At 43.0% G+C, this 46758-nt stretch carries 50 protein-coding genes and 2 pseudogenes; 35 read left to right on the top strand and 17 right to left on the bottom strand.

The genetic code is table 11. From position 1 onward, the window contains the following. Both ICL16_RS18075 and ICL16_RS46840 read left to right on the top strand, forming a co-directional pair. A partial coding sequence (locus ICL16_RS18075; protein ID WP_202895601.1) for a hypothetical protein occupies positions 1-397 on the top strand: 397 nt, incomplete at its 5' end. A 184-nt stretch (positions 398-581) separates the two neighbouring features. After that, positions 582-713, top strand: a complete 132-nt coding sequence (locus ICL16_RS46840; protein WP_273038944.1) for a hypothetical protein — start codon at positions 582-584, stop codon at positions 711-713. A 25-nt stretch (positions 714-738) separates the two neighbouring features. Here the strand turns inward: ICL16_RS46840 and ICL16_RS18080 are convergent, their stop codons facing one another. Then, a complete protein-coding gene (locus ICL16_RS18080) occupies positions 739-1371 on the bottom strand; it encodes a TetR/AcrR family transcriptional regulator (protein ID WP_190830274.1) in 633 nt (210 codons plus the stop codon). Positions 1372-1496: 125 nt separating this feature from the next. On the opposite strand from ICL16_RS18080, the gene ICL16_RS18085 reads away from it, so the two are divergent. Together ICL16_RS18085 and ICL16_RS47720 are read left to right on the top strand one after the other, a co-directional pair. Then, complete coding sequence (locus ICL16_RS18085; protein ID WP_190830276.1) at positions 1497-1913, top strand: DUF5367 domain-containing protein; 417 nt, start codon at positions 1497-1499, stop codon at positions 1911-1913. A gap of 152 nt (positions 1914-2065) precedes the next feature. Then, entirely contained in the window at positions 2066-2398 is a 333-nt protein-coding gene (locus tag ICL16_RS47720) for a DUF2834 domain-containing protein (RefSeq protein ID WP_190830381.1), read from the top strand. On the opposite strand, the gene ICL16_RS18095 is transcribed toward ICL16_RS47720, so the two are convergent. After that, positions 2304-2516, bottom strand: a complete 213-nt coding sequence (locus tag ICL16_RS18095; RefSeq protein WP_190830390.1) for a hypothetical protein — start codon at positions 2514-2516, stop codon at positions 2304-2306. The two genes, ICL16_RS47720 and ICL16_RS18095, sit on opposite strands and share 95 nt — an antisense overlap. Positions 2517-2564: 48 nt before the next feature. On the opposite strand from ICL16_RS18095, the gene ICL16_RS18100 reads away from it, so the two are divergent. Beyond that, positions 2565-3329, top strand: coding sequence for a class I SAM-dependent methyltransferase (locus tag ICL16_RS18100; protein WP_190830278.1), 765 nt, complete (start codon positions 2565-2567; stop codon positions 3327-3329). A gap of 63 nt (positions 3330-3392) precedes the next feature. Here the strand turns inward: ICL16_RS18100 and ICL16_RS47725 are convergent, their stop codons facing one another. Next, positions 3393-3584, bottom strand: a complete 192-nt coding sequence (locus tag ICL16_RS47725) for a hypothetical protein (RefSeq protein WP_420485286.1) — start codon at positions 3582-3584, stop codon at positions 3393-3395. A 498-nt stretch (positions 3585-4082) separates the two neighbouring features. On the opposite strand from ICL16_RS47725, the gene ICL16_RS18110 reads away from it, so the two are divergent. The 3 genes from ICL16_RS18110 to def all read left to right on the top strand — a co-directional run bounded on the left by ICL16_RS18110 (position 4083) and on the right by def (position 7294). Further along, positions 4083-4946 carry a hypothetical protein gene (locus ICL16_RS18110; RefSeq protein ID WP_238360822.1) on the top strand — a complete coding sequence of 288 codons (864 nt, stop codon included), beginning with the start codon at positions 4083-4085 and terminating at the stop codon, positions 4944-4946. A gap of 149 nt (positions 4947-5095) precedes the next feature. Continuing rightward, positions 5096-6793 (top strand): NAD(P)H-quinone oxidoreductase subunit 4, encoded by a 1698-nt coding sequence (locus ICL16_RS18115; protein ID WP_190830280.1) that lies wholly within the window; start codon positions 5096-5098, stop codon positions 6791-6793. Positions 6794-6796: 3 nt separating this feature from the next. Further along, on the top strand, positions 6797-7294 hold the full coding sequence (gene def / locus ICL16_RS18120) for a peptide deformylase (protein ID WP_190830282.1): 498 nt from the start codon (positions 6797-6799) through the stop codon (positions 7292-7294). A gap of 189 nt (positions 7295-7483) precedes the next feature. Here the strand turns inward: def and ICL16_RS18125 are convergent, their stop codons facing one another. After that, complete coding sequence (locus ICL16_RS18125; RefSeq protein ID WP_190830284.1) at positions 7484-8431, bottom strand: nucleotide-binding protein; 948 nt, start codon at positions 8429-8431, stop codon at positions 7484-7486. Between the two features lie 207 nt (positions 8432-8638). Here ICL16_RS18125 and ICL16_RS18130 point away from each other — a divergent pair, with 207 nt between their 5' ends. From ICL16_RS18130 to ICL16_RS18150, 5 genes are read left to right on the top strand one after another with little or no spacing between them, the layout of a single operon-like run. Next, positions 8639-8782 (top strand): hypothetical protein, encoded by a 144-nt coding sequence (locus tag ICL16_RS18130; RefSeq protein ID WP_190830286.1) that lies wholly within the window; start codon positions 8639-8641, stop codon positions 8780-8782. A 59-nt stretch (positions 8783-8841) separates the two neighbouring features. Next, positions 8842-13020 (top strand): ATP-binding protein, encoded by a 4179-nt coding sequence (locus tag ICL16_RS18135; RefSeq protein ID WP_190830385.1) that lies wholly within the window; start codon positions 8842-8844, stop codon positions 13018-13020. Positions 13021-13073: 53 nt separating this feature from the next. Next, entirely contained in the window at positions 13074-13676 is a 603-nt protein-coding gene (locus ICL16_RS18140; protein ID WP_190830288.1) for a hypothetical protein, read from the top strand. A 47-nt stretch (positions 13677-13723) separates the two neighbouring features. Next, complete coding sequence (locus ICL16_RS18145; RefSeq protein WP_190830291.1) at positions 13724-13978, top strand: hypothetical protein; 255 nt, start codon at positions 13724-13726, stop codon at positions 13976-13978. 13 nt (positions 13979-13991) lie between these two features. After that, a complete protein-coding gene (locus ICL16_RS18150; RefSeq protein WP_190830293.1) occupies positions 13992-14372 on the top strand; it encodes a PIN domain-containing protein in 381 nt (126 codons plus the stop codon). A gap of 32 nt (positions 14373-14404) precedes the next feature. Here ICL16_RS18150 and ICL16_RS18155 read toward each other — a convergent pair whose 3' ends face one another. After that, entirely contained in the window at positions 14405-14797 is a 393-nt protein-coding gene (locus tag ICL16_RS18155; protein ID WP_202895603.1) for a hypothetical protein, read from the bottom strand. A gap of 29 nt (positions 14798-14826) precedes the next feature. Here ICL16_RS18155 and ICL16_RS47730 point away from each other — a divergent pair, with 29 nt between their 5' ends. Then, positions 14827-15033: a darcynin family protein gene (locus ICL16_RS47730; protein WP_420485287.1), complete on the top strand. Its 207-nt coding sequence runs from the start codon at positions 14827-14829 to the stop codon at positions 15031-15033. A 326-nt stretch (positions 15034-15359) separates the two neighbouring features. Here ICL16_RS47730 and ICL16_RS18165 read toward each other — a convergent pair whose 3' ends face one another. The 3 genes from ICL16_RS18165 to ICL16_RS18175 form a co-directional block, all read right to left on the bottom strand. After that, the gene (locus ICL16_RS18165) at positions 15360-15653 is read right to left on the bottom strand and encodes a DUF4276 family protein (protein WP_337907068.1); all 294 of its coding nucleotides are present in this window, start codon (positions 15651-15653) and stop codon (positions 15360-15362) included. Continuing rightward, positions 15637-16623: an AAA family ATPase gene (locus ICL16_RS18170; RefSeq protein WP_238360823.1), complete on the bottom strand. Its 987-nt coding sequence runs from the start codon at positions 16621-16623 to the stop codon at positions 15637-15639. The genes ICL16_RS18165 and ICL16_RS18170 overlap by 17 nt, the downstream gene beginning before the upstream one ends. A gap of 145 nt (positions 16624-16768) precedes the next feature. Next, positions 16769-18322: an AAA family ATPase gene (locus tag ICL16_RS18175; protein ID WP_190830299.1), complete on the bottom strand. Its 1554-nt coding sequence runs from the start codon at positions 18320-18322 to the stop codon at positions 16769-16771. Between the two features lie 155 nt (positions 18323-18477). Here ICL16_RS18175 and ICL16_RS18180 point away from each other — a divergent pair, with 155 nt between their 5' ends. The 4 genes from ICL16_RS18180 to ICL16_RS18195 all read left to right on the top strand — a co-directional run bounded on the left by ICL16_RS18180 (position 18478) and on the right by ICL16_RS18195 (position 21898). Then, positions 18478-19482 (top strand): chromate resistance protein ChrB domain-containing protein, encoded by a 1005-nt coding sequence (locus tag ICL16_RS18180; RefSeq protein WP_238360824.1) that lies wholly within the window; start codon positions 18478-18480, stop codon positions 19480-19482. After that, complete coding sequence (locus ICL16_RS18185) at positions 19479-20708, top strand: MFS transporter (RefSeq protein WP_190830303.1); 1230 nt, start codon at positions 19479-19481, stop codon at positions 20706-20708. Before ICL16_RS18180 ends, ICL16_RS18185 begins: the two co-directional genes overlap by 4 nt. 78 nt (positions 20709-20786) lie before the next feature. Then, positions 20787-21260 carry a cupin domain-containing protein gene (locus ICL16_RS18190; protein WP_190830304.1) on the top strand — a complete coding sequence of 158 codons (474 nt, stop codon included), beginning with the start codon at positions 20787-20789 and terminating at the stop codon, positions 21258-21260. A 374-nt stretch (positions 21261-21634) separates the two neighbouring features. Further along, positions 21635-21898 carry a type III secretion system chaperone family protein gene (locus tag ICL16_RS18195; RefSeq protein WP_190830306.1) on the top strand — a complete coding sequence of 88 codons (264 nt, stop codon included), beginning with the start codon at positions 21635-21637 and terminating at the stop codon, positions 21896-21898. A gap of 72 nt (positions 21899-21970) precedes the next feature. On the opposite strand, the pseudogene ICL16_RS18200 reads toward ICL16_RS18195, so the two are convergent. Then, a pseudogene (locus ICL16_RS18200) lies at positions 21971-22754 on the bottom strand (SLC13 family permease); the annotation flags it as partial. Positions 22755-22790: 36 nt separating this feature from the next. Between ICL16_RS18200 and ICL16_RS48025 the strand changes: the two are divergent. The 7 genes and pseudogenes from ICL16_RS48025 to ICL16_RS18230 all read left to right on the top strand — a co-directional run. Continuing rightward, positions 22791-23060: pseudogene (locus tag ICL16_RS48025) on the top strand (histidine kinase dimerization/phospho-acceptor domain-containing protein); the annotation flags it as partial. 47 nt (positions 23061-23107) lie between these two features. Beyond that, positions 23108-23290: a response regulator gene (locus ICL16_RS48030; protein ID WP_475579359.1), complete on the top strand. Its 183-nt coding sequence runs from the start codon at positions 23108-23110 to the stop codon at positions 23288-23290. Between the two features lie 158 nt (positions 23291-23448). Next, a complete protein-coding gene (locus tag ICL16_RS18210) occupies positions 23449-24084 on the top strand; it encodes a hypothetical protein (protein WP_190830308.1) in 636 nt (211 codons plus the stop codon). Positions 24085-24416: 332 nt separating this feature from the next. Further along, a complete protein-coding gene (locus tag ICL16_RS18215) occupies positions 24417-25703 on the top strand; it encodes a hypothetical protein (protein ID WP_190830310.1) in 1287 nt (428 codons plus the stop codon). A gap of 128 nt (positions 25704-25831) precedes the next feature. After that, positions 25832-27961 (top strand): M13 family metallopeptidase, encoded by a 2130-nt coding sequence (locus ICL16_RS18220; protein WP_190830312.1) that lies wholly within the window; start codon positions 25832-25834, stop codon positions 27959-27961. Between the two features lie 209 nt (positions 27962-28170). Continuing rightward, positions 28171-28578: a hypothetical protein gene (locus ICL16_RS18225; protein ID WP_190830315.1), complete on the top strand. Its 408-nt coding sequence runs from the start codon at positions 28171-28173 to the stop codon at positions 28576-28578. A 10-nt stretch (positions 28579-28588) separates the two neighbouring features. Continuing rightward, positions 28589-29047: a hypothetical protein gene (locus ICL16_RS18230; RefSeq protein WP_190830317.1), complete on the top strand. Its 459-nt coding sequence runs from the start codon at positions 28589-28591 to the stop codon at positions 29045-29047. Positions 29048-29258: 211 nt separating this feature from the next. On the opposite strand, the gene ICL16_RS46845 is transcribed toward ICL16_RS18230, so the two are convergent. The 3 genes from ICL16_RS46845 to ICL16_RS18245 all read right to left on the bottom strand — a co-directional run bounded on the left by ICL16_RS46845 (position 29259) and on the right by ICL16_RS18245 (position 30604). Beyond that, complete coding sequence (locus ICL16_RS46845; protein ID WP_273038953.1) at positions 29259-29393, bottom strand: hypothetical protein; 135 nt, start codon at positions 29391-29393, stop codon at positions 29259-29261. 126 nt (positions 29394-29519) lie between these two features. Next, positions 29520-29756 (bottom strand): hypothetical protein, encoded by a 237-nt coding sequence (locus ICL16_RS18240; RefSeq protein ID WP_190830318.1) that lies wholly within the window; start codon positions 29754-29756, stop codon positions 29520-29522. 407 nt (positions 29757-30163) lie between these two features. Continuing rightward, entirely contained in the window at positions 30164-30604 is a 441-nt protein-coding gene (locus ICL16_RS18245; protein WP_420485288.1) for an SLC13 family permease, read from the bottom strand. 147 nt (positions 30605-30751) lie between these two features. On the opposite strand from ICL16_RS18245, the gene ICL16_RS18250 reads away from it, so the two are divergent. After that, a complete protein-coding gene (locus ICL16_RS18250) occupies positions 30752-31747 on the top strand; it encodes a metal ABC transporter solute-binding protein, Zn/Mn family (RefSeq protein ID WP_190830327.1) in 996 nt (331 codons plus the stop codon). Between the two features lie 67 nt (positions 31748-31814). On the opposite strand, the gene ICL16_RS18255 is transcribed toward ICL16_RS18250, so the two are convergent. Continuing rightward, the gene (locus ICL16_RS18255; RefSeq protein WP_190830329.1) at positions 31815-32453 is read right to left on the bottom strand and encodes a histidine phosphatase family protein; all 639 of its coding nucleotides are present in this window, start codon (positions 32451-32453) and stop codon (positions 31815-31817) included. A gap of 257 nt (positions 32454-32710) precedes the next feature. On the opposite strand from ICL16_RS18255, the gene ppk1 reads away from it, so the two are divergent. Continuing rightward, positions 32711-34855 carry a polyphosphate kinase 1 gene (ppk1, locus tag ICL16_RS18260; RefSeq protein ID WP_190830338.1) on the top strand — a complete coding sequence of 715 codons (2145 nt, stop codon included), beginning with the start codon at positions 32711-32713 and terminating at the stop codon, positions 34853-34855. An 83-nt stretch (positions 34856-34938) separates the two neighbouring features. Here ppk1 and rbfA read toward each other — a convergent pair whose 3' ends face one another. The 4 genes from rbfA to ICL16_RS18280 all read right to left on the bottom strand — a co-directional run bounded on the left by rbfA (position 34939) and on the right by ICL16_RS18280 (position 38189). After that, on the bottom strand, positions 34939-35331 hold the full coding sequence (rbfA, locus tag ICL16_RS18265) for a 30S ribosome-binding factor RbfA (protein ID WP_190830341.1): 393 nt from the start codon (positions 35329-35331) through the stop codon (positions 34939-34941). 68 nt (positions 35332-35399) lie between these two features. Then, positions 35400-35606 carry a DUF751 family protein gene (locus tag ICL16_RS18270; RefSeq protein ID WP_190830344.1) on the bottom strand — a complete coding sequence of 69 codons (207 nt, stop codon included), beginning with the start codon at positions 35604-35606 and terminating at the stop codon, positions 35400-35402. A gap of 239 nt (positions 35607-35845) precedes the next feature. After that, a complete protein-coding gene (locus ICL16_RS18275) occupies positions 35846-37054 on the bottom strand; it encodes a HetZ-related protein (protein WP_190830346.1) in 1209 nt (402 codons plus the stop codon). A 478-nt stretch (positions 37055-37532) separates the two neighbouring features. Next, positions 37533-38189: an L-threonylcarbamoyladenylate synthase gene (locus ICL16_RS18280; RefSeq protein ID WP_190830348.1), complete on the bottom strand. Its 657-nt coding sequence runs from the start codon at positions 38187-38189 to the stop codon at positions 37533-37535. A gap of 81 nt (positions 38190-38270) precedes the next feature. Here ICL16_RS18280 and larC point away from each other — a divergent pair, with 81 nt between their 5' ends. The 8 genes from larC to ICL16_RS18320 all read left to right on the top strand — a co-directional run bounded on the left by larC (position 38271) and on the right by ICL16_RS18320 (position 46552). After that, positions 38271-39533, top strand: a complete 1263-nt coding sequence (gene larC / locus ICL16_RS18285; protein WP_190830350.1) for a nickel pincer cofactor biosynthesis protein LarC — start codon at positions 38271-38273, stop codon at positions 39531-39533. A gap of 97 nt (positions 39534-39630) precedes the next feature. Then, complete coding sequence (locus tag ICL16_RS18290; protein WP_190830352.1) at positions 39631-40641, top strand: aromatic ring-hydroxylating dioxygenase subunit alpha; 1011 nt, start codon at positions 39631-39633, stop codon at positions 40639-40641. Between the two features lie 20 nt (positions 40642-40661). Further along, the gene (locus ICL16_RS18295) at positions 40662-41567 is read left to right on the top strand and encodes a helix-turn-helix domain-containing protein (RefSeq protein WP_190830354.1); all 906 of its coding nucleotides are present in this window, start codon (positions 40662-40664) and stop codon (positions 41565-41567) included. 75 nt (positions 41568-41642) lie between these two features. After that, positions 41643-42668, top strand: a complete 1026-nt coding sequence (locus ICL16_RS18300) for an alpha/beta hydrolase (RefSeq protein ID WP_190830356.1) — start codon at positions 41643-41645, stop codon at positions 42666-42668. Positions 42669-42880: 212 nt separating this feature from the next. Next, positions 42881-43111, top strand: a complete 231-nt coding sequence (locus tag ICL16_RS18305; protein ID WP_190830358.1) for a hypothetical protein — start codon at positions 42881-42883, stop codon at positions 43109-43111. 89 nt (positions 43112-43200) lie between these two features. After that, positions 43201-43773: a hypothetical protein gene (locus ICL16_RS18310; protein ID WP_190830360.1), complete on the top strand. Its 573-nt coding sequence runs from the start codon at positions 43201-43203 to the stop codon at positions 43771-43773. 196 nt (positions 43774-43969) lie between these two features. Continuing rightward, positions 43970-46183 (top strand): prenyltransferase/squalene oxidase repeat-containing protein, encoded by a 2214-nt coding sequence (locus ICL16_RS18315; RefSeq protein WP_190830362.1) that lies wholly within the window; start codon positions 43970-43972, stop codon positions 46181-46183. Positions 46184-46342: 159 nt separating this feature from the next. Next, positions 46343-46552, top strand: a complete 210-nt coding sequence (locus tag ICL16_RS18320) for a TOBE domain-containing protein (protein ID WP_190830364.1) — start codon at positions 46343-46345, stop codon at positions 46550-46552. Positions 46553-46758: the final 206 nt, after the last annotated feature.

The raw sequence follows: 46758 nt of genomic DNA on the forward strand, positions 1-46758 counted from the left end.
AACAGACACATTAGTTTCCTTTGAATTAAAAGATGTTTTGATTCCGGCACAGTCAGCTGTAGCCAACGTCAGTGTGAGCTTAGACTACAAAGCCGGAGTAGACAATACTCAGTTCCGCAATATCTTACCTGTGGCTGAGTTTGTCGAAGATAAGCTGACGAATTCTCGAAATCCGAATGACTTCTATGAAGTCATTAACAGAAATGTATCTGAGCAGACTTTCTCTGATTTAGGATTGTCCTCTGTTCTGGACTCCTTGACTATTACATTGGGTGTGGCACCCAATTCAAACATTCCTTTCTCCTTTACTAATACAGTAACCATTACTCCAGACGGGATTACTCAATTGCACGGGAATCATGTACTTGAACTTAACAGTGTGATTGCTGAGATCTAACTTAGAATTGATCACAATTTGATATTCCTGTAGGTCTTGGTTGAAGTTTAAACCAAGACCTACTTCCTAGCTCACTTCTTTTACCTTAATTGGATAATCTCAGTCAATTTGCGATCTTTGTGGTACATATGCAATTTGCGCAAAGTTAATTTGATCCGGCGGTTATGATTTTGAACCAGGTTTTATGAAGTTGATTAAAGCAACTTCCAACCCAGTACCAACGATTTTTGCAGAAACAACAATTAATCCCAAGCTAATTACAGCAGTAGCCACAGAGCGCTTAAGCGCGAATCATCGTTTGATTTTCTATCTGTGAATCGCAACTTAATCTAGGAGCAGAATTAATCTGGGAAATATTGACGTAAGTAGGCAATCAATAGTTTTTTGGTTTCAGTCAGAACCTGATGTTGGAAATGATGATCGCGAGTCAGCGAGAGAATTTCCATGGCACTGGCGACTTCAACACTTACCGTTGCCAACAACTCTCTTTGACTTTGATCCAGCACCGGATTACGGGCTGCAAAAAAGGCGGATAATTGCTGTGCAATCTCCTGATTAAACGCCGTGTCCATTGCCAGAATCTCCGTAGACACAAGGCGAGATTGCACAAATACAGATCGGAAGGGAGGATTTGCTGTCACAAATTGATCAAAGGCATCCACCACTAGACTAATGTAAGCTTCGAGCGCCATTTGCGTGGTTTCGTCAGTATGAAGGGTTGAAAACAGTTCTCTAAGTTGGTTGAGATAGCGATCGACCAACGCATGAAAGACCGCCACCTTGTCTGGGAAAAAACGGTAGAGTCCTCCAACAGAGGTATTTGCTCGCGCTGCGATTTCATCGGTTGTTACAGATTCGTAGCCAATCTGGGCAAACAACTCAGCCGCCGCATCCAAAATTCGATTAAATCGCTCCCGGCTTCGCGCTTGTTTCGGTAAGCGCCACAACGGTTCTTGATGGGGTACTTCAGCCATAACTTAAATTTCTCTTGACAAACGCGAGGTTTTTCTCGTATATTTTAAATACGAGGTTAATCTCGCATTTACCACTTATAGCACTTTTGACGGAGAAATCTATGCAAACTGCAACCAAATCGGTCATGACTGGAAGTCATGATCAGCAAATCTCATACGGATTTTTCGTTTTACTCAGCTTTCTCATCTGGCTGATTGCAACATTGATTCTGCGACTGTGGGGACACACCTTTTTCATCCCCAGTAATAGCCTACTCATGAGCCTTAATTTTCTATGGTCGCTTTCTTTCTGGCCACTAATCGTTTATGGCATCTTTCGTTGGCAGAAGGTACAGCCTCAACAGCGCAGGGATGTTGCGATTTGTCTGGCAATTCCTGGAATGCTGCTCGATGTTCTAACTACGTACTTCTTTGCGCAGGTGTTCCCCAATATGTCGCCTTGGGCAGATGGTCCGTATGGAGCATGGCTGCTTTGGGGATATGCAATCTTGTTGCTAACTGGAGTCATCACGAGTCAAAGCGGACTTCGCAAGCATGTTTGAGGAAATATCTACCTGCTGAGCGTACTTTTGTGCCTTCACAAGGCATACCCACGGCAGCGCTTCCACTCAGGTTCTTTCACCTCGAAGAATGCGTTGCGCTGCCGATTCAATTCTTAGCATTGTCCCAACCATTTCTTCAGTCATTGTTCTCTATGTTACTCAAGGTTTTCTACGCGATTCTCTGTGTATTCGGAACCATTCTTCCCTACACGCCATTTGTTTCTTGGTTATCCGACAACGGACTCAATCTTCCCTTGGCTTTCCTTGAGGTTTCCCAATCTCGAATGAGTGCGTTCGCGTGGTTCGACGTATTACTCTCTGCCTGCACGTTGCTCATATTCGTTATTTCTGAAGGAAACCGCCATTCAATTCGGCACTGGTGGATGCCGATCATTGCAACATTGACTGTTGGAGTCTCTCTCGGTTTGCCCCTTTTCCTGCTACTGCGTGAGATCCAGTTAAATCAATCCACGAAACCTGCTTAACACAGCGCTGGGCGATCGCTGCTTGCAAACAAAGGTTGCTAGAACTATCACTCAGGGAGTTGGTATTGAGATTATGAGTGACACAATAAGGATAAGTAGGCGATCGCCCTAGTCGCATTTAATGAGAGAAGACCAAATAAAAACCGATGCAACGCTTATGTACCATATGAACCCCACGAGTTTGTTCTCCGGTAGAGCAACAGATTATGCTCTGTATCGACCAAGCTATCCAGCAGAGGCAATTACTACCATCCTAGAAGGACTTGACCACCCATCACAGTTAGTTGCAGCAGATATTGGCGCAGGAACAGGTATCGGTTCGCGGTTGTTAGGCGATCGCAAAGTAAAAGTCTTTGCCATTGAGCCAAATGCCGATATGAGACTGGCGGCAACTGGACACCCAATGGTAGAATTCCTCTGTGCGACAGCAGAAGTGACAGGTCTAAGTAATGCGTCGATTGACTTAGTGAGTTGTTTTCAATCTTTTCATTGGTTTAATCCAACCTCGTTATTAGAGTTTCGCCGTATCTTAAAGTCATCTGGACGGCTTGCTCTTGTTTGGGGTATATGGGATGAGGACGACCCATTTACTAAAGAATTGGGACGCTTAGTTTTCCAAGCGTCAAATAATATTGCTGGATTACCAACTCGTGAGTCGATGGTAAGTACACTTTTGGAAAGTCCCTACTTCCAGAAAGTCCGCCAAACAAATGTTCCGTATCAGCAATGGTTAGAGTTGCCGGGATTGATTGGTCTTGCCCAAAGCCAAGGGTTTGTCCCACTATCAGGGGGAGAACAACAACAGCTTGTCGCCCAATTGCAAAAGCTACATTCCCAGGCGGCTGATAGTAGCGGCAAAGTTTGTGTTGTCTACCGTACCGATATTTACCTTGCTGAACCAACAGCAATCAGCCTAGAACTTCAGTTCTAGGACGCCAGACGCCTAGTAGCGGGAAACCCGGATGCAGCGCTGGCTCCTTATAGCTCAAGTCCGTTAAAACCGACTAAATCGTTGATTTTCAGTTTGTTTTAACGGACTTGAGCTATGAGCCATGTACTTGAGTACATGGCGATCGTGTATGGAATGAAATAGCCCTAGAATCCAGGCGATAATTAAGGTACTGAGTGTACCTGAGATGAACGCACCGAGAAAAATATCGATACCAAAAAAGAAGGCGATCGCCAACCCCGGTAAAACTGCATGAGCAATTACATCTCCCAGTAACCGTGAGGGCGATACTTACCAAAAAATGCTAATTGCTAATACAAGAACTATTGTTGAAGGGCTAGGAGGTAAATACACAGCTTTTAACGGTATAAATTAATGTATTAACTACGTAAGTTACAAGGCATAAATAGAAGATTGTAGTAAGCGCTTCAGCGCTTAAAATCTTTGTCTTGAGCGCTGAAGCGCTCACTACAAAAATAAACAAACGTAAACGTGTATTTTATGTTTAATTTCACCTACTCACGTAGTTGCCCTTTAGCGTGCTTAGCGCAACGGACAGATTCTTTTGGAAGGAAACCCTCCTCCAAACTGTCCTCAACTACGTACCTTTTTTAATGAACTGCTACTACAATATTACTTTTTTTTACAAAAATACAAAATGGTCTTGATAATGATTATTATTATACCAGACAATTGGGTTGCATTTTACCCTGATACTCAATAAAGGAACGATAAATGTCATTGAATATAAGTGAAAAACTGATGGAGCAGAGCTACAAAGCAAGTCAGGTAAACAACGCAGATATGTCTGCCACCATCAGAAATTCGTTACCTTTTGAAGAGGATGTATGTCTAATCGAAGGTGAACAGGCAATACCTGTGAATCAACTGCCGCAGTCTTGGCAGAACATTTATGCTGGGAAGTCTAACACAAAGCTTTCAGATCCAGAAGCATACGTGAAGATGGCACAACTTTTTCTTCACAAAATGTCTCGTGGTGATCTTGACTTATTCAATGAATCTCAATTTCAGCACAGTAAGCCAGCTTTTTGTGAAATACTCGGCAATCTTGCCTGGGAAACTCTGAAGTTTTATGGAGAAGATTTTGATGTCAATAGGTATCCAAATTTTGATTTGATTGAGAAGGAATGCTTGGAACAGGAAGATTACGCTGAACGGAAGAAAATTATCGAAATTGGCAAAGCACTGTTTGCAGAATTTGGATATGATCTTCCTGCTTCTTTTTATCACGTACACCTTGCGCCTATATATAGAGAAGAAGTTTCTGAAGTTCGCGCATTAAGATTCTCTGAAGAGGACAAAAAAAATGCTCGTGCTTGGGATGCTTCTTTACATGGACAAAAAGTGTTTCCCATCCAACTCATGGTACAAAGCATCTCTTCGCAGCACGGATTTTTCCAAGAACATGGTTGTGGGTGTAACCACGCAATGGCAAGGGTGGGCGCTACTGATACCTCTTTTGAGTACCAAATTCGTCCCAACATGCGCACTACTTGGATGAGGGATTTTATTTGGACTGTATGGTATGAGTACGCCTTCTATAAATTCGTGCCAGTTACTCGTTTCTTAGTAGGTTAAACAAGATCCCCGACTTGTTCAAGAAGTCGGGGATCTTGAGAGGAGAATAAATTCCATCTATCTTCAGCTGCGAATAAAATTGATGAAGAAATCGTTACAAAGCATAATAGAATAATATTATTCAAAAATAAGTATTTTTGCTCATCACCATGAAAGAGTTTGAATTTCCGTGGCTGACAGCGATAGTTATGCTGCCACTCGTTGCTTCTATGCTCATCCCCCTGCTGCCGGATAAAGATGGCAAGCGCTTGCGATGGTATGCCCTTGGTGTCGGTATCGCTGACTTTGTTTTAATGTGCTACACCTTTTGGCAACATTACGATCCGAGCAGCGCGACTTTTCAACTTGTGGAGAAATATGCTTGGTTGCCTCAAATCGGTTTAAGCTGGGCAGTTTCAGTCGATGGAATATCTGCCCCGCTCGTACTGCTGGCTGGATTTGTGACAACACTTTCGATGTTTGCAGCATGGCAAGTTAATCAGAAGCCGCGTCTGTTTTATTTCCTGATGCTGGTGCTGTATGCTGCCCAAATCGGGGTGTTCGTCGCTCAAGATTTACTATTATTCTTTATTATGTGGGAACTGGAGTTAGTTCCAGTATACCTACTCGTATCCATTTGGGGGGGTCAAAAACGACGTTACGCGGCGACAAAATTTTTGCTGTACACTGCGGCTGCTTCCATATTTATTTTAGTGGCAGGGTTGGCAATGGCTTTGTGGGGCGATAACATGACATTTGATATCGTCGAACTTGGTGCAAAGAATTACCCCTTAGCTTTAGAACTACTGCTTTACGCCGGATTACTAATTGCCTTTGGTGTTAAGTTGGCTATTTTCCCTCTACACACTTGGTTGCCCGACGCCCACGGAGAAGCTTCTGCTCCTGTATCGATGATTTTGGCAGGTGTACTACTAAAAATGGGTGGATATGGATTAATTCGCCTCAATTTAGAGTTACTCGATCATGCTCATGTTTACTTTGCACCATTGCTGGCAACTCTGGGTGTAATCAATATTATCTATGGCGCTTTGAACTCACTTGCCCAAACTAACATGAAGCGTCGCCTCGCCTATTCATCTGTTTCTCACATGGGATTTGTGTTGCTGGGTATTGCCTCCTTCACCGACGTGGGTGTTAGTGGTGCAATGCTGCAAATGCTCTCGCACGGTTTGATTGCCGCAATGTTGTTCTTCTTAGCTGGTGTTACTTACGATCGCACTCATACAATGGCAATGGAAAATATGGGAGGTATTGCTCAGGTGATGCCCAAAGTATTTGCCTTGTTTACTGCAGGTGCGATGGCATCACTGGCTCTCCCTGGTATGAGCGGCTTTGTCAGCGAACTTCAAGTCTTTGTTGGTGTGACTACTAGCGACATCTATAGCTCAACTTTCTGCACCGTAATGGTATTCTTAGCTGCAGTGGGAGTCATCCTCACACCAATATATCTGCTATCCATGCTGCGACAGGTATTTTATGGCACTGGTGCAGAACTAAAGTGTGACATTAACAATGCAGCTAGTGAAAACCAGGAAGATGAGGGTGCGGTTTGCTTTGGTACAGACTGTCTCCTACCTAATCAAGCAGTTTATCGAGACGCTCAGCCGCGTGAAGTATTTATCGCTGCATGCTTTTTGGTGCTGATTATTGGTATCGGCGTCTATCCCAAAGTAGCTCAGCAGATGTATGATGTGAAGACTGTGGCTGTCAACACTCAGGTGCGTCAATCCTACGTTCAAGTTGCGCAAGAAAATCCTCAAGTATATGCACATAGATTCTTCTTTCCCAAATCTGTCCCCGCTGAAGTAGCAACTGTTCCGGGCATTACCTTTGATAATCATCCCTAAACTATGGCAGTCAAACCAATTATCTCCCATCCTGATTCTTTATTAAGACAACGCTCAACTAAAGTTGAAGAATTTGATCTAGAGTTTCAAACTTTAGTTGATGATTTGATTGATACAATGCTGGAGCATAAGTCGATGGGTTTATCTGCTCCGCAAATAGGAGAATTAAAAAGGGTTTTTGTGATCAATTTAAAACGCATTTCTGGTGATAAGACAGGGGAGATTAAATCTGAGGATATCTTGTGCGTTGTTAATCCAGCAATAGTATACCAAAAATATCTGATTGATTCAGAGGAGGGATGCCTTAGCATTCAAGAGCAGCGTGGGATTGTCAAGCGATTTAATCAAGTCATGCTTTCAGCTTTTGATAGAGAAAATCGTGCTTTTTCCCTCATGGCTGATGGGATGTTATCTATTGTTATCCAACATGAAATTGACCATCTCAATGGCATTCTTTTAATAGATAAACTCCTGCCTTTGTCTGCTGTTGAAGTTAGGTAAGTGGTAGCGATTGTCTTTTCACCCCTGCTTACCTACCTCGTTCCCAGTCTCCGACTCCCTCGTCCCTCGTCCCTCGTTCCCAGTCTCCGACTGGGAATGCCTTTTGAGAGGCTCCGCCTCGCTTTCTTGCGGCAGAGCCGCTCTGGCTATCATTTCCAGGTAGAACCTGGAAACGAGATTTTAGAAAGTTCAACTTACGAAGCTAAACGGTTGAGTTTTCACTATCTCGCGTTGTCGCTGCAATCTGTGTTGCCACCTGAGTACTCTTGCCCATCGCTCCTCAGGAGAACTTAATTTTTGCGCGAGAATGCGATCGCAAATTTGCCCTGCGATTCCTTCTACTTGCGCAAATACATCCAGAGGATTCCTACCATAGATAGAGGGCAGAAAAGGAATCTTCCCAACTATGCTGGCTGAGTGTTTGGACTCGAATGCCTCCACTTCTGGAAAGTGATTGAGACACTTATTTAAAACATACACCACTGGAATCCCCAACTCTTCGTCAATAGCGCGTATATCTTCGGAAATTGCCACCGAGTCAGGTGTTGCCTCAACTACTACAACTACCACATCAGCACCTATTGGCAAACCAAATCGTCCTGAATCCTCTCCACCACCGCAATCGAGAACCACAACCCCATTTGTACACAGTGCCAACCAAGCTTTCAACGGGTTAAGTGTTGCATGAGAACAACGGCTGGAGTATAGTTCTTCCATCCGCAGCGCAATGGTTCCCACTGACATCAGCGCAAGTTCATCAGTGACAGTTTTTACATACTTCTTGGTGAAAGAGTCTTTTGGAGAAATGGAGAATTTTTTGACTCGATCAAACGGAGTGCCGTAGAATTCTCGGTAAGTTTGCTCTGAACTCAGTCCCTGAAACTCATAAAAGTCCTTCTCAGCCTCAGTAATCAGCGGAATTTCCTGAAGTTCCTTTTCTCCATAGCTAAGATAGTGAGAACTAAGATAGCGCGAAAGCGATCTGTTCGGATCTGCATCCGCGACAATCATTGCCACTCCCAATCTCTGCAATGATTGGATCAAACTGAGCGAAACAAAAGTTTTTCCTGTCCCTCCTTTGCCCATCAAAGCAATCACAAGTTCACCATGCGGTACATCAACCTTACTAGCAGCCATTTGAATTCAATCTCAATGTATAAAAATTATCTTCACGAAGATGATAATCATTATTTACCATTTTTGTCACTTCATTCCCGTTTCAGGTGAAACTTCTGGACAAGATGATTAAAATGATTATCTTTATCATTAATTCTCAGTATACGCAAGATACCCGGAAAAAAAGTGCCTCAACTTACTAAGCCCTATTCAAAGAATCGATCACATATGCTAGAATTAAAATCCAATGGCCAAGAACTAAGCTTAATTACAGTCGTGGAAGCAAAGATTGTGGCTTTGATTCGGGTTTCTCAAGTTGAGTTGGCTGCCAATTTAGGTGTGTCTTATGATAGTGTCAACTCCTGGGAGTAGGAATTGTGGCTCAAGAATCGACACCAGTCTCTGAATTCAGCTTCGTCAACGAGAGTGAGATGGGGGAACTCATCAGAACATTTGATTGGGCGACAACACCGGTGGGGAAAGTAGAAGGTTGGTCGTATAGCTTAAGAACAGCAATAAGCATCTGCCTGGAATCGGCTTTTCCCATGTTGATTTGTTGGGGAACAGAGTTGGTACAGTTCTACAACGACGCCTATATACCAATTTTAGGGATAAAACATCCGCAAGCATTGGGGCAAAGATTCAGGGATTGCTGGTCAGAAGTCTGGGAAACGCTTGAACCTATCTTTACAAGTGTTCGGGAGACGGGCAAAGCGGTCAAGTCCGAGGATACGCGGTTCATTATTCGTCGCTACGGCTACGACGAGGAAACGTATTTCTCGGTTTCCTACAGTGCCATTCGCAATGAAGTCGGTCAAATAGGCGGAGTTCTTTGTACGGTATCAGAGACAACACAAAAGGTTTTGGGCGATCGCCGTCTACGCACGTTACGTGAACTGGCAGTCAACACTACAGAGGCGCGAACCCTTCAAGCGGCAGGGCAAGTAGCAATTAATACCTTAACCAGCAATCGCGCCGATATCCCATTTGCCCTGTTGTATCTGCTCAACAGTCAGCAGATTGCCCAACGCTTGTGTGAAACCGGACTAGGAGCATCTCCCCTAAATTTAGCCACCGTCGATTGTCGTCAGAATATAGGTGGATGGGCATTTGCCCAAGTGATGCAGACGGGGCAGCCGCAATTAGTGAGTAATTTGCGCTCCGATGGGAGTAATGCACTCTCACAACCGGAATTACCCAATACTGCTCTAATTCTGCCGATCGCTGCCCAAACGCAAGCGGGCATGAGCGGATTTTTAGTGGTAGGTATAAGTCCTTACCTAGAGTTGAGTTCGGAATATCGCGATTTTTTAGAACTCGTTGCAGGGCAGGTTGCTACCGCCCTCACTAATGCCCGTGCTTATGAAGAAGAACGCAAGCGGGTAGAAGCACTGGCAGAACTAGATCGGGCAAAAACAACTTTTTTCAGCAACGTCAGCCACGAATTTCGTACACCACTCACGCTGATGCTGTCTCCACTAGAGGAGACATTAACTGAATTAGAGGGAATTATACCAGCAAAAGCGCGATCGCAATTAGAAATGGTGCAGCGCAATGGAAAACGCCTGCTCAAGCTCGTTAATACTCTATTAGATTTTTCACGCATTGAAGCCAGACGTACCGTAGCATGTTATGAGCCAACTGATTTAGCCACGTATACCGCAGAATTGGCAAGTATTTTTCGGTCAGCAGTTGAGCAAGCAGGACTGCAATTAAGCGTGGATTGTCCGCCAATGCCCGTACCCGTTTACGTGGATCGCGAAATGTGGGAGAAGATTGTGTTGAATCTGCTCTCAAATGCATTTAAGTTCACCTTTGAGGGAGAAATTGCGGTTTCTGTACACCAAATTGGTGAGCAGGTAGAACTGGTAGTGCGCGACACTGGCACTGGCATTGCAGCAGAAGAAATTCCTCGGTTATTTGAGCGGTTTCATCGAGTCGCGGGTGCGCGAGGACGCACCTTTGAGGGAACAGGCATTGGGCTATCGCTGGTTCAGGAATTAGTCCATCTGCATGGTGGAGCGATCGCCGTTGACAGTACACTAGGTCAGGGCAGTACCTTCACCGTCCGGTTACCGACTGGAACGGCTCACTTGCCGCTTGAGCGTCTCAAAGCCAACCGCACCCAAACTTCCACCGCTTCAGGTGCAATTTCTTATGTTGAGGAAGCTTTAGGTTGGCTACCAGAAGAGAGCAGGGGGAGAAGAGAAGCAGGGGGAGTTAATTCCTCCCCAGCCTCCCCAGCCTCCCCAGCCTCCTCTGCCCGAATTCTGCTGGTAGATGACAATGCTGATATGCGGGATTATTTGCAACGCATCCTCAGCCAGTTCTATGAAGTGGAAGTGGTTGCAGATGGTGAAACTGCACTCTTGTGCGTGCAAGAGAACACGCCAGATTTGATACTCACCGATGTGATGATGCCAGGAATAGATGGCTTTGAGTTATTGCGACAGTTACGTTGCGATCCGAAAACTCGCGCTCTGCCAATTCTGTTACTGTCTGCCCGTGCAGGAGAAGAATCGGCAGTCGAAGGACTGGAAGCAGGAGCTGATGATTATTTGGTGAAGCCATTTAGCACTCGCGAACTGCTTGCCCGTGTTGCCGCTAATTTGGAACTCGGACGAACGCGCCAAGATGCGCAACGCAAACAAGCAGAAGTTGTTTTGCGTAAATCTGAGGAACGACTGCAGCAGGCAATGGCGATCGAAACGGTAGGGGTAATTTTCTTCAAAATTGACGGCAGTATTATCGATTCCAACAACGCTTTTCTCCACATGAGCGGCTACAGTCGTGAGGATTTTGAGCAAGGAAGGGTGCGGTGGGACAAAATGACACCGCCTGAGTGGATGCCGCATTCTCTGCAAGCGGTTGAGGAGTTTATATCAAAAGGATACACAACTCCTTATGAAAAGGAATACATCCGCAAAGACGGCTCACGCTGGTGGGCACTGTTTGCTGCAACACGCCTCAACGACGAAGAAGGCGTGGAATTTATCATTGACATCACCGAGCGCAAACAAGTTGAAGAAGCCTTGCGCCGATCTGAGGAACGCTATCGAACTTTGTTTGAGTCCATTGACGAAGGCTTTTGTGTCATCGAAATGCTGTTTGATGAAAACGACATGCCGCTCGATTACCGCTTTTTGGAAATCAATCCGGCGTTTGAGCAACAAACGGGACTCAAGCAGGCAGAGGGTAAAACGGCGCTTCAGCTAGTTCCGAATCTCGAAGAGCATTGGTTTGAGATTTACGGCAAAGTCGCGCTGACAGGTGAATCTCTGCGCTTTGAGAATGGCTCCCAAGAGATGAACCGTTGGTTCGACGTTTATGCATTTCGTATTGGGCAGCCGGAAAGCCGAAAAGTTGCCATACTTTTCAAAGATATCACCGAACGCAAGCGCATTGAAGCCGAACGAGAACAAATCCTGCAACGAGAACAAACCGCACGGGAAGCCGCCGAAAATGCCAACCGCATCAAAGATGAGTTTTTGGCAGTACTGTCTCACGAGTTGCGAACGCCCCTTAACCCGATCTTGGGTTGGACTAGTTTGCTTCGCAACGGTAAATTGGATGCCGCAAAAACTGCTTATGCGGTGGAAACCATTGAGCGCAACGCCAAGCTACAGGTACAACTGATTGAGGATTTGCTTGATATCTCTCGCATTCTACGCGGCAAACTGAGTTTGAATGTGATGCCTGTGGATCTGGGTGCAGTGATAAGAGCCGCCTTAGAAACCGTTCGATTAGCAGCAGTTGCCAAGTCACTGCAAATTCAAACGACAATTTCACCTACGGTTGGAACGATCGCCGGAGATGCAGGGCGGTTACAGCAGGTGGTGTGGAATCTTTTATCGAATGCAGTCAAATTCACTCCGAATGGGGGTCAGATTATTGTAACATTAACAATAGCTGAAACTCATGCCCAAATTCAAGTGACCGATACAGGAAAAGGCATTGATCCGGAATTTGTGCCTTATATTTTTGAACACTTTCGGCAAGAAGATGGAGCAACAACCCGCAAATTTGGTGGATTGGGATTGGGACTTGCTATTGCTCGGCAAATTGTCGAACTGCATGGAGGCACAGTTCAAGCTGAAAGTCCTGGTGTTGGAAAAGGGGCAACATTCACCGTCAAATTGCCGTTGTTAAGAAATGAAGATCCCACGATGAGAGATGAACAGATTCATGCATCGTTGACGCTTCCTGCCTTACCGCTCTCGAATGTTCAGGTGCTTGTAGTTGACGATGAAATAGATACTCGTGAGTTAATTGCTTTTATTTTAGAACAAGCAGGGGCAAGCGTCACCTCTGTGCCGTCGGCAAGAGCAGCATTGGAGGTTCTTGCGCACCTCAAACCCGACGTGCTAGTTAGTGACGTGGGAATGCCAGAAATGGATGGCTATATGCTCATGCAACAAATTCGGGCAATGTCACAAGGTTTGCAGATTCCCGCAATTGCTCTTACTGCCTATGCCGGGGAAAGCGATCAAAATCAGGCATTAGCAGCCGGATTTCAACAGCATGTTTCTAAACCAATCGACCCAGAAATGCTTGTAGCGGCGATCGCTGGTTTAATCGTTAAGGATAGCACTGCTGTTAAGATCAGCTAAAATATGGCTTAATTCAATCTGTTATACTATGCTAAAATTTTTATAAAATTACAATGTCATACAGCGATTTTAAAACTCTTGATAAAGCAATTAATGATTTGAATCTTACTCTTCAAGAAAGTCATAACCTATTTGCTCAAGTTACTCCAATTCAACCGTCTGAACGATTGAAAGAAACTTTGGCAGAAACCCTAGAGTTAGCTACTAATATCAGTACTGAAAAGGCAAGGTCTGAATTAATTATCACTCCGATTCTTCTAGAAGTTAGAAGAATTTTCCAAAGCAAAATTGGTTATTTCTCAGGAATTTCATTTAACGTAGATGAAAGTAGAGGACTCAATGGTGTATGTGATTTTATTCTGAGCGCTTCAGAAAATCAGTTGTTAATTACTGCCCCAGTCATTACAGTGGTTGAAGCCAAAGACAATGACATTAAGCTGGGTTTAGGACAATGCGTAGCTGAAATGGTAGCAGCTCAAATATTTAACGAGCGCAAAGGACTATTACAGACAATATATGGGGTAGTCTCAACTGGCACTCTGTGGAAGTTTTTAACACTCGAAGCACAAATCCTCACAATTGACAGAAGTGAATACTTCATTGCACGACTCGAAGAAATTCTGGGAATTTTAGCGACACCATTTAGGAGAAGCTAAAATATGACTTAACTCAATCAAGCTCAAATCAAATTTAGGTATAAAAAATGACTATCAGTCTAAATTTACCGCCAGAGTTAGAAAGTGAACTTAGTACCGAAGCCTCTCAACTAAACCTACCGCTGTCCGAATATATTCTACGTATCCTGTCTAAGAGACAAGTTTTAGAAAATCCACCACAAACTGGAGCAGAATTAGTCACATACTGGCAAAGCGTTGGTGTGATAGGTTCACGAACTGATATTGCCGACAGTCAAGTACACGCTCGTCAGTTGCGACATGATGCTCAAAGACGCTCTTAGACAGGTATGACTAATGTATCTATTAGATACTGATATTTTAATTGACATCCAACGCGGTCATCCTCCTGCTTTGGCTTGGTTTACCAGTTTGCCCGAACTACCTAGCATTCCTGGCTTTGTCGTCATGGAACTTATTCAAGACGCTCAGAATATGCAACAAGTTAATAAGGCTCTCAAACTTGTTGCTCCATTACCTGTAGTCTGGGCTACCGAGGCTGATTGCGCTCGTGCTTTATCAGACTTTACAACCTATCATCTTTCAAATAGTTTGGGTTTGCTTGATGCATTAATTGGTGCTTGTGCTGTTGGGCAAGGTGCAAAACTTTGTACTTTTAATGTCAAACATTATCGAGTTATACCTGGTTTGGTTACAGTACAGCCTTATGTGCGTTGAAAGAATTAGCGTCAGCTCTTACAGATAAAATTTTAAGGTTTTAGGTCAGCATTAAGCAATGGTTTCCCAACAAGATAGGAAAGTAAGAGGTTGGAAACTTCCTGCTCAAACTGGCTATCAATCACAAAGTCTGGATGCTCAATGACGGCTGAATGACATAACGATTCAACAGTGCGCCCTAAAATGAAAACCGTCATTTCCAGATTTGAGGGATGAATGCGCGAGTTCCATCGTTCAAGATAAGCCCGCAACAATCCGGCAATTCTTTCTTCCGCCTGCTGCATTTGCTGCAATCGTTCTGAACGTGGAATTTCCTCATTCAACACCTGATGTAGTCGTGGATTGATGGCATGAGCAGCAATCACGGCTCTAATCAGTTCCGGAATTGCTATCTCTAGCGGAGTTCCTGTCCAAGATAATCTCACCAATCCTCAAAAAACATCCATCTGTTCAGATGCGCTTTTTTGATTCCGAAGCCTTTTCGGGTCGTTTTACTGATGTGCTAATGTGGGAGACAGCCGAAGTTCAGGAATATCAGTTTCTGGTTGAGAGGCTGAGAGAAACGCTTTTCTGGGGAACATATTTTGAAATTGTTGAGATTATTCCTGCCATTGAGAACGCTTATGCTAACTACTATGGAGTCGCGCCTATCTCTGGCTGACAACCGAGGCACGCAACGCAGCATCACAACCCTGTTGGAACGGAGTGCCGAGTGCGATGAGACAAATCGCCTGATTGACTGACAAAATATTTCACGTAGGTTGGGTTTCGCTCTGCTCAACCCAACATTCACTCATGTTTCGCGTTGGGTTACTCTGCTTTAAGCCGCCCTGCGGGCGTCTACGTGCCTCAAACGCTCCTATGCCGTGATAGTGGGAAACCCGGATGCAGCGCTGGCTCCTCAACCTACGATTTTTCTATGATTTTTCAGGGTTTTCAGGAGTTTTGTCAGTCAACTAGGGCAAATCGCTTTCCGATCGGAAAAAGTTATGTAATTATGTTTTCAAGACGCAGCAACCATTGGTTAAAATGTTGACATTGCTGACGGATGGAATCCAGCCCAATATCAATAGCAAGTAGTGAACCATGCAATGGTTTGTCATATCCATCACAACTATTGTGAATTCGTTTTGAGGGTGCTGTTAGTGGGTTGTCGTTAATATGTTCAGGTGAAGGAAAGCCGTTACGTTCAGCTTGCAAAATACTGACCGCACTTTCACCAAACCATGCAAAAAAAACCTGTGGATTGCTGTACAGAAGCCCTTCAAACTCGTCTCCCACCCAGGACGTTTTTCTTCCAAAGCTCACCCAGGCTATAGTCCAATAGCCACTCCTCCAACTCGTGCCTCACCAATCTGCGAAGAGATGATTTCCCCTCATTACGGTCTACTACAATTACATCAAAAGCATCAAATTCGTTGAGTAGTTCCACTGACTGGGTTGAAACAATCACTTGTTTTTTGACAGTACGTATCAATGATGCCAAGATGGTGATGGCATACGGATGAAGACCCAGTTCTGGCTCATCAACGAGAATTGTCTCAGGCTGAAGGTCTTCAGGTTGCAGGAAAACGGTTGCCAAACACATGAAACGCAGCGTGCCATCCGAAAGCAGATGTGCTTTGAACGGAACATCCTGCCCCTGCTCGAACCATTCTAGTTCAATTACTTCCTTGTTTTGTGGAGAAGGACGCAGGTAAAAGTCGCCAAAGAACGGGGTAACAAGCCGGATAGTTTTGACAATTTTCTCATAGGATGCTCGGTAGCGATCGCGCAACAGATAAAGGAAGGATGCAAGATTACGTGCATCTGTCCGCAGGTAAGCGTTATCATTGATACCGTGCGGTTGTTTTATATAAGCACTGTCGCTGGTGTCATGAAAATGGTAAACTCGCCATTGCTGCATGGTAGACAAAACGTACTTGTCAATACCTGTCTCAGTACCACTTAAAGCCTGTGTCTCAAAATGCCCCCTACCTATTTCATGCTCACCAGTCATGTTCGACCAAAAGGACTCAAGAGCGAACATCAAGCGATTATCCTGGGTTGGTTCTAATGTGGCGAAGTACCCTTTATTACCGAAGTATAATTGAAACTCTAGTTGTTGGGTTGTTTTACGCCCAAAATACAATAGTACATCGGGACCACCCTGACGGCTAACAAAAACTTGCAAGTTCTGCTCAAGCAACTGCCCAACCATGCGGAAGAAGCTTGTAAAATTGGATTTTCCAGCGCCGTTAGCTCCAATCAAAATGTTAACTCTGGAGAGTTCAAGGTCACAGCAGGCGATCGATTTGAAGCATGCTTAAAACTATTCTCGACAGTTGTTTGTTACCATTCGTCCCCGTCATGGAATCTCCCGGTACCATGCTTTTTATCTATACTACTTTCGTGTCTTATGCCCGGACAATAGTAACAGAACGTCCATTTTTTGTAGTTGTAACTTGAGTATTCAAGCGCTCTTCTATAGGTAAAGCTTTAGAGCGTAAATCGAAAATCACCAACCAACCAAAATTTACTCCCAACCGCGCCAAATAAGAATCTAATTGTTCAATACCTGATTCCATTGGATCGCCTCTTTTATCTCGCCAAGCCTTCAACTCAATCCCTAACGTTACATTCCCATATCTCAAACACAAATCCATGCGATCACGTCCAATGGCATATTCCCGTTCTAAAGTTCCACCCCCGTTAACCACACGATGTAAAAATGCCATTAGTACCAAGTGCGGTGCAATCTCATGGTAATAAGCGCTACCTAGTAATGGCTCCCCATGCTGCCGCCAGAACACCAAAAACGCCTGCAACAAAGCATCCGTATCTAACTTACCATCAGTAGTTAACCAAGTAGGTGCTATTTGAGGCAATGAAGCCATCGGTGTCACAGTTAATACTCTGGGTAAAACCTCGCGGTAAATGGGATTGGCGATAGCCAGTCCTCCCAAAGGGTCTTTTTTGCACAAACCCAAGTCGATGACAAACTGGATATCATCATTCGGTACATCTCCAAGTTCCAACCCTGCTAAAATTGGTTCAATAATTGCTTTGACTCTCGGTTCTCGTAGTCGTTCGGCAAGGGAATCAAGATGGGTATCCTGTCTTTCGATCAAGATTTCTTTTGCAGAGTTAATATGTTCGGATGTAATAGCTACCTTTGTATCTGTCACCATCTCTTCGACAATTTCTTTGGCAAGCGCATTTACCAACCAAGGTTGTCCTTGAGTCAAATAAAATGCTGTCTGAATCGCCTCTGGCGTAAAAACTTGTCCCATATCTTCAGTATGCTGTTGGTATAAATTACCTACCTCCGACTCATTAAAATCCCTCAAGGTTAGAGAGCGGACTTTGATATTAAAGGGACTTGCTGTATTCAATCGGTTGCTACCTCCAGAAGCAACCTTATAATCGCGCACATCCCGCAAGCCAATTAATCCGACGCTGATGGGAAAGTCTTGGGGACGAACGAGATAGCCATCACGTAACTGTCGCAAAACTGAAATCAGCGCTTCATTCTGTAACGAGTCAATTTCATCAATAAACAGCACTAATGGTCGCTTTTGCGCTTGCGCCCAAGCCTGTAAAGCAGCTTGAATTCGTCGTCCTGGCTGTGCTTCCTCCCAGTGATCGGGAGGTTGTAAATCCGGGGGTAAATATAACATAGCACGCGATCGCCAAGCATCAAGAATAGCAAGTTCAGCAGTCTCTGGGCGATCGCTAAAAGGGCTTCCTACTTCCGCAGATACCGTGACTGCCGTATAGCGTCCGCTGTCTGTAAGTTGTTTCGCCAGCGCCAGCATTGCGGTGGTTTTGCCTGTTTGACGCGGTGCATGAATGACGAAATAGCTTTCTTGGGCAATTATCCGCTCCAAGTTAGGCAACCGAACCGTGGGCGGTAGCATATAATGAATATCCGCTTTACAAGGACCTGCGGTATTAAACCAACGAGACATAGGGATATGAAGTGCGATCGCTCTGCATCAAGTTTAACAGTAGTTCGCTATTCACAAAAGAAGCTGTACGTTTGCGTCAGCACCGCATTAATACAGTAACTATTTGTGAAACAGATATTGCTTATTTTTGAAATACATATTACTCTAAAAGTGAAATGGAGGTATCAAAGTTGAGTTGGATGGTTTTCTCTTACTCTCTCCCTTCCAAGTCGTCTTCTAGTCCTCGTGTTGCACTGTGGCGACGATTGCGACGACTGGGAGCCATCTCTCTCAAAGGCGGGATTAACGTCCTGCCTGCTCGTGATGAGTGTGTTGAATCGTTCCAATGGCTGGCACAGGAAGTGCAACAGGCAAAGGGCGAAGCACTGGTTATGCGGGTAGAGCGATTTGAGGGATTGGCAGATGAGGAAATCATTGAACTATTTCGTACTGCTCGTAGCGAAGAGTATCAGGAGGTGGAAACTCAAGCAATTGAACTGGAAAAAGCTATCAATCCAAACATAAGCCTCGAAGAGCGTAGCAGTATGCTAGAAACCTTAGAAAAGCTGCGGAGACAACAAAGCGAGATTGCCCGCGTGGACTTCTTTGACTGTCCTGATGGACCACGTATTACATCTCATCTGAACCGGATTGCTCAAGCACTCTCCCCTAGCACCTCTATGGTAATGGAGATTCCACGCACAGCGATCGCGGAGTACCAAAACAAGCATTGGGTAACTAGACCCCGACCCTATGTAGACCGCCTAGCCTGCATCTGGCTCATCCGCAAATTCATCAATGCGAATGCTGTAATTCGCTACTCCCATTCGGCTGTACCGGATGAAATCGCTTTTGAAATGAAAGAGGCTCAATTTGAACACTGTGGCAATCTTTGTACCTTTGAGGTGATGGTAAGAGCTTTCGATTTAGAGGACTCACCGATGCAAGTTATTGGGGAAATTGTTCACGAAATCGATTTGCGAGATGGGCTGTTTGCACGCCCTGAAACCGCTGGAGTAGAAGTTGTACTACGGGGGTGGTTACTGGCAAATCTTTCTGACACTGAACTGGAGTCTAAAGGAGTTGCTTTGTTTGAAGGACTGTACACTGCTTTTTCTCACGGGCAACGCCTCCGGGTTGAAGATAGCTCATCTCAAGCTTCAGAGGAATTAAAATCATGAGTGCAAAACAGCAGTCTAAGCTCACCAGTCTTTGTCTGGTCGGGTTTTTGGCTCGTGCCTCTTACGCCCTAGCTCGTACTCCCGTCTTGGCACTGTTTGCTGCCAGTTTGGGAGCACAACCAGAGGCAATCGGTTTCGCTGTTGCTATCTCCACTGTCACTGGCATCTTCTTTAAAATGCCAGCCGGAGTCGTTTCGGATGTTGTGGGTAAAACGCGGACGCTTTTCGTGGGACTTTTAGTGTTTGCCCTAGTGCCTTTTGCCTACTTACTAGTATCTTCATATCAAGCCTTGATTGTGGTGCGCTTCCTACATGGCTTTGCTACAGCAATTTACGGACCTGTAGCGATGGCTGTAGTCGTTAGCATTGCTAAAGACAGACGAGCAGAAATGCTGTCGTGGTTCTCATCTGTCACCATCATGGGCAATTTGATTGGAGCGCCGTTGGGTGGGTTTTTGCTGACTCAGCTAGCAGGAAGTGGCACACCTAGCCTGGTCCACTTCCATATTATCTATGGCGTGGTTGCAGCCTTGGGTACAGCTTCGTTGGCGATCGCTTTGTTGGTGCTAATAGACCAATGGGAAGAACCATCTGAACAAAAGCGCACACTCAGCGCAGTTTGGAGAAAGTTTAAAACGGGTATTCGAGAAATCTTGATGGACAGACGGGTATTGCTTTCCAGCAATATGGAAGGAGTGCAAAACCTTTCAGTTGGAGCCTTGGAAGCTTTCTTACCCATATACGCTGTCAAGATTTGCGGATTTAGTGCCTTTCAAGCGGGGATGCTGTGGGGCGTACAAATTCTGGTAACAACCTTTTCTAAACCATTGATGGGTAGGTTGTCAGACAGGAGAGGGCGATTACCCCTAATATTTTGGGGAATGTTTGCTTGTGCAATCCCCTTTGCCCTCATTCCCTGGTTTCAAAACTATGCCGTCTTACTAGTTTTAGCTGCGGTGTTTGGCATTGGAGAGGCGATTGTCACTTCAGGAACCGCAGCATTGGTAGCAGACTTTTGCAGTGAAAGTAACTTAGGTTCGGCAATGGGTACCTTTGGAACCATTTTTGATGTCGGACACGCAGCAGGTCCCTTATTAGCAGGTGTATTAATTAGTTGGTCAGGCGGTGAAGATTTCCGCCTTTCTTTTGCCTTAATATCAGGACTTTTGATTGCAGCAGCACTAGCTTTTCGGATTGGTGTCAGGCAGGAACCCGTTCGCAGCTAACGATAGAAAAAATGTAGTGATTTAGCGCTGCTAAAACACTAGTTCAACCAAAAGAAGTTAATCAAGGAGAAACTAACTATGCATACCGAATTTACCGAAATTACCAATGAAACTGATTTGATTCCTCTTCAAGCAGATACCAGTCTTCTCGAAGCTCCCCGCAAGTTAACCAATGGCGATCTCAAAACTTTAGAGGAAATTGTTCAGTTCAATCCCCGTTTCTTTGTGCGGCGACGAATTTTCAAAACTGACTCCATGCACTTCAATATCTACTGCATTGAGCCAGGGCAGTCAAACCCTCTGCACAAACATTCAGGAAGTGACGAGATTTGCTACTTTGTCCAAGGTACAGGGGATGTGATTGTGGGTGATGAGATTGCGGCTGTAGGACCTGGAGCTTGCGTTCATATTCCCAAAGATGTGGGACATGAGATCATCAATACTGGAACAGAGAGAATGATTGTGGTGTTGGCTCAGTCTCCCCTACCCTGTGCTCATGAAAAAGTGCCTAACCCACCATCGGAGTTTCGCAGAATCGAGTTAGACGATTAAACTTACGATCTAGCCGTCTTTGACTCAAAACGAAAGGGATGGGCAATACGTCCCATCCCACAAAAAATGCACAGCGAGTGCTGCAAATATGCAACGCCAAAAAGGAGATGCTCCCGTAATACTTTTGATGATAAATTTTTTTTATTAATTTAATATAAAAACAAAATTGCCATTATCAATAAATTATGAATATATTGAAATTAAGTTACTGAAATATATGTATAATATTTCACTCAAATTTCACAAAATCTACTTTTAGATAGAGGTAAAACAAAGTTCAATGAGTTTGAGACGTAGCTTAATCGAATAGTAAAAGACCAGATAGTTAATTCTCATCTAAATCAACTTTAGTTTGAGAAAGAGGTGCTATATCTATGAAGAGTGATAATTTTATATCCTCACCAGTTGGTGAGACAACTGATGTGGAAGTTTGGCTATTCCGGGCTGGGCTAAGATTTGAAGATTTAGGCTCAGATGATGCTAGTACAGCAATTCGTATGCAATGGCGAGAGTACCAAGCTGCTGTGCAAAAATGCTGTGCAATACTGCGCCTACCGCCAGAACGTGTTCAACTTTGCGGTGTTTATACTAGGCTAAGAATACCTGATAGAAGTAGGCGAGAAAAATGTGCATTTTAGTGTTCTTGTTTCTTGGTTGATTTTATGATTCGTTATTAATTCTAGCTTACTGCTCACTGCACAAACCTAGTTTTACCTCAAGTAAAGAAACAAATAAGTGAGAATCAGGGTAATTACTGTGAGTGGCAAGCCAAATCGCAGGTGTTCCCAAAAGCTTAAGCGATAACCTTGCTTTGCCACTGCCTCTGCTACAATCAAGTTTGCGACTGAACCCAACAGCATCAAGTTACCTGCCAATGTTGAAGCGGCTGCCAAGAGTAGCCAAGTGCGGGTATCGGGATGGGGAATCAAGTGATGCAGCAACAATACAGCAGGAACGTTAGACACCAAGTTGGAAAGCAAAGCAGTTACGCCCAGAATGCGAGAGCGGTGTATCAACGAATCGAGAAAACCATTGCAGCAAGTTGAGCTTCTGCACTCCTTCGGTGAGAATGAATAGCCCAGAGAACATCAGCAGCAAATCCCAGTCAACTTGAGGCAAAATCCGTTCTGGCTTGACTCGTCGCGTCACCAGTAACAATCCGGCGGCAATTAGTGTTGCCTGTGCCGTAGGAATACCTACTAAGAATGCCACCAAAAGTCCGACTGTGATGAGCAAGCTTTTGAGCAGCAAGGGTTTGAACACTCGATAGCGCCTTGGTTTTGCCTTGAAGCTGGCTTGGAGGGAACGCACTTCTGGATACAGCCACCATAGTAAACCAATTTGAATTAAAAGACTCACAACTGCCAAAGGGGTGAGAGCAAGAGCAAACTCCAAGTAGCCAATGCCAGAGAAGGAACCGATGAGGATGTTTTGCGGATTGCCGCTCAAGGTTGCTACTGAACCGAGATTAGTTGCGCCAGCTAGTGCCAAAATTTATTATTTATTTGTGTAATTAAATCTGTCTAACTACTTAACCCAATTTTGGGTTGGACGAGCTTACTTCGCAATGGTAAATTGGATGCACCCAAAACCGCTTATGCCATCGAAACTATTGAACGCAATGCCAAGCTACAGGTGCAATTAATTGAGGATTTGCTCGATATCTCTCGCATTCTACGCGGCAAACTGAGTTTGAATGTTCTGCCCGTTGATCTGAGTGTAGTGATAAGAACTGCTTTAGAAACCGTTCGATTAGCAGCAGAAGCTAAGTCACTGCAAATTCAGACGACACTTTCACCAAAGGTTGTCATCATTAGCGCATCGGAATGCCTCAGATGGATGGCTATATGCTGATGCGACAAATTCGGGCAATGGTACAAGGTAAGCAGCTTCCAGCAGTTGCCCTCACTGCCTATGCTGGGGAGAGCGATCGGCATCAGGCATTAGCAGCCGGATTTCAACAGCATGTTTCTAAACCAATCGACCCAGAAATACTTGTTCCGGCGATCGTGAGTTTAATTAGATGGTGAATTAATTTATATTACTATTTTATCAGTTTTTCTAACTATTTGTGTCATTTTGAAATCTTCCTTAGGTTTTATTCTTAAATTAAAATGCGTCACGCCTAATGCAGATTAAGGTATGATCTTTGTTGTTTCCCTTTCCTAATTAATGAGATTGTCTTGAGATGAAGCTTTCAAATGCTCTTTTAGCTATGGCAGTATTGATAGCCTCTTTCGGTATTACTGTTACTGCCATAGCAGACACAGTGAATGCCCGTTGCGATGTGTATCCAAAAGGCGAGGATCGCGCTACCTCTTCGAGTTCCTGTACCTTTTCGCAACGGCAGGGTGTGGTTTCCATTCAACTGCAAAATGGTAGACGCTATAACCTACGCCCTGTGGGTGGTCAACCCGGCAATTACCGCGATCAGAATGGTCGTGCTGCCTATCGGCAGTCTGGACTGGGTGACAGGGGGCAAATTTATCGCCTCGCCAATGAATCGATCTATGTCTACTGGGATAAAGCTCCCTATGGACAAACTTCAGGCGATCGCAACAGCGGCAATTCTGGCTATGCTCGTCAGCCTGATGCTGGTACTATCGTTTCTCGCCTGCAGGATCTGGTGGGGGCAAGGGCAGGACAAGCAGAAAAACAGATCAAACAACGGGGATATCAATTCGTCAAGACTTCTGCTTCAGGCGATTCTGTTTATAGCTATTGGCTGGAAGGCAAAACCAACTACTGTGTGACGATTCTAACGGAGCAAGGGCGCTACCAGTCGATCGTCTACACTGGAGGATCTGAAGATTGTCAGAGGTAGTTGCTATCTGACCAAGACGGATTAACCAACTATAGGGAGCTGGCTTATGAAGTGGGCAATATCCACTCTTTGAGTTATTACCACTCTAATCAAGCGGGTGCTTAGTAGTAACTGAAGAATTACGAAGCGGTGAAGTCTGATCGCATTTTCAAAACTCGTCGCATTCAACATACAAATCGGCGCACCTCAGTAGTGATCGTCAAAGCCCAAAACGAACTTGCAATTCGTAAATGGAGGGTAAAGCAATCTGGGCAATCTGTGGAGACCGATTCATTGGTCGCCTTTTGGCGAAACGAACTTGTGCGATTGCGAGGTTAGTGTATTAGAGTGACATGCTGAAGACGGATAAGTTTTTTGTGTTTATGTTTCTATTCCATCGATTCCGCCAAATAATCATTCGGTTTGTGCCGCTCTGTTTGACGACGATCTTGCTGGTGCTTGGCTCTTGTGCGATCGCCCAGAGCCAACTGCCCTTACTATCAGCCAATGCTGCCAATGATTCCCTTCATCCTCCATCTACAGTCAACCGCTATGGGGAGTATGAAACGGCTCCAATCCAATCGCCGCTGGATAACAATAAATTGTTTGATGTCACTTCTCCCACAATTTTTAATCGCGATAAAGTCCCGGACGGGAAACTCCCGGTTGAAGTTCGGGCAAAAGAGGTGAATGAGCGGTTGTGGAGGATTTTCAAACGAACCATCAGTGCTCAACAGACGCCAACTGTCACTGTCGCCACCTTGAATAACCGACCCGTCCTGGAAATTCGTAATGATAAATCTACCCTTCCAATTCGCGTGGTAACCGTAACAGAACCAGATGCCGACTTTAATGGCAAAACTCTGGACAAATTAGCCCAGGAATGGCAAAAGATTCTTCAAGATGAAATGGTTCGGTTCAAACAGTTGACTGCACAGAAAGTCATTGCCCAGCGTGTGGTACAGGCATTTCAAATCTTGCTGAGCTTGTTGATTGCCAGCCCTACGATCTGGTTTCTGAGACGAATGTTGACCCGTAGACAACAAATCCTAGAAGCCCGTTATCAACAGCAACTAGCGGTACTTGCAGAAGCGGAAAAAGCACAGAAATCCGAAGCAATTGCCTCATCAGAAACTACGGAAGGAGAAGAAATGAAAGCAAGAGAAATTGCGGATTTGCGAGCGCAATTTTTGACAACTTTCCAACACCAATTTAGTCTGAAGCGTCAATTAGACATTGACAAATTTCTCCAATGGGCACTGTTCTGGATTTTCATTTTGATGTGGTACATCGGCATTGCTCGCATCATGTCCACAGTCCCCCTATTGATGCAATGGAGCCTTTACGTATGGGCAACACCACTCGCGTTGATTGCAATTTGGTTTGGCATTAGTTTAGCGATCCGCATCAGCAAAAGTTTGATTGATCGCTTAATGCATTCCTGGAAAGCCAATCCCCTCCTCTCGTTCGGAGAAGTACAACGAATTGCTCTGAGAAGTACAACGATCGCGTCCGCTTTAAAGGGATTCGTTAGTTTTGTTTTGGTGATAGTAGGAATTATTTGGACTCTCAGTTTATTCAATGTTCCAACCAGTTCAATTTTCGCGGGAGGGGCGATCCAATTGAAAAATTTACGTTAGATCTAAATTGTATGATGCAACACTTGACATATGAAGTATGTTCGTGATTTTATTTTTGTAAAACATGAAAATTAATAAGCTGGCAATATAACTAAAAATTAAAGCTAACAATATGACTAAAAATAAATATGACAAATAATAAGCAATTTCCCATCTCCCGCACCTTAGCTAGCAGTATCCTTCTAGTTCTAGGGATCGAGACTATATCCTGTACCATCTCTTTAGGTAATCAGTCCAATAACAACAAAGTTGGTAGTAACAAATCCGAACAAGTTTCTAATGCTGGGTTTCCCATAGGCTTTTCGGTATCCAAAATGGATACCAAGGTAAACCCCAAGCAGGACTTCTATAAGTTTGCAGCAGGCAAATGGCTAGATGCTGCTAAGATTCCTCCTGACCTACTGAGCGTATCAGGATTCGACCTACTGAGCAAACAGGTTTCAAAGCAAATACAGCAGGTAACCCAACAAGCAGCTGCACAAAGTGCTAAGGCTCCAAAAGGAAGTCCATTGCAACAGACTGGCGATTTATATGCTTCTGGCATGGATGTGAAGCGCCTAGAAAGTTTGGGAGTGTCTCCCCTGAAGCCTGTATTTGACCGTGTTGAGGCAATCGATTCGCCGCAAGCGTTAGCTAAAACCGTTGCCGAGATGGAGAAGCTCGGTCAGACGCCCATTTTGGCAGCTTCTATTTCATCGGATATTGAGGACGCAAAAACCAATGCCATCTACATAGCTGGTGGCATTATACACTTACCAACCCAAGAGGATTATTTGAGTCAAAACAGAGCTGCTATCCGTCAAGCTTATTTGGATTATGTAGCCGCTAACTTGGAAATCGCTGGCAGTTCTCCTGTAAAAGCAAAAGCTGACGCCAAGAAGATTTTGGAAATGGAGACTCGTATCGCCAGCAAGCAACTCAGCCCCGTTGAGCGAAGAGATCTCAAAAAGCGATTCAAAAAGATGTCGTTTGCACAGCTTGAGTCTTTGTTGTCAAACTTCGATGTCAAGAGCTATTTTGAGAAGTTGGGATTACCAACGAAAGGAAATGTCATTGTTGTGGATTCTGGTTCATTAGCAGATCTCAACCAAATGCTGAAGGAATACTCAATGGATGACATCAAGACGTATTTGCGCTGGGGTGTTTTAAGTGACAATCAACCCTACTTGACACCGGCGTTTGACAAGCCTGCACTTGTGTTTCTTAAGGCATATTATGGAAACGAATTTGAATTTCCGCCACGTGCTGAGCGCGTGACCCTTCAAATTAAAACAACACTCGGTCATCCCTTGTCCCAACTATATATCAAGGAACATTTTTCTCCAGAAGCCAAACAGAGGGTAGAACAGATGCTGGGGCAAATCAAGACTTTGTTCAAGGAGCGGCTGAAAGCAAACAGCTGGCTCCGCGATGCCACCCGTAAATCAGCACTGGAGAAAATCGACCGCATGGAGATCAAAGTGGGTTTCCCGGAGAAATGGATCGATTATTCGAGTATTGATATTCGCCGGGATGACTATTTTGGCAATATCATGCGAATCAATGAATTTCTTAGCCACCGTAATCTCTCACAGTTAGGCAAACCGTTGACCCATGATGAATTCAACTCACAGGGAACATTGCCCATCGCTGTTAATGCAGCTTACGATCCCACAACAAACGGAATTGAGATTCCAGCCGCGTTTCTACAACCGCCATTTTTCGATCCAAAGAGCGATGCTGCAGTGAATTTTTGCTCTATTGGTGCTGTAATTGGTCATGAAATCACTCACGGCTTTGACAGTCAAGGGCGGCTCTTCAATGCTCAAGGCAATCTCCAGAATTGGTGGACTAATGAAGATGCTACTAAGTTCTCAGCGCAGACAGAGAAACTGGTGAAACAAGCAGATGCTTTTCAAGTACTTCCGGGGGTGAAATTGAACGGAAAGCTCTCGGTAGGGGAGAATCTTGCTGATATCGGTGGGATTAGCTTAGCTTATGAGGCGCTAGGGCAGTATTTGAAGAAAAATCCCCAAGCTAATCAAAAGATTGATGGCTACACACCACAACAGCGTTGCTTTATTGCCTGGGCTCAGCTATGGGCTGAGAAGGCTAATGAAAGCGCTATTCGCCAACTGGCGGCAACCGATCCGCATCCTCCAGGCTCTTATCGTGGCTTTGCTGCTTTACAACATGAAGATGGGTTTTTCAAGACCTTTGCTATCAAACCCGGCGATCCCATGTGGCTGGATAAGAAAGACCGCGTAAAATTATGGTAGAAATACAAGAGCAAAGGTCCAAGGCTACGCTCATCTTTATGCGGAGTTTGACGTTCTCTTGATGCTTGTGGAGGATTTATTGAGAGGAAAGTCTTCATTACCCAACAATACCTTCACAATCATCTAAAACATTAAATTTTGATAGTTTTTAATACAAGTAAATGGCTCCTGTTTTTTGAAAATGAGTATGTATTTGAAGGATAGTAACAGTGAAAAAAATCATTCTTATTAGTTTATTAACTATAACTACCGCTCCATCTTTGTTATTTTTCAATGAAACCGCTTTCGGTCGTGAAAGAAATCGACATCGTTCCCATCAAGAACATCGTGAGCAAATGGTAGAAACTGAATGCCATCCCGTAACGGAACCATACGTTTCTGAGGACGCTGCCAATCATCCTGGTGCTTATTCCGATGGTTATCGTCAAGGAACTGCTAGTGCTCAACGAGGAGAGTCATTTAAACCACGTACCGCAGGTGGAGAATTTGCACGCGGTTTTAGAGATGGTTACTACGGTAAGAGATTTGCTGGTCAGGAAAATGAAGTTCCCGACCGTGTTCAATATCGAACTGTAACCAAGTGTTCTACACGTAATATCCAATATAGAGATTACTAGAAAATCATTAATGAAATTGAAAATTGTAGTTTTAGCGGTATTAATAGCAATGGGTGTAACAGCCCAATCTGAGTTCACTACTGCTCAACAAAGTGAGTTGATTCAGCAAGCACCACAACAACAAAACGATAGACGGGCATCAATCGCTAACATTAATCCTAACAAGCCCATCCGAATTCGTGTTGTGAATCAGTCTAATGTTAGCATCGTAGCTGTACTAGCAGAACCAACATCACGCGAACACAACGTATCGCCTCAGAAGTCTATTACCTTTGGTACACTCCATACCAGCTATCTACCACCACCAGTAGACCTGACGGTATACACCGATGTCAAAGAAATGAATTTACGCACTCGAATCAAGGTTGTAAATAATGAACTAATTGTTACCATTACAGCCAAGCCAGCGACTTATGGTATAACACGTTCTATTTATATAGACCCAAAAGGTGCCATCTATCTCTACTAGTCTTTCTTGATGCAATCAGGGTAAGCTCATCTAATAAAAAAATCATACAATGTTTAAAGCAGCAACTATTACAGTAAGGATGCAAGATTACGTGCATCAAACCTCAGGTAAGCGTTGTCATTAATACTGTGCGGCTACTTTATATAAGCACTGTCGCTAGTGTCATGAAAATGGTAAAAAACAAAAAGCTGTTTCTAACACTATAGAGAAACTACAGTCTCAGCACTCTGACTTCCTGCATTCCGGGGGCGAAGGTTTCTCCTCCTTGCACTAGTTGCAGCGCATAACCTACCGCTTTCTGCACATCTTCGGGAAACTCACGGATATTCTTGCGAGAATCCCCCATCCAGACAAGAGGGCGTAATTACACCTCTGGAATATCCTCACTATCGACCATAATATATAAAATTTCTTATAAAAACAAGTTAGTACCATAGCTGTGGGATAACAGATTATTTGTCGTCTTAACACATTATTGTCGCTCTAAAGTAAAATTTGCGTTTGCACTCGTCAGATCAAGAATTAGGTCATATTGGTCACGAATCAATATATTCCAGTTTTCGTTTCTATCTTCAAAAGCATGGTGATGGATGCTGTTAGGATTACCGGAAACTGGCTCCATAGTTACTCCGCCTGAGCCGTGCTCAACCAATTTAATAGTAATCACATCACTGCTGGGCATTTCAAACTGTACTGTTTCGGAAGCCATAAAATATCTCAATAAATTTACGGTTTAGCTATATATTAATTATTACATTATATATTGTGTAGATTAAACAGTAGAGAAACAGTAAAGCTTTAATAAAGTTTTGTACATAACCACTTAAGCAAAATTTTGACATGTCGCTTACCAGATATCACATTAGCCACTGACTACTGGGGTGAGCGCTCAACACCACGAGAGCGATCGTCGTCATCTTTGAAATATCTGATAAATTTTTATATGTTAAGTATCAGAAAAAAGAGGGTTTTCAATGTCAACCCACGCTTTTGCTTGACGGATGACGGCTTGGGTTAAGATGGAAGGGCTAGCAGCCTATTCTATATGAGTGAAACTGTCTACGTTGAAACAATATCTTAGGTTACCTCACAGCTAGATCGACCAAAAATCTGATCCTAGCTGCAAATATTGAAGTGACAAATCCGTTCTGGCTTGACTCGTCGCGTCACTAGTAACAATCCTGCGGCAATTGGCGTTGCTTGTGCCGTAGGAATACCGACTAAAAATGCCACCAACAGTCCGGCTGTGATGAGCAAGCTTTTGATTAGCAAGGGTTTAAACACTCGATAGCGCTTTGGGTTTGCCTTGAAGCTGGCTTGTAAGGAACGTACTTCTGGATACAGCCACCATAGCAAACCAATTTGAATTAAAAGACTCACAACTGCCAAAGGCGTGAGGGCAACAGCAAACTCCAAGTAGCCAATGCCAGAAAAGGAACCGATGAGGATGTTTTGCGGATTGCCGCTCAAGGTTGCTACTGAACCGAGATTAGTTGCGCCAGCTAGTGCCAGCAGGTAAGGAATCAGTACAATAACAAGATATTGCAGAATTCTCATTTATCTATATTTTTACCATGCCAATTCTGCCAGCCGCTACAATTAAGTTCATGATTTAGATTGCAAAATCAACTCATAAACGTAAATGAAACTTACTAAACACCTTGGTCGCCTACCGCAAATTATACTAGCGCCTATGGATTTTTTATGTCAAAAAAGTTACTAAATGCTAAATCTTTCCAGGCTGGTTTTTTAGCTTTGACGATTAGTTTATTTGGGTGTAAGAATCTAAGTAATGTAGCAAACACTTCTACCACAGTTACTTCTGCTCAAATCAATAATAATCTCCCTATAGTCGTAGTAACGACCAGTGTACTATGTGATTTAACTAGACAGGTAGCCGGAGAGACTATTAATCTTACCTGCTTAATTCCCCCCGATCGCAACCCCTATCTTTATCAACCAAAGCCAGAAGACAGTGCAGCGATTGAGCAAGCTAAACTTATCCTTTATAGTGGGTATAATCTTGAACCAAGGGTATTTAAATTAATTAAGGCGAGTAAAAATAATGTGCCTAAAATCGCCGTTGGTCAACGTGCAGTTCCTAAGCCCATACCTTTAAACGATTATGGTAACATACCAGCAGATCCTTATGTTTGGCACAATGCTAAAAACGGGATCAGGATGGTAGAGGTAATTAATACTAATTTGGGTAGACTACTACCTAAAAATGCTTCTCTATATAATAGTAACGCGCAAAAACTCAAAAATGAACTAACTCAATTAGATACTTGGATTAAGTCACGAATTGCGAGCATTCCCGCTGATGAACGTCAGTTAGTTACGACTCGTGATACAATGAGTTACTATGTTCAAGCTTACGGTCTTTCTTATGCTAGCGCCTTAAAAGGTATCAGCAGTGGAGGAGCTTCTGCGGCAGGTGTAAAAACACTGGTTCAAGGCATTCAAAAAACTAGCGTACCCAAAATTTTTACAGAAACCACAGCTAACCCTAATTTAGTCAAAGCGATCGCTCAACAAGCTAGAGTCAAAGTTTCCGAAAGACGACTATTTGCTGACGATTTAGGTGCGTCAGGAAGCGAGGGAGACACTTACCAAAAAATGATGGTTGCCAATACTCGCACAATTGTGGAAGGGTTGGGTGGTACATATTTGATTTTTCGCCCAAAAGTAACGAAGTAGCGAGAAATCAGAAGCCCGACTTCTTCAAGAAGTCGGGCTTCTAAGGATGGACTTCTCTTGATTTAGTTCATGTTCCTTCTAACGCCAGCAAATGTTCAGGAAAATGACGCCTGTCACCTAGTACTTCCAGTAAAGGACCATGTTCACCAAACTTAACAATACTTAAAGAGGCAGCCAGGATACTGATGCGATCGCGATAACGTCCCAAGTCGATACCGAGAAGGCTACATAAAATAATTCGCAGCGTTGCTTTATGAGAAACTACTAAAACATTACCCGTCGTGTGCTTTTGTTCAATTTCTGCAATTACTAGCATAGCACGACTAGCGATTTGTACAGATGTTTCTCCGCCGGTGGGGGGATTCCAAGCAGGCTCTGTTAACCAGCGGATATAATCTTCCGCGTAATGCTGTTTTACATACTCCTGAGTTTTATCTTCCCACTCACCATACCTAATTTCCTTCAACCCATCTCGCAATTGCATCTCCATGCCTGTAGCATCACATAAAGGCTTAGCAGTGGCGATCGTCCTTTTCATTGGACTAGAATATATTGCTGTCCAGGGTATGGAACTGTAGGCATCTGCAAAAGATGAAGCCATCTGAGTTCCTTCTGGTGTTAATTCTGGATCTAAATCACCACAGTAACCACCCGTGCGACTATAAAATGTTTCTCCATGCCTTAGTAGATATAGCCTTAAACTCATAAAATTTCCAAATTTTCTTCCAATTTTACAGTTTTTCTTGTTTAACTTTAATAGAAACTATGGTGTTTTCAATTTAAAATATTTTTGCCATTACCATAATTACTTTCTTTTGTCTCTTTAAATTTAAATTAAAAATACTTTAAATCTTTATTAATGAGACATCAAGAAAGATACCCGACTTCTTTAAGAAGTCGGGTATCTAGTAATATTAACGTAGTGTAAAGTACAGCCCGTGTTTTTTATTAGGATTAATAATCATGGCTAAGGTAAAACAAAGCGAAGCAAAAATTAATTTAAACGATCCACAATATTATCACAACCAAGAACTAAGTTGGTTAGAATTCAACAACAGGGTACTACATGAAGCGCTAGATCAAAGAACACCATTGTTGGAGCGTTTGAAATTTACAGCAATTTTTAGTTCCAACTTAGATGAGTTTTTCATGGTGAGAGTTTCGGGAATTTTAGAACTATTAGAAGCACAGGCTAGCAAATTAAGTCCAGATGGACGTACGCCAGAGGAAAGATTAGATGCGATCGCTAAATTCCTTCATCCGGTAGTTACTAAACAGCATCGTTACTTTGAGCAAGAATTAACTCCTCAATTAGCAAAGCACGGCATTCATCTGCTCAAATATAGTAATCTAAATCAAGAGCAACGCTTTTATTTACAAACATACTTTAAAGAGCGTGTTTTTCCTGTAATCACACCCTTGGCAATTGACACAGCACATCCATTTCCCCGCATGTCAAATTTGAGCTTGAACTTAGCTGTAGAAGTTCAAGATCCGGAAACCAAGGTAGAAAGGTTTGCGAGAGTGAAAGTGCCAAACATTCTACCACGATTTGTTGCCTTCCCAAAAGAGTTACTTTCTCAAGATGGAACTTGCGTTTGGGCAGGCGTAGCGTTGGAGGAAGTGATAGCTAACAATCTGGAGTTGTTATTTCCTGGGATGAAAATCTTAGGGTATCACATGTTTAGGATTACACGGGATGCTGATTTTCCTGTGCAGGAGGATGCAACAGATGATCTTATGGTAGCGATGCAACAGGAAATTCGCAAAAGACGTATTGATGGTTTTGTAGTGCGTCTAGAAATTCAAGCATCTACTCCAACTTATATTCGTGAAAGGCTGATAGAAGAATTAGAAGTGAAACCGCAACAGATATATGAAGTAGAAGGGTTAATGAACTTGAATGATTTAATGTCTTTTATGGCATTACCTTTAGAAGAACTCAAAGATAAACCTTGGACTCCGGTAATACCTCCTCGTTTAAAATGGGTTGGCGATGTTGATCCTCAAAATACCTCTTTAGTAGAAGTAGGAAAAGACTTTTTTGCAGAAATTCGGCATAAGGATATGCTCATACACCATCCTTATGAATCTTTCAACGCCACAGTACAGCAGTTTATCATTCAAGCCGCTAACGATCCAGATGTACTGGCGATTAAAATGACACTGTACCGTACCTCTGGAGATTCTCCAATTGTTCAAGCTTTGATGAGTGCAGCTGAGAATGAAAAGCAAGTTGTGGCTTTAGTAGAACTAAAAGCCCGCTTTGACGAAGAAAATAATATGAACTGGGCACGCAAGTTAGAAAATGTTGGTGTACATGTGGTGTATGGTGTGGTGGGTTTGAAAACTCACACTAAAATTGTACTGGTAGTAAGATCTGAAGGCTCGCGCATTCGTCGTTATGTTCACATTGGTACAGGTAACTACAATCCCAAAACTGCTAGACTCTATACTGATTTGGGGCTATTGAGTTGCCAAGAAGATTTAGGCGCTGACTTAACTGATTTATTTAACTACCTCACAGGATTTTCACGACAACAGTCTTACCGCAAACTGTTAGTTGCACCACTGACATTGCGCGATCGCATGTTAGCTTTAATCTATAGAGAAATTGAACATTGCCGCAAAGGACACACTGGTCGAATCATTGCTAAAATGAACTCGCTAGTCGATCCACAAATCATTACTGCCTTGTACGAAGCCTCTGTTGCTGGCGTACAAATTGACTTAATTGTACGCGGTATGTGTTCTCTACGTCCTGGGCTAGAAGGAGTAAGTGAAAATATCCGGGTAATTAGCATTATTGGACGTTTCTTAGAACACTCCCGTATTTTCTACTTCCATAACAACGGGCATGAAGAATTTTATATTGGTAGCGCCGACTGGATGCCCCGTAACTTAGATAGAAGGGTAGAAGCAGTTACACCAGTAGAAGATCCCGACATCGCTCAACAGCTCAAAGAAATCCTAGAGATTATGCTAGCAGACAATCGCCAAGCATGGGATCTACACTTAGATGGTAAATATATCCAACGTCACCCCCATTCCGGCGAAGAGGAAAGAAGCTCCCAGAATATTTTGATGCAGAAGGCGCTTCAACAATAATGAAATGAAACCACAGATTAACACAGATGGACACAAATAAATAATCTGTGTTAATCTGTGTCCATCTGTGGTTCTAAAAATCTTTATTCTTCATCCATATTATCCTCGTATTCGTCTTTGGGACGTTCTTGCCTTAACTGATTTAATAGCGTTAGTACTTTAGTACCGCGTTCGATAGAACGATCCTCGATAAACACAACTTCTGGTGTGCGACGCAGGCGCATTCGCGCACCTAGTTCGCTGCGAACATAACCTGTTGCCGATTTTAAACCAGCCATTGTTTCTTTTTTTGCTTCTTCTGTACCATAAATGCTGACGTATATTTTGGCGTGTTGTAAATCTCCAGAAACGTCAACATCAGTAACACTCACCATTCCTGTACCCACACGATCATCTTTGATGCCGTTGAGTAACATTTGGCTAACTTCCCGTTTAATTAATTCTGACACGCGGGAAACGCGGCGACTTGTAGCCATAAAATTTTGCCTCCTCACAGAGGTTGTCACAACCGATACTACCACGCTTTAAAGACGTAGCTTTACTTTTAAATTGTACTCAAGCCCAGCATTGCTCGTAGGGTGAGAGTAAGAAAGACAAAACCTCCAACTATTAAGCCTAGTAGCGCGATCGCTGTCACTGGGCGTTGAAAAAGCTGTCTCAATGATTCCACTACACTTAACAATACACCTAAGAGGGTGGTGACAAAATAACGAATGTAGCGAAGAACGTTAATCCAAAATCCTTCAAACATTTTAATTTACATTGCCTTGTTATAAACGATACATTTATTTTTTGTCTTTGTTTAACCTAATTGTAATCTATATTAGTCCTTCCGTGGAATTGGTTAAAATATTAATTCCCCCGACAGGGGGAATTAAGAAATAATATGGGGTTAAAGGTTACGGGGGCAATCATCAATTTAGTATTTACAAGCAGGATACAGCCCGAAAGATTTAGTGATATTGTGCCGTGATGCAGGTAACTATAACTTCAGCCCACTTGGGCTTCTGTGTTATTGTTGCGGATAGCCCACGCTAATTCTAAAAGTTGAGTCCAACGCTTTTGCAACTGTTTGGGAGTGCATTTAAGTGATTTAGCAATTGCTTGATCGCTATGTAGTTCTGTTTTTAGTTGCAAGATTTGGCGTTGTTGTTCAGAAAGTTGAGCGACAAATTTTTCCCACTGTTGAGAGGATAACCCCAACTTGTGTTCAATTCCTGCTCCCAACCATTGGTGCACTAACTGCCACTGGTGCTGTTTGGCGAACTTTTCTACGTGGTATTTAAAACGTTGTTGTAGATAGTCGCGCTGGCGGCTAGTTAAACCGAGTATGCGATCAATTTCAGGTGCTGTGAGATCTTGGAGTTTTAAGGCTAGGTAATCTACACAGTCGTTTTGACCTTGAGCTTCTAGGTATTTTACTAGTTCCGCAATCACGCGATCGCGTTCACCATCTTCGACTATATCAGAATTCGATTGGGCAATCATTTGCGATCGCACTTGTTGCACAGCAAAATTGCGTTGAAAAGATTCGCCTTCTTCGCTTTTAGCCGATTCAACTGCCTGCTCAATATCAACGGTTGTTTCTTGGGGCTGACGGCGAGCAAAACCTTGCGCACGTAGTATGATCAACTGTTGATTTGTACCATTCGGTAAACTGATGCGACGCTTAGCATATTGCTCAGTAAAAGCCATATACTCTGCTAATTCTAGACTAGTGCGTGGGCTGTAATTTTCCGGTAGTTCATTTTCCCGCCGGAAAGCCTTGATTGCTTCTAGATAAAATGCTTGTAAGAAGTCTTCAATGAGATTATAACGGGCATCAAATGACAGCTCACTGCCTGCCGGAGCAACGTGGCGATAAACAATAGCACCTAATTGACTATGTAATTCTACGCGACTTTGACGTGAACCCAGTTGGTAGTAACGCAAGCATTTTTGTAAACGATGCTTTGCCAAAGTTACCTGCCAAGATTTAATTTCCCCTGATGATTGAATACGGTAACTTTTATTACAAATGCGTTCTACTTCTATCGCTATACGTTTTGCTACATCCTGTACATACTTAGGTGCGGCTTTCACCTGAGCTTGCATTTCTTTATATAGCAGCTCAATTAAAGCGTTAGTATTAGTGGATTGTAATTCTGTGATGGAATCATGGTGGTTTAAAGCGGGTGAATTGGCGAGGTTTGCTTTCATGACTTTTCTCGAGTAAGTATGCACCGACAAGACAAAAACAGCACTGCTGAGGTAACTCTCAGAAAAGCTCTTGAGATGCAATCAATCAAGAGTCGGTGTCAGTACTTTTCACTTATATGACTGTTATCGAGTAAGTATGCACTGCCACACAAAAACATTTCTATCAAGCTTACCTAACTTGAGCTAACTCTTGACTACACGTCAAGAGGCGCTACCAGTACGGCTTACATATATAATGTAAAAAATTTATAAAAGTGACAGGGATATAATTGTGTCGGTTTCCATATCATCCACCCAAGATTAAATAAGCACGCTATGCTACTGTTGACTTTAAAACTACTCCAAACCCTTAATACATGGTGATTTACTCTCCTAACTGCTCCTGCTCACTCAACTGTAATCAATATGACAATACTCAAACTGGTGAGTATTGATTCTTTTTTCAGTAATTGACCTGGGAGCTTGTGTAGTTACTATTTTATACCCATGCAGCAGCTTTTTCCCACTCCTTACCCCGCCTAGTAATCATGGGTTGTTCTCCTGTTAAGTCCAAAATAGTAGAAACTTCATATGTGGGTTCCTCGCCAGTATCCACAATTAGATCTACTAAATTGTCCAAACTGTCAAATAGTTCTACCCGTGACAGTGATGGTTCTACTTCCATCTCCATAGAATCGTCATCTGTCTTTTGAGGTAAATGTGCCGAAGTAGAAATAATCGGATTTGCCAAAGCCGTTAACAACGCTTGGCATACAGTATGATTAGGTACTCTAATGCCAGTGGTTTTCCGTTTAGGTTCTTGCACCAGGCGTGGTACCAGTTTAGTTGCCGGCAGCAAAAAAGTAAACGGTCCTGGAACTAAGCGCTTCATCATTCGATAGGCTGTGTCATTTACATAGGCATAAGTCGCTACATTAGATAATGAAGAACACAAAAATGTCAGTGGCTTGTCATTTGCTAGCTGCTTAATTTTTCGCACTCGCTCTACCGCCGACTTGGCATTTAAATCACAACCGATCGCATAAACTGTATCAGTAGGATAAAGCATCACTGCACCACGTTGCAGCGCTGCTTGTATCTCCTCTATACGTCGAACTTGAGGATTATCAGGATGAAGTTGAAAAATTTTTGCCATGAAAAAAAAATGGTAATTTGTCCTTTGTCCTTTGTTCTTTGTCCTTTGTAATACTAATGACTAATCACTAATGACTAAATTATGAATAAAATTGCTTATCTTCAATGTCCAACAGGTATATCTGGTGATATGTGTTTAGGCGCAGTCTTCAGTTTGGGTGTTCCTGTAGAATATTTAGTTGACAAGCTCAACGGATTGGGAATTGAGCTGGAGTACAAGTTAAGCACAGAACTTGTTCACCGTAATGGTCAGCAGGCGACAAAAGCTACTGTAGACTTGACACATAATCACCATCACCATCACCATGAACATAGTCACCATCATGGACGCCATCTTCCCGAAATTGAGCAGATGATTCTCAAAGCTAATTTGCCATCACGGGCAGAAGCTTGGAGTTTGGCGGTATTTCGGCAACTAGCAGTAGCAGAAGGAGCAGTGCATGGCATAGCTCCAGAAAAAGTTCATTTTCATGAAGTCGGTGCTGTGGATGCGATTGTGGATATTGTCGGCACTTGTTTAGGTTTGGATTGGTTGGGTTTGGATAGTGATGATAGAGGAATGCCTTTACTATACTGCTCAGCGCTACCAACAGGAGGAGGAACTGTTCGCGCAGCCCACGGACAAATGGCAGTGCCTGTACCAGCAGTGTTAAAGTTATGGGAGATGCGCGGTTGTCCCGTTTATAGTAACGGGATAGATAAAGAATTGGTAACACCGACAGGAGCAGCGATCGCTACTACTCTTGCCACAGATTTTGGTGCGCCACCACCAATTACAATTAAACAAGTAGGTTTAGGATCTGGTTCGCTCAATCTACCTATTCCTAATATTTTACAGCTTTGGGTGGGTGAAGCAACTTTAAAATCTAGCGATACTAGCCCACAGTTGGAAACTATCTCTGTTCTGGAAACCCAAATTGATGATTTAAGTCCACAAGCGATTGGTTACGTATTCGAGGAATTATTTGCTGCCGGGGCTGTAGATGTTTTCACCCAATCTATTGGCATGAAAAAATCTCGTCCGGGAATTCTGCTGACTGTGATTTGTCATCCAGAGAAATTACCTAACTGTGAAGCTGTTTTATTTAACCAAACTACCACTTTAGGTATTCGCCGCAGCACTCAACAACGTGCTATTTTACACCGATACATTCAACAAGTGGAAACTAAATATGGCGTGGTGGGTGTTAAAGTAGCATGGACAGGACGTGATACTCAAAAAGTGATCACCAACGTGCAGCCAGAATACGAAGATTGTGCGCAATTAGCGCGACAACATCATATTCCTTGGCGGGAAATTCAGCGACTGGCATTACAAAGCTGGTACGCACAAAATCAAAATTGATTTGTAGAGACGCCCCGGTGGGGCGACTCCCGGACAAAATCAAAGTTACACTACATTAACGCACCCTACTGATCAGCGATCGCCATTTCAATTGGTTATGTTAGTCACTAAACAACCTGTATTCAAACGATTTTGGTATCCTGTTATTCCCATTAGTCAGTTATCAGATAGTTCCCCCACAGCTTTTACGCTCTTAGGACAAAAAATAGTCCTTTGGTTAGATGACAGTAAACCAGTTGCTGCCCAAGATCGTTGTTGCCATCGCTCAGCACAGCTATCCAAGGGAAAAGTTGTCAATGGCGAGATCCAATGTCCTTATCATGGTTGGAAATTTAACGCAGCAGGAGCTTGCGTTGACGTGCCACAACAAAAAACTGGTATAATTTCATCAAATTACAAAATATGTACTTACGCCTGTAAAGAACGCTATGGCTATGCGTGGGTATGTTTAGGAGAACCGTTATGTGATATTCCTAACATCGCCGAAGCATCAGATCCCCAATATCGTCTAATTCACGAGTTTTATGAACCGTGGAAGTGCGCTGGGTTGCGAGTGATGGAAAATGAATTTGATACCGCACATCCGACGTTTGTTCATACCACTACCTTTGGTAGCGAAGAAAATCCAATTCCCGATCGCATGGAGTTAGAAGAGCGAGAATGGGGAATAGAATTTTGGACAACCCTGGGAGTAGCAAATCCTGAGTTGCAGCAACAAAACCTGAAATTAGAGCTGTCCAAGATCGTGCGCACAATGCACATGACTTGGTACATGCCCTTCACAGCACAAATACGGATAGCATACCCCAACGGCTTAGTTCATGCGATCGTCAACACAGCAGTACCAATAGATGACTCCACCTCCCAAATAGTTCAATTCTGCCTGCGTAACGACACCGAAGCCGAAACAAAAGCAGAGAATGCGCGAGCCTTTGATCGTGCCGTAACCCTAGAAGACAAAGCTATTCTAGAAACAACAGACTACGACGTACCGCTCGATCTCACCAAAGAACAACACATGATGACCGACAAACCTGGTATAATGATGCGGCGTAAAATATTAGCACTACTCAAAGCTCACGGAGAAGTAGAACAAACAAGTTCATAAAATCAATAAACCCTGTACCAATGACTACTAGTCACATCCGACTCATTGACACCACCACAGGAGACATCTTACCCGCAGCACCAGACGGAACAGTATTGCATTCCAGCACAAATATAGGCTGGAAAGGCATAACAGTGGAATTACATCAAATACCACCACTCGAATTACCCGAACATTATATAGAAGGACACCGCTTACTGGTACATGTTGGTAAACCACTGAACTTTGAGTGGAAAGACGGAAGCCGTTGGCGACAAACATGGTTGAAGCCAGGAGACTTTTGCCTTCAGACTCATGGAGAAATGAATGCACCCAGGTGGCGAGAAAATATAGAATTTTTAGCAATTTCCCTCTCACCACCTTTTGTCAGCAAGATTTTTGAAGATACAGGTACACCAGAAAAAATAATTTTTCAGGAACGACGCGGTGAGTCAGATCCAATTATTGCTAATTTTGGGCAACGCTTCAAGGCAGAGTTAGAAATGGGGAGTTACTGCGGAACACTTTATGGTGAATCAATGGCGCTTGCGTTTGCAATGCATCTGATTGAACAACATAGCCATTGTTACAAAAGCCTCCCTAAACCTCGCGGAAAACTTTCATCGCTGCAACTGCGGCACATCATTGAATACTTACACTATCATCTCACAGAAGAACTTAGTCTGATTGACTTAGCAGCGCAAATCAATCTCAGCGCTTACCACTTCGCACGGTTGTTCAAAAACTCTTTGGGACTTTCTCCCCATCAGTATATGCTACAAAATCGTGTGGAACGCGCTAAGAAACTGATTACCGTATCTGCTCATTCCAACTTAACTGAAATTGGTTTACAAGTTGGGTTCTATGACCAGGCTCATTTTACCAAAGCATTCAAGCGCGTGGTTGGTGTCTCGCCAAAAGCATTCTCCAAGCAGCAAATAGGTTGAGCAAGATTTTACAATTTTCTTCGTGATGTTCCTCTGTATTCTGAAATCAAGGTTAGTCAAGCAGAGGAGAAAGTTATGAAGTTAGGTTATCTTGCTCTACTTAGTGGATTAGTTGTTAGCACCGCAAGCGTAAATCTATACGAAGCACCAGTAGTAACCGCAAGGATAGCAGCAGGGATGGAGATGCAAACTGCGCAAAAGTCTCAGGTGACAACAAAAAGAGTCGAATTTAGTAGCTTTGGTACAAAAGTTGTAGGAACGCTTTACCTACCTAGCGTTTCTGCGGGTAAAAAGCTTCCTGCTGTTGTTGTTACTGGACCACAAAGCAGTGTCAAGGAGCAAGTTGCTGGACGCTATGCACGTATGTTAGCAGAAAAAGGTGTTATTGCTCTTGCTTACGACCACAGATATTTTGGCGAAAGTGGTGGCGAACCCCGTCAGTTTGAAGATCCACAGCGCAAAGTAGAAGATATTAGTAGTGCAGTTTCTTTCTTATCTACTCTTCCCCAAACTAATCCAAATGCTATTGGTGCTTTAGGAATTTGTTCTGGTGGTGGTTATACTAGTAAAGCGACTGCACAAGATCCAAGAATTAAAGCAATGGTGACAGTAGCTGGTTTTTACCATGATCCAGAAACTTTTCGTACATGGCTTGGTGATGCAGCATACACGAAGCGCATTGAAGATGCAACTAAATCACGGCAAAAGTACGAGAAAACAGGTAAGGTTGATTATATGGTAGCAGTCAGCGAAACTGACTCCAACGTTGCAATGCCTGGGAAGGAAGCATTCGATTATTATGGAACCAAGCGCGGTGGAGTTTCAGGGTGGGCGAATCGATTTGCATTGATGAGTTTTGAACCTTTCTTCCAATTCAATGCTATTGATGCAGGTAAGGAAATTCAGGTTCCCTCACTGGTGATTCATAGTGACAAGGCGCTGACTCCAGATAGTGCAAAACGCTTCTACCAAAGCATCCCGGCAAAGGATAAGTCGATACATTGGATGGTAACTTCTAACCACATTGATTTTTACGATCAGTCTCGGTACGTTGAGGAAGCAACAGACAAGGCTGCTGGTTGGTTTCTGTCTAAACTATAGCGTCGCCCCTAGCATGAAACACACATCTTGTGGGGTGGGCATCCGGAGCGCCCCACATCAATATCATGTAGTTTTAGGAAGTAGAAACTACATATTTATGTATTTTTTTTTACTAATAAAATATATATATAAGTAAAAGTACCAAAAAAGAGACTCTTCGGAAATTTATCACCGAGAGAATCATACCTGATTGAAAAAAGAGTGAAACACGTATGGAAGACAAAGAAATTAACCCTATCTTAGATGAAGTTAATGTAGAAGAATCTGCAAATGTAAACGGAGGTGTTACTACCGCTAACTTCGATATCTCTGGATACTCATTTGTCATTGGTGGTGGTGTAGTGTTTGGTGTACCAGCAGATGAAGCTCGTGACTTAGCTTTCCAACAGGCGCTGTTTGTCTCTTCTACCGCTCCTGGTGGTGGGAACCAATATACTCCCTAAGTAGACATAAAAGTCCTCAATACAGGAACATCGTCCTATGTTCCTGTATTTTTTAGATTAAAGTAAATTGAATTAATGGCAAATAAGGAATGGATAAAATAGACGATTATAATCGACCAAGACTATTTTTATTGAAGGACTGGTTTGATGAGCAACTGTGTGAGAAAATTCGCTCAGAAATTCGCTTATCAACTGATTTACAACCTAGTATCTTGCGTAAAGGTATTTCATTAGAATTAGAGGAAATGCGAAAAACCTATGATATCAACATTTCAGAACCAACACAATTGTTAGTACAATCTCGTTTACTAGAAATTCAGCCGAAGCTAGAGAATTGTTTTGGGTTAAAACTGACAGAGCTACAAATACCAAAGTATTTACTCCAGAAGACAAATGAAACAGAACATCCTAATAATATTAAAAGCTCTCAGGTGTCTATAGTTATATTTTTAAATAATCAAACCGAAAACTTGGACGAAGCCTCCTCTTGTAGAGGTTCCTTAACTTTTGCTAAATTCTTCAGTGATGATTATGCAGATAAATACGATCTTTCTGTACGTGGTGAAACCGGACTGTTTGTTGCTTTTTGTTCCGAGCTTACCCATGTGTTTCAACCTGTTACTCATGGTGAAAGATATATGATTGTAAGCCACTTTGTCTAAAAAGCTAGTAAGTAAGTAGGTAAAATTAAATATAAAATAAATTCTATGTTCGTAGTAAGCGCTCAGAGCGTATGTTATAAGGGCTTCAGCCCTTACTACAAACTTTTATTTATTTACGCCTACTTACTTAATTTATTTCAAAATCTTATTTTCAGTTTACCTTACTTAGCTTTTATTTATAAAAGATATCTTTCCCATGAACAAAGCAACTTTAGCTGATTCTCTACAAATTATTTTTCCCTACATTTCTTCTAAAATTGCTACACCGACAACATTATCTCGGCTACAAACAGTGGCAAAGTCTTTAGCACCTATTCCGCAAGTTGGCTTTGAAGTCCGTTTAGGTGAAGAGAATACCCAGATTGACTTACAGCAAAAAATTTCTTCTCAAAATAATGAACCAAAAATTTTAGCCGAACATATTGCTGTCGCTTTATCTCATCAGGAATTTAAGCACCCAGCCTGGAGCCGTATTCAGAAATTATGTGAAGTTTGGAGCGATCGCAATTCCTGTCTTCATAATGCAATCACTGAAATTTGGCTAGAGTTCGATATCAATGAATCAACAAATCAACTGCTCATTCCTTCTATTTTTATTGGTTTTAGTCAGGATTTAAACAATTCAGAACAAGCATTTACTATAACTAAATATACCATAGAGTTGCTCTGGGGACAACCAATTTCTGATTCCTTATATAGTAATTTAGAGCGTTGCTTTACTGTTTGCACAACACCTACTCGTATCAGTCATATAGGTGTAATGTTATCGCGTCAGATAGAAGCTTTACGAATTAACGTCAGTTGTTTGTCTCCTGACAAAATTACTTCATATCTACAAACAATTGGTTATCCAGAATCTACCAAAGAAATTGAAATTCTAGTAATGCAGTTGCTAGATATTGTTGATGACGTGAGGCTGTGTTTAGATGTTGGCAGTGGAATTTATCCTAAGGTAGGTTTGGAATGCTCATTTAGACAACAATACGGACTAGAACCCTTGTGGTTTACTTTGTTAGAAGATTTGATAGCCCGTGGATTATGTACACCAGAAAAGCGGGATGCATTACTGAAATGGCCTGGATATGTAAATCCATTTTCTAGCTTACATTCCTGGTCTACTCCGATCACTGCTGAGTCTTTCTCAAAGCCTCTTAGCATTCTTGAGCGTGGATTAAGTCACATCAAAATTACTTACCAACCAGAGCATCCTTTAGAAGCAAAGGCATATCTGGGATTTATACACAAAAATTTAACCAGAAATTCTACTGAAAATAACAACCAAGCTTTAAATCTCACGGCTTCCCAAAGTGAGAATTCAGGCAAATTAGATCAAAGTCGATTGAATCATGCTATTGAAGCTGCAACTCGCTTTCTCATCAGTGCTCGTAATCAAAAAGGCTGGTGGCGAGACTTTTACAGTGATGTGCAGGGAAGGATAAGTGATGAATGGGTTACGGCTTATATCGGTGCTGTTTTAGCTGCATTACCTGACGAACAAGCCAAATTTGCCGCACATCAAGCTTGGGTTTTACTGCTTAATCGTCGTCAACAAGAGCCAGGATGGGGATACAATGCCTTTATACCGCCAGATGCTGACAGTACAGCTTGGACGTTACATCTTGCTAATGCTTTAGGCGAGATGAAATCCCACAGAGTACAAGCCGCTTCTCAATTTATAGCTAAGCATTTTTCCCCAACAGGAGGGATAATCACTTATTCACAAGAACTTGTTCCTCGCGGCTATGCAGCTTCTCAATACATGATTAACCGCTTTACCTCAACAGGAGAGAAACCCAGCAATTTGGCAGAACTGGCACGTGCCTATACCAGTTCAGTATCTGTGAGAGGTTGGTGTGGCATTCACACCTGCGTAACTGCCGCTGTAGCTGGTTTAGAGGAGATTGGAGAAGCTTCCCTTGACTTTTTAAAGAATACTCAGCAAGACAATGGCAGTTGGAAAGCTTATTGGTGGTACGATCACGAGTACGCAACCGCTTTAGCGGCTGAAGCTTTAGCAAAAAATAACTATCGAAGCAATTACCAGCAGGTGGAATTAGCAATTGAATGGGCTGCTGATAGAATTAGCCCTAGTGGAGCAGTTTATTCTCGTCAGTATGCTGGTGATTCTGCTTTTGCCACTGCATGGTGCGTGCGGACACTTGCTTTAGCTCAGGAGCAACATCGTACACTAACTCAGTTACATAAAGCAGTTAACTGGCTACTAGACAATCAAAAAGTAGATGGCTCTTGGCATTCATCCGCTTTGCTTCGGTTGCCTGAATCTGCCGATATCTTAGATCCAGACAATCATCCCAGTCACCCTGTTCCAGATGATCGAAGAGTATTTACCACAGCCACTGTTCTAGCTGCTTTATCCGCAGTTAGGACTCGTTATGTGGTAAGAATCTAATTAAGCATTGGCGATCGCAAGACCCTTTAACCAAATTTTCTCGCCTAAAATTGGTAAGTAAACTATCAATCTTATTTTTATAAGTAAATTCACTGAGAACACTCATTTTCATACCCTGTTAACTTTGACTGGTTCCAATGACTAGATAAGTATCAGGGTATGAAAATTAGCACTCGTAACGCTTTCAAGGGTAAAGTAAAACAAATCGTGCCAGGAGCTGTAAACATGGAGGTAACTTTAGAAGTTGCTCCTGGATTAGACGTGACAGCAATCATGCCAAAATCCTCAGCCCAAGATCTTGACATTTTTGAGGGTCAAATAGCCTATGCCTTGATTAAATCATCTGACGTTTTACTTGCTGTCGATTAAAAAATTAGCGACTTGCTACTTGAAGCTAGTCGCTTAAGCTTGGATCACGACCCTCCTAGCGGCGAGTGACGCCCCAGAGGAGCAACTTTGGTTTTTAAGCACGCGAGCGTGCTTACTACGAACTAAGAGGAATCCCCAGTAGCTACTCTTCCTTCTCAAGAAGCTCCTGGGCTTTGTAGTAAAGGTAAGCTATAGGCAGAAATAAA

Origin of the sequence: Iningainema tapete BLCC-T55 (assembly GCF_014698965.1) — a bacterium.
GTDB classification, from domain to species: domain Bacteria; phylum Cyanobacteriota; class Cyanobacteriia; order Cyanobacteriales; family Nostocaceae; genus Iningainema; species Iningainema tapete.

Coding starts and splice junctions, on each gene's coding strand:
- ICL16_RS46840 (WP_273038944.1), top strand. CDS start 582: ATGAAGTTGATTAAAGCAACTTCCAACCCAGTACCAACGATTTTTGCA.
- ICL16_RS18080 (WP_190830274.1), bottom strand. CDS start 1,371: ATGGCTGAAGTACCCCATCAAGAACCGTTGTGGCGCTTACCGAAACAA.
- ICL16_RS18085 (WP_190830276.1), top strand. CDS start 1,497: ATGACTGGAAGTCATGATCAGCAAATCTCATACGGATTTTTCGTTTTA.
- ICL16_RS47720 (WP_190830381.1), top strand. CDS start 2,066: ATGTTACTCAAGGTTTTCTACGCGATTCTCTGTGTATTCGGAACCATT.
- ICL16_RS18095 (WP_190830390.1), bottom strand. CDS start 2,516: ATGCGACTAGGGCGATCGCCTACTTATCCTTATTGTGTCACTCATAAT.
- ICL16_RS18100 (WP_190830278.1), top strand. CDS start 2,565: ATGAACCCCACGAGTTTGTTCTCCGGTAGAGCAACAGATTATGCTCTG.
- ICL16_RS18110 (WP_238360822.1), top strand. CDS start 4,083: ATGTCATTGAATATAAGTGAAAAACTGATGGAGCAGAGCTACAAAGCA.
- ICL16_RS18115 (WP_190830280.1), top strand. CDS start 5,096: ATGAAAGAGTTTGAATTTCCGTGGCTGACAGCGATAGTTATGCTGCCA.
- def (WP_190830282.1), top strand. CDS start 6,797: ATGGCAGTCAAACCAATTATCTCCCATCCTGATTCTTTATTAAGACAA.
- ICL16_RS18125 (WP_190830284.1), bottom strand. CDS start 8,431: ATGGCTGCTAGTAAGGTTGATGTACCGCATGGTGAACTTGTGATTGCT.
- ICL16_RS18130 (WP_190830286.1), top strand. CDS start 8,639: ATGCTAGAATTAAAATCCAATGGCCAAGAACTAAGCTTAATTACAGTC.
- ICL16_RS18135 (WP_190830385.1), top strand. CDS start 8,842: ATGGGGGAACTCATCAGAACATTTGATTGGGCGACAACACCGGTGGGG.
- ICL16_RS18140 (WP_190830288.1), top strand. CDS start 13,074: ATGTCATACAGCGATTTTAAAACTCTTGATAAAGCAATTAATGATTTG.
- ICL16_RS18145 (WP_190830291.1), top strand. CDS start 13,724: ATGACTATCAGTCTAAATTTACCGCCAGAGTTAGAAAGTGAACTTAGT.
- ICL16_RS18150 (WP_190830293.1), top strand. CDS start 13,992: ATGTATCTATTAGATACTGATATTTTAATTGACATCCAACGCGGTCAT.
- ICL16_RS47730 (WP_420485287.1), top strand. CDS start 14,827: ATGCGCTTTTTTGATTCCGAAGCCTTTTCGGGTCGTTTTACTGATGTG.
- ICL16_RS18175 (WP_190830299.1), bottom strand. CDS start 18,322: ATGTCTCGTTGGTTTAATACCGCAGGTCCTTGTAAAGCGGATATTCAT.
- ICL16_RS18180 (WP_238360824.1), top strand. CDS start 18,478: ATGGAGGTATCAAAGTTGAGTTGGATGGTTTTCTCTTACTCTCTCCCT.
- ICL16_RS18185 (WP_190830303.1), top strand. CDS start 19,479: ATGAGTGCAAAACAGCAGTCTAAGCTCACCAGTCTTTGTCTGGTCGGG.
- ICL16_RS18190 (WP_190830304.1), top strand. CDS start 20,787: ATGCATACCGAATTTACCGAAATTACCAATGAAACTGATTTGATTCCT.
- ICL16_RS18195 (WP_190830306.1), top strand. CDS start 21,635: ATGAAGAGTGATAATTTTATATCCTCACCAGTTGGTGAGACAACTGAT.
- ICL16_RS48030 (WP_475579359.1), top strand. CDS start 23,108: ATGCTGATGCGACAAATTCGGGCAATGGTACAAGGTAAGCAGCTTCCA.
- ICL16_RS18210 (WP_190830308.1), top strand. CDS start 23,449: ATGAAGCTTTCAAATGCTCTTTTAGCTATGGCAGTATTGATAGCCTCT.
- ICL16_RS18215 (WP_190830310.1), top strand. CDS start 24,417: ATGCTGAAGACGGATAAGTTTTTTGTGTTTATGTTTCTATTCCATCGA.
- ICL16_RS18220 (WP_190830312.1), top strand. CDS start 25,832: ATGACAAATAATAAGCAATTTCCCATCTCCCGCACCTTAGCTAGCAGT.
- ICL16_RS18230 (WP_190830317.1), top strand. CDS start 28,589: ATGAAATTGAAAATTGTAGTTTTAGCGGTATTAATAGCAATGGGTGTA.
- ICL16_RS46845 (WP_273038953.1), bottom strand. CDS start 29,393: ATGGGGGATTCTCGCAAGAATATCCGTGAGTTTCCCGAAGATGTGCAG.
- ICL16_RS18240 (WP_190830318.1), bottom strand. CDS start 29,756: ATGGCTTCCGAAACAGTACAGTTTGAAATGCCCAGCAGTGATGTGATT.
- ICL16_RS18245 (WP_420485288.1), bottom strand. CDS start 30,604: ATGAGAATTCTGCAATATCTTGTTATTGTACTGATTCCTTACCTGCTG.
- ICL16_RS18250 (WP_190830327.1), top strand. CDS start 30,752: ATGTCAAAAAAGTTACTAAATGCTAAATCTTTCCAGGCTGGTTTTTTA.
- ICL16_RS18255 (WP_190830329.1), bottom strand. CDS start 32,453: ATGAGTTTAAGGCTATATCTACTAAGGCATGGAGAAACATTTTATAGT.
- ppk1 (WP_190830338.1), top strand. CDS start 32,711: ATGGCTAAGGTAAAACAAAGCGAAGCAAAAATTAATTTAAACGATCCA.
- rbfA (WP_190830341.1), bottom strand. CDS start 35,331: ATGGCTACAAGTCGCCGCGTTTCCCGCGTGTCAGAATTAATTAAACGG.
- ICL16_RS18270 (WP_190830344.1), bottom strand. CDS start 35,606: ATGTTTGAAGGATTTTGGATTAACGTTCTTCGCTACATTCGTTATTTT.
- ICL16_RS18275 (WP_190830346.1), bottom strand. CDS start 37,054: ATGAAAGCAAACCTCGCCAATTCACCCGCTTTAAACCACCATGATTCC.
- ICL16_RS18280 (WP_190830348.1), bottom strand. CDS start 38,189: ATGGCAAAAATTTTTCAACTTCATCCTGATAATCCTCAAGTTCGACGT.
- larC (WP_190830350.1), top strand. CDS start 38,271: ATGAATAAAATTGCTTATCTTCAATGTCCAACAGGTATATCTGGTGAT.
- ICL16_RS18290 (WP_190830352.1), top strand. CDS start 39,631: ATGTTAGTCACTAAACAACCTGTATTCAAACGATTTTGGTATCCTGTT.
- ICL16_RS18295 (WP_190830354.1), top strand. CDS start 40,662: ATGACTACTAGTCACATCCGACTCATTGACACCACCACAGGAGACATC.
- ICL16_RS18300 (WP_190830356.1), top strand. CDS start 41,643: ATGAAGTTAGGTTATCTTGCTCTACTTAGTGGATTAGTTGTTAGCACC.
- ICL16_RS18305 (WP_190830358.1), top strand. CDS start 42,881: ATGGAAGACAAAGAAATTAACCCTATCTTAGATGAAGTTAATGTAGAA.
- ICL16_RS18310 (WP_190830360.1), top strand. CDS start 43,201: ATGGATAAAATAGACGATTATAATCGACCAAGACTATTTTTATTGAAG.
- ICL16_RS18315 (WP_190830362.1), top strand. CDS start 43,970: ATGAACAAAGCAACTTTAGCTGATTCTCTACAAATTATTTTTCCCTAC.
- ICL16_RS18320 (WP_190830364.1), top strand. CDS start 46,343: ATGAAAATTAGCACTCGTAACGCTTTCAAGGGTAAAGTAAAACAAATC.